This is a genomic window from Sporolactobacillus kofuensis, assembly GCF_024125425.1.
GTDB lineage: Bacteria > Bacillota > Bacilli > Bacillales > Sporolactobacillaceae > Sporolactobacillus > Sporolactobacillus kofuensis.
In genome coordinates this window covers 57672-104881 of record NZ_JAMXWN010000012.1, presented here as the reverse complement: position 1 = coordinate 104881, position 47210 = coordinate 57672, and the positions used below count along the sequence as shown (strand labels likewise).

The 47210-nt window shown below is 40.8% G+C and carries 48 protein-coding genes and 1 riboswitch (1 of these 49 only partly in view); of the genes, 9 read left to right on the top strand and 39 right to left on the bottom strand.

Going from position 1 to position 47210, the window contains the following annotated elements; translation table 11 throughout:
- Window positions 1-350: 350 nt before the first annotated feature.
- Entirely contained in the window at window positions 351-1244 is an 894-nt protein-coding gene (locus tag NIE32_RS10855; RefSeq protein ID WP_253076914.1) for a LysR family transcriptional regulator, read from the bottom strand.
- 136 nt (window positions 1245-1380) lie between these two features.
- Here NIE32_RS10855 and NIE32_RS10850 point away from each other — a divergent pair, with 136 nt between their 5' ends.
- The 3 genes from NIE32_RS10850 to yidC all read left to right on the top strand — a co-directional run bounded on the left by NIE32_RS10850 (window position 1381) and on the right by yidC (window position 3585).
- Window positions 1381-1764: a CidA/LrgA family protein gene (locus NIE32_RS10850; protein WP_290443584.1), complete on the top strand. Its 384-nt coding sequence runs from the start codon at window positions 1381-1383 to the stop codon at window positions 1762-1764.
- The gene (locus tag NIE32_RS10845; RefSeq protein ID WP_253076912.1) at window positions 1761-2441 is read left to right on the top strand and encodes an LrgB family protein; all 681 of its coding nucleotides are present in this window, start codon (window positions 1761-1763) and stop codon (window positions 2439-2441) included. Before NIE32_RS10850 ends, NIE32_RS10845 begins: the two co-directional genes overlap by 4 nt.
- Before the next feature lie 460 nt (window positions 2442-2901).
- Window positions 2902-3585: a membrane protein insertase YidC gene (gene yidC, locus NIE32_RS10840; protein WP_253076911.1), complete on the top strand. Its 684-nt coding sequence runs from the start codon at window positions 2902-2904 to the stop codon at window positions 3583-3585.
- A 76-nt stretch (window positions 3586-3661) separates the two neighbouring features.
- Here the strand turns inward: yidC and NIE32_RS10835 are convergent, their stop codons facing one another.
- The 26 genes from NIE32_RS10835 to NIE32_RS10710 all read right to left on the bottom strand — a co-directional run bounded on the left by NIE32_RS10835 (window position 3662) and on the right by NIE32_RS10710 (window position 27682).
- Entirely contained in the window at window positions 3662-3931 is a 270-nt protein-coding gene (locus NIE32_RS10835) for a phosphocarrier protein HPr (RefSeq protein ID WP_253076910.1), read from the bottom strand.
- A 697-nt stretch (window positions 3932-4628) separates the two neighbouring features.
- A complete protein-coding gene (locus tag NIE32_RS10830; RefSeq protein ID WP_253076909.1) occupies window positions 4629-5552 on the bottom strand; it encodes a Gfo/Idh/MocA family protein in 924 nt (307 codons plus the stop codon).
- Between the two features lie 215 nt (window positions 5553-5767).
- Complete coding sequence (spo0A, locus tag NIE32_RS10825) at window positions 5768-6586, bottom strand: sporulation transcription factor Spo0A (protein ID WP_253076908.1); 819 nt, start codon at window positions 6584-6586, stop codon at window positions 5768-5770.
- A gap of 214 nt (window positions 6587-6800) precedes the next feature.
- Window positions 6801-8075, bottom strand: coding sequence for a SpoIVB peptidase (gene spoIVB, locus NIE32_RS10820; protein WP_253076907.1), 1275 nt, complete (start codon window positions 8073-8075; stop codon window positions 6801-6803).
- A gap of 126 nt (window positions 8076-8201) precedes the next feature.
- Window positions 8202-9902 carry a DNA repair protein RecN gene (gene recN / locus NIE32_RS10815; RefSeq protein ID WP_253076906.1) on the bottom strand — a complete coding sequence of 567 codons (1701 nt, stop codon included), beginning with the start codon at window positions 9900-9902 and terminating at the stop codon, window positions 8202-8204.
- A gap of 260 nt (window positions 9903-10162) precedes the next feature.
- A complete protein-coding gene (locus tag NIE32_RS10810) occupies window positions 10163-10993 on the bottom strand; it encodes a TlyA family RNA methyltransferase (RefSeq protein WP_253076905.1) in 831 nt (276 codons plus the stop codon).
- Window positions 10990-12906: a 1-deoxy-D-xylulose-5-phosphate synthase gene (gene dxs, locus NIE32_RS10805; RefSeq protein WP_253076904.1), complete on the bottom strand. Its 1917-nt coding sequence runs from the start codon at window positions 12904-12906 to the stop codon at window positions 10990-10992. The genes NIE32_RS10810 and dxs overlap by 4 nt, the downstream gene beginning before the upstream one ends.
- Before the next feature lie 5 nt (window positions 12907-12911).
- Window positions 12912-13538 (bottom strand): hypothetical protein, encoded by a 627-nt coding sequence (locus NIE32_RS10800; protein ID WP_253076903.1) that lies wholly within the window; start codon window positions 13536-13538, stop codon window positions 12912-12914.
- A gap of 750 nt (window positions 13539-14288) precedes the next feature.
- Window positions 14289-15176, bottom strand: coding sequence for a polyprenyl synthetase family protein (locus NIE32_RS10795; RefSeq protein ID WP_290443583.1), 888 nt, complete (start codon window positions 15174-15176; stop codon window positions 14289-14291).
- Window positions 15173-15427: an exodeoxyribonuclease VII small subunit gene (xseB, locus tag NIE32_RS10790; RefSeq protein WP_253076902.1), complete on the bottom strand. Its 255-nt coding sequence runs from the start codon at window positions 15425-15427 to the stop codon at window positions 15173-15175. Before xseB ends, NIE32_RS10795 begins: the two co-directional genes overlap by 4 nt.
- 2 nt (window positions 15428-15429) lie before the next feature.
- The gene (gene xseA, locus NIE32_RS10785; RefSeq protein ID WP_253076901.1) at window positions 15430-16782 is read right to left on the bottom strand and encodes an exodeoxyribonuclease VII large subunit; all 1353 of its coding nucleotides are present in this window, start codon (window positions 16780-16782) and stop codon (window positions 15430-15432) included.
- 6 nt (window positions 16783-16788) lie between these two features.
- Window positions 16789-17646, bottom strand: a complete 858-nt coding sequence (gene folD / locus NIE32_RS10780) for a bifunctional methylenetetrahydrofolate dehydrogenase/methenyltetrahydrofolate cyclohydrolase FolD (protein WP_253076900.1) — start codon at window positions 17644-17646, stop codon at window positions 16789-16791.
- 23 nt (window positions 17647-17669) lie between these two features.
- A complete protein-coding gene (gene nusB, locus NIE32_RS10775) occupies window positions 17670-18080 on the bottom strand; it encodes a transcription antitermination factor NusB (protein ID WP_253076899.1) in 411 nt (136 codons plus the stop codon).
- Window positions 18081-18189: 109 nt separating this feature from the next.
- Window positions 18190-18600, bottom strand: a complete 411-nt coding sequence (locus tag NIE32_RS10770; RefSeq protein WP_253076898.1) for an Asp23/Gls24 family envelope stress response protein — start codon at window positions 18598-18600, stop codon at window positions 18190-18192.
- Window positions 18601-18619: 19 nt separating this feature from the next.
- Entirely contained in the window at window positions 18620-19972 is a 1353-nt protein-coding gene (gene accC / locus NIE32_RS10765) for an acetyl-CoA carboxylase biotin carboxylase subunit (RefSeq protein WP_253076897.1), read from the bottom strand.
- Between the two features lie 15 nt (window positions 19973-19987).
- The gene (accB, locus tag NIE32_RS10760; RefSeq protein ID WP_253076896.1) at window positions 19988-20470 is read right to left on the bottom strand and encodes an acetyl-CoA carboxylase biotin carboxyl carrier protein; all 483 of its coding nucleotides are present in this window, start codon (window positions 20468-20470) and stop codon (window positions 19988-19990) included.
- 356 nt (window positions 20471-20826) lie between these two features.
- Window positions 20827-21360 (bottom strand): SpoIIIAH-like family protein, encoded by a 534-nt coding sequence (locus NIE32_RS10755; RefSeq protein ID WP_253076895.1) that lies wholly within the window; start codon window positions 21358-21360, stop codon window positions 20827-20829.
- A gap of 12 nt (window positions 21361-21372) precedes the next feature.
- Window positions 21373-22035 carry a stage III sporulation protein AG gene (gene spoIIIAG, locus NIE32_RS10750; RefSeq protein ID WP_253076894.1) on the bottom strand — a complete coding sequence of 221 codons (663 nt, stop codon included), beginning with the start codon at window positions 22033-22035 and terminating at the stop codon, window positions 21373-21375.
- 4 nt (window positions 22036-22039) lie between these two features.
- The gene (spoIIIAF, locus tag NIE32_RS10745; RefSeq protein ID WP_253076893.1) at window positions 22040-22672 is read right to left on the bottom strand and encodes a stage III sporulation protein AF; all 633 of its coding nucleotides are present in this window, start codon (window positions 22670-22672) and stop codon (window positions 22040-22042) included.
- 11 nt (window positions 22673-22683) lie between these two features.
- On the bottom strand, window positions 22684-23883 hold the full coding sequence (gene spoIIIAE / locus NIE32_RS10740) for a stage III sporulation protein AE (RefSeq protein ID WP_253076892.1): 1200 nt from the start codon (window positions 23881-23883) through the stop codon (window positions 22684-22686).
- Window positions 23884-24291, bottom strand: coding sequence for a stage III sporulation protein AD (gene spoIIIAD, locus NIE32_RS10735; RefSeq protein WP_253076891.1), 408 nt, complete (start codon window positions 24289-24291; stop codon window positions 23884-23886).
- 5 nt (window positions 24292-24296) lie between these two features.
- Entirely contained in the window at window positions 24297-24500 is a 204-nt protein-coding gene (gene spoIIIAC, locus NIE32_RS10730) for a stage III sporulation protein AC (RefSeq protein WP_253076890.1), read from the bottom strand.
- A 43-nt stretch (window positions 24501-24543) separates the two neighbouring features.
- Window positions 24544-25056: a stage III sporulation protein SpoIIIAB gene (gene spoIIIAB / locus NIE32_RS10725; protein WP_253076889.1), complete on the bottom strand. Its 513-nt coding sequence runs from the start codon at window positions 25054-25056 to the stop codon at window positions 24544-24546.
- On the bottom strand, window positions 25056-26009 hold the full coding sequence (gene spoIIIAA, locus NIE32_RS10720; protein ID WP_253076888.1) for a stage III sporulation protein AA: 954 nt from the start codon (window positions 26007-26009) through the stop codon (window positions 25056-25058). The genes spoIIIAB and spoIIIAA overlap by 1 nt, the downstream gene beginning before the upstream one ends.
- 375 nt (window positions 26010-26384) lie before the next feature.
- Complete coding sequence (gene efp / locus NIE32_RS10715; protein ID WP_253076887.1) at window positions 26385-26942, bottom strand: elongation factor P; 558 nt, start codon at window positions 26940-26942, stop codon at window positions 26385-26387.
- 227 nt (window positions 26943-27169) lie between these two features.
- Window positions 27170-27682: a YqhR family membrane protein gene (locus tag NIE32_RS10710; protein WP_253076886.1), complete on the bottom strand. Its 513-nt coding sequence runs from the start codon at window positions 27680-27682 to the stop codon at window positions 27170-27172.
- 531 nt (window positions 27683-28213) lie between these two features.
- Between NIE32_RS10710 and NIE32_RS10705 the strand changes: the two genes are divergently transcribed.
- Window positions 28214-29164, top strand: coding sequence for a DUF1385 domain-containing protein (locus NIE32_RS10705; RefSeq protein WP_253076885.1), 951 nt, complete (start codon window positions 28214-28216; stop codon window positions 29162-29164).
- 20 nt (window positions 29165-29184) lie between these two features.
- Entirely contained in the window at window positions 29185-29592 is a 408-nt protein-coding gene (locus NIE32_RS10700; protein WP_253076884.1) for a hypothetical protein, read from the top strand.
- A gap of 86 nt (window positions 29593-29678) precedes the next feature.
- On the opposite strand, the gene NIE32_RS10695 is transcribed toward NIE32_RS10700, so the two are convergent.
- Window positions 29679-30566 (bottom strand): patatin-like phospholipase family protein, encoded by an 888-nt coding sequence (locus NIE32_RS10695; protein ID WP_253076883.1) that lies wholly within the window; start codon window positions 30564-30566, stop codon window positions 29679-29681.
- Between the two features lie 117 nt (window positions 30567-30683).
- Window positions 30684-31115, bottom strand: a complete 432-nt coding sequence (gene mntR, locus NIE32_RS10690) for a transcriptional regulator MntR (RefSeq protein WP_253076882.1) — start codon at window positions 31113-31115, stop codon at window positions 30684-30686.
- A 194-nt stretch (window positions 31116-31309) separates the two neighbouring features.
- Between mntR and NIE32_RS10685 the strand changes: the two genes are divergently transcribed.
- On the top strand, window positions 31310-31687 hold the full coding sequence (locus NIE32_RS10685; protein ID WP_253076881.1) for a rhodanese-like domain-containing protein: 378 nt from the start codon (window positions 31310-31312) through the stop codon (window positions 31685-31687).
- A gap of 112 nt (window positions 31688-31799) precedes the next feature.
- On the opposite strand, the gene gcvPB is transcribed toward NIE32_RS10685, so the two are convergent.
- From gcvPB to gcvT, 3 genes are read right to left on the bottom strand one after another with little or no spacing between them, the layout of a single operon-like run.
- A complete protein-coding gene (gene gcvPB, locus NIE32_RS10680) occupies window positions 31800-33263 on the bottom strand; it encodes an aminomethyl-transferring glycine dehydrogenase subunit GcvPB (protein ID WP_253076880.1) in 1464 nt (487 codons plus the stop codon).
- Entirely contained in the window at window positions 33256-34611 is a 1356-nt protein-coding gene (gene gcvPA, locus NIE32_RS10675) for an aminomethyl-transferring glycine dehydrogenase subunit GcvPA (protein ID WP_253076879.1), read from the bottom strand. Before gcvPA ends, gcvPB begins: the two co-directional genes overlap by 8 nt.
- Window positions 34612-34623: 12 nt before the next feature.
- Window positions 34624-35721, bottom strand: coding sequence for a glycine cleavage system aminomethyltransferase GcvT (gcvT, locus tag NIE32_RS10670; protein WP_253076878.1), 1098 nt, complete (start codon window positions 35719-35721; stop codon window positions 34624-34626).
- A gap of 189 nt (window positions 35722-35910) precedes the next feature.
- Window positions 35911-36002: riboswitch (glycine riboswitch) on the bottom strand.
- Window positions 36003-36221: 219 nt separating this feature from the next.
- Here gcvT and NIE32_RS10665 point away from each other — a divergent pair.
- Window positions 36222-37898 carry a DEAD/DEAH box helicase gene (locus NIE32_RS10665; RefSeq protein ID WP_253076877.1) on the top strand — a complete coding sequence of 559 codons (1677 nt, stop codon included), beginning with the start codon at window positions 36222-36224 and terminating at the stop codon, window positions 37896-37898.
- Entirely contained in the window at window positions 37876-38679 is an 804-nt protein-coding gene (locus tag NIE32_RS10660) for a YqhG family protein (RefSeq protein ID WP_253076876.1), read from the top strand. The genes NIE32_RS10665 and NIE32_RS10660 overlap by 23 nt, the downstream gene beginning before the upstream one ends.
- Here NIE32_RS10660 and comGB read toward each other — a convergent pair.
- From comGB to NIE32_RS10630, 6 genes are all read right to left on the bottom strand, one after another.
- The gene (gene comGB, locus NIE32_RS10655) at window positions 38666-39697 is read right to left on the bottom strand and encodes a competence type IV pilus assembly protein ComGB (protein WP_253076875.1); all 1032 of its coding nucleotides are present in this window, start codon (window positions 39695-39697) and stop codon (window positions 38666-38668) included. The two genes, NIE32_RS10660 and comGB, sit on opposite strands and share 14 nt — an antisense overlap.
- On the bottom strand, window positions 39672-40763 hold the full coding sequence (gene comGA / locus NIE32_RS10650) for a competence type IV pilus ATPase ComGA (RefSeq protein ID WP_253076874.1): 1092 nt from the start codon (window positions 40761-40763) through the stop codon (window positions 39672-39674). Before comGA ends, comGB begins: the two co-directional genes overlap by 26 nt.
- Before the next feature lie 154 nt (window positions 40764-40917).
- Entirely contained in the window at window positions 40918-41301 is a 384-nt protein-coding gene (locus NIE32_RS10645) for a Spx/MgsR family RNA polymerase-binding regulatory protein (RefSeq protein WP_253076873.1), read from the bottom strand.
- Window positions 41302-41384: 83 nt separating this feature from the next.
- Complete coding sequence (glgD, locus tag NIE32_RS10640) at window positions 41385-42551, bottom strand: glucose-1-phosphate adenylyltransferase subunit GlgD (RefSeq protein WP_253076872.1); 1167 nt, start codon at window positions 42549-42551, stop codon at window positions 41385-41387.
- Between the two features lie 302 nt (window positions 42552-42853).
- Window positions 42854-44209 carry a murein hydrolase activator EnvC family protein gene (locus tag NIE32_RS10635; RefSeq protein ID WP_253076871.1) on the bottom strand — a complete coding sequence of 452 codons (1356 nt, stop codon included), beginning with the start codon at window positions 44207-44209 and terminating at the stop codon, window positions 42854-42856.
- Between the two features lie 264 nt (window positions 44210-44473).
- A complete protein-coding gene (locus tag NIE32_RS10630) occupies window positions 44474-45433 on the bottom strand; it encodes a D-2-hydroxyacid dehydrogenase (protein WP_253076870.1) in 960 nt (319 codons plus the stop codon).
- Between the two features lie 294 nt (window positions 45434-45727).
- Between NIE32_RS10630 and NIE32_RS10625 the strand changes: the two genes are divergently transcribed.
- Window positions 45728-46837 carry an iron-containing alcohol dehydrogenase family protein gene (locus NIE32_RS10625; RefSeq protein ID WP_253076869.1) on the top strand — a complete coding sequence of 370 codons (1110 nt, stop codon included), beginning with the start codon at window positions 45728-45730 and terminating at the stop codon, window positions 46835-46837.
- A 213-nt stretch (window positions 46838-47050) separates the two neighbouring features.
- Here the strand turns inward: NIE32_RS10625 and NIE32_RS10620 are convergent, their stop codons facing one another.
- Window positions 47051-47210 carry the 3' end of an exodeoxyribonuclease III gene (locus NIE32_RS10620; protein WP_253076868.1) on the bottom strand. 608 nt of this gene lie beyond the right edge of the window, so 160 of the gene's 768 nt are visible here — the last part of the coding sequence; its start codon lies beyond the right edge, outside the window — the gene reads right to left on this strand; the stop codon is at window positions 47051-47053.

Genomic DNA, 47210 nt, shown 5'->3' with positions numbered 1-47210 from the left:
ATTCTTAAATGCCGGACTAAGTGTCCGAGCCGACTTTTTCGTTCATAAGATCCATAGCAAATTGAATTGATTAGGGGTTTATAACCCTTATATCACGCTTGGCTTTTGTTCAGTTTTCAAGGAACATTCTAAGCTATCCTCTTTCGAAGACAACTTAAACATCATAACAAACAAATCTCATATTGTCAATAATTAATTTTATTAACCAATAAGTTACGATGCGCCATCTCTAATCCTTTATCTACACTTTAGTGTATCAATGGCTGAGACAGCTTTAATAATATATCATCCTTGAAACACGATGTCAATACAAATTAATAAAATGCTAGCATTGGTTTTAATCTTTTAAATCACCCATGGATTAAAGCAGATCGGGTCTCAGAAATCCATGTTCTTGCTGCATAAGAAAGATAATGATTCTTCTTCCAGATCATTGATAGACGCCAATTCAATTCTTTATTGACCAATGGAATCGTAACTATTGAATCTGTTTCTTGAACTGTTTTCTTAATGATACTTTCTGGAAGAAAAGCGACACCAAATCCTTCAGATACCATTTTGAGCATGAATTCCCATTGAGAACTTTCAAATACGATCCGTGGTTGATAACCTGCCTCATCACAACATTTAGTTATCATACCGTGTAATGAGAACTCATCAGGAAACATAATGAATGATTCCTCACGAAGATCCTTGATACTAATTAATTCTTTTTGAGCAAGGGGACTAGAACGATGGACAACAAGACGAATGGCATCATCAAAGAAGACAAATGAATCAAAGAGTTGTTGATCAAACGCGCCCACTGTTGCTCCAACTTCCAAGAGACCTTCAGATACACTATCCGCGACCTTTTTTGCACCATACTCTGCAATATGTAAGTCAATGCCTGGAAAATTACTTCTAAATTTACTTAGTATCCCAGGAAAAAAATGAATCCCAATCATCGGAGGTAGACCGATGGTTAGTTTCCCTCTTTTTGCATGGGTGAGATCACTAAGTTCATCTGATAAATGTGCAAAGGACTGCACAATTTTTTGAGATTGTTCAAAAACAATTTTACCGGCATCCGTGAGTTCTATCTCTTTTCCTGAACGATCAAGTAGAACCATACCTAATTCATCTTCAATATCTCTAACCATCTTACTTATTGTGGGTTGTGTCACATATAAATGACGTGCTGCTTTTGTAAAACTCTTCCGCACAGCTACCTCGAGAAAATAATGAAGGTGTTTAATATCCATTTTGACGCCCCATATCTATAGTTGTTTGGAATATTAATATTCTCGAATTCTATTGTACCTGGATTTTCAACTCTTGTATAATACACTGTGACATGTATCACAGCAATCCGTTAAAAAATAAGGAAGTGTCTTCAATTTGCTAAAGTGTTTTCGTATCATCATTCAGGTGGGTTGCTTGTATCTCTTTGCACTATTAGGGAATGAACTCACCAAACTGCTTCATTTGCCTATATCCGGAAGTATTGTCGGTCTTTTCCTAGTACTTGCACTGTTGCACTTGAAAATTCTCAAACTTTCTTATGTTGAACTTGGGGCAAGTTTTCTCATGTCTGAAATGTTACTGTTTTTTATTCCATCTGCAGTGGCTATTATTCAATATAAGGATGAAATTCTACAACACGGATCACAGTTTCTGATTGTAATCCTGCTTAGCACAATCACAGTTATGATTGTTACCGGTCTTGTTGCTCAGTATTCTATTCGCAGGCTGGCAAATAAAAAAGGAGAGATTGAACGATGATCGCATTTATTTGCATCCTGCTTACTGTTCTGGTGTATTATTTATCGAAAATGCTGTATAAGAAAGTTCAACGAGCATTTCTTTCACCATTATTAGTTGCTCCTTGCATTCTTTCTTTGATGCTCGTTGGTTTTCATATTGACTATTCGGATTATGACAGCGGTGGACGCTGGCTGAGCAATTTATTGCAACCGGCTGTTGTTGGTTTTGCCATCCCACTCTATAAGTATCATCAGGTCATGAAAAAATACGCAAAGATTATCGCAATTAGTATGACTGCTGGTGTTACGATCGCCTTAATCAGTTCAGGTATCTTTAGCCACGTGGTGCACTTGGAGAACAACTATTTACTTAGTTTATTACCAAGATCAATTACAACCCCTATTGCTATGGCTGTTTCCGTGGATATTGGTGGTATGCCAACGATGACTGCTATTTTTGTTATTGTTACGGGTATTTCAGGATTGATTCTTGGACCTATGGTCATACGTTATTTGCACATTAAGGAAAAATTAGCAAGAGGACTCTTATTGGGAATGGGGGCTCATGGTGCTGGCACCTCAAAGGCACTGGAATTTGGAAGCGAGGAAGGAGCGGCAGCAAGTTTGGCTATGGTATTGGCCGCAATTTTCACTTTGATCTTCGCTCCAATTTTAACCCCTCTGATATTAATGTAAGGTAATTCTCTCCCCCCGCATATTCGTATTGCGGGGGGATTTTTTCATAATGAGATTAAACGTTAGGCTATTTGCTTTTATTATTATGATATGATGGAGAAGATCATTTATAAAGGCAGGTGAATGACACGCTCGATCTTCTTGCGTATCTACTTAATGATCCATTGTTCCTAACGCTTGTATTCACAATTGAACTTGCGCTTCACGTGATTCAAACCACATTCCGTTTGGAACGTTGGAAATTTAGTGCACATCTTTACCATGAAGAATCATGTGACTATCCGCAGCACTCTCCTCGTATCGGAGTAATGACGAGCGAACGTCCTCTCGCCTTCTGCTTGGCAAGGATGGTCCGGCGTAAGGAATCATGTACCAACGATTCAGAAGACCATTGCGTTTCTCTCAGTCTCACTTAATAATCACAAAACTTTGTTAAGTTGAATGGGAGGAACGATTTACGATGAGTCATTTTGTTGACCCTTTTACAATGATGATTAACAGCACAGCTGCTTTTTTCGGACATAACTATGGAATTGCAATTATTATTCTGACCCTTTTGATCAGGATAATCTTAGCTCCACTTATGGTGCGCCAATATATTCGCCAATTTGATATGAGAAAAAAAATGGATGAATTAAAGCCTGAGTTAACAGCTATCCAAAAAAGAATGTCTGAAACAAAAGATAGCAGTGAAAAGCAAAAAATTCAGATGGAAATGATGGGTTTATATAAAGAACATAATGTTAACCCTTTCTCATCTATTGGTTGTCTGCCCATAATTATCCAAATGCCCATCCTAATGGGGTTTTATTACGCAATCCGGAATTCACATGATATTGCAACACACAGATTTCTTTGGTTCAGCCTGGGGCATGCGGATCTTACGCTTACAATAATTGCTGGAATCGTTTATTTTCTGCAATTTAGAATCAGTCAAAAATTAATGCCTACGCTAAGCTCCGATCAACAACAAAATTCCATGCAATGGATCGGTTTGATGTCACCGATTATGATCGTCTTTGCATCTTTATCTACTTCCGCTGCACTACCTTTATATTGGGTTGTGGGAGGACTGTTTCTTATTGGACAAACTTATGTCTCACATCTTGTTCTAAAGTCTAGAGAAAGCCAAGCACAGGGTTAAAATTAAATGAAAGTAAAAAAAGCGATGGACATGAGGTTACTCCTCAAATCCATCACTTTTTATTATTCAATAAAAATTATTTTTCTTCGCCAATACCTTGTGCTGCAATGACTCCTCCGATTGCTGCAGAAGCTTCATCTGCATCAGAGCCTTCAGTAACGATTTTGAATTCAGCGCCTTTCATAATACCAAGAGCCATTACACCCATAATGCTCTTCAAGTTCGCTTTCTTACCATTGTATTCAATGTTAATGTTTGATTCGAATTTGCTTGCTTCACTTACAAGCACGGTTGCCGGGCGTGCGTGAATACCTGTTTCGTCAGTAACAACATAAGTCTTTTCCATTTCTCTACTCGCTCCATTCATCTACATAATAGTTAAATTGTACAGGATTCAGAATGAATAAACCTGCCATTTTCTTCAAAGAACCGTTTTCATCTTACAAGATGACAAGATTCTTCAAAAAGCTTATTTATATTTTATCATTCATTTCAGCTCATGTCATGACCTTTCACTAAAAAATTGAATCAGTTAGTAAATTCCAGGACTGTTATCTCTTCGTAAAGCGGAGAAGAACCCCTCCGATGACGATTAACACGCAACCAATCAACGATAGGGGCACCTGATTTTTTTGACTTTTTCACCCCGAGAATAAAAATACCCTCGAATGTAGAAAGAACGTACCAATTTGCGACATAGAGAAGATCAAAGCAACACCTTCTAATTTTGTTGCAATCCAACTATTCCCGCCTGCCCAAATACATCCCGGCACGATATCGTAGGCAGTGTATCGATGATACAATGTTTTGATCTATCGACGAGATAGAACTGCTGCACCAAGGATCATGCCTATTGATTGTGGCAATAGTACATAGACCACCCATTGGCCCCAAAGACCGGAAGATTAAGCATTATCTCTGTTCATACCATTTAATCTATGTACGGGAACGCATGAAAATGGCGAGCAAAACATAGTTAACAAAATAAACGATAAAACTGAACCAATTTGCATGGCTATTCGTAATCATAGTGCCGTTCAAGACTATTCATCGACCTCTCCCTTTTCAACAATCCACTCACATAATCTGTGGGTCTCTAATGCATCACGTTTTGCTATTGGAAGATCCTTATTTTCTTTAACAGCACTCAGAAATTTATGAACGATCCCTTCAAAACCTCTTTTATATAACGTACGATCCCAATCATTAAACTGTTGGCAACAGCTCGATGTTCCTTGTAATTTTTTGAGCTCAGATAAATTACGGACGATGCATTCTCCTTCTTCAGCCATTACTTGCGTGACTTCTTGGTTTGTTCCACTAACACGATTCATTATACCTGTTGCAAGAATAGACCCGCTACGAAATACTGTCGAAAGCGCAACAACTCGATTCATTTGATCTTTGACTACATGTACGGATTGTATGTCAAGTGGTTTGCCAACGAGAAACCGAAGCGAATCAACGACATGAATATAATCATCAAACACAATCGTTCGCAAATCACCAGGCGCATTACTCCTGTTTTTTTGGCAGATGACCATCGTTTTATTAGAAATGCTTTTTGCAGTCTGATAAAAAGGTGCAAAACGACGATTAAAACCGGTCATCAGTGGAACCTTCAGATTCTCGGCCAAATTGGTCAGTTTCTCGGCTTGATCGTAATGGTCAGCAATCGGTTTATCAACATATACGGCGATACCATTTTTTATAAGACGTTCAATAATCGGTACATGTGATGCAGTTGCTGAATGAACAAAAGCCGCTTGAAGAGTTTCATGAGTTTCATTGAGTAAATCATCAAGGGACGAGTACAAATGTGCCCATCGATATTTCGCTCGTATCCTATTAATCGTGTCCTGATTACGTGTACAAAAGTAAAAATCAACATCGTCTATTTCCGAATAAATCGGTAGATATGCTTTTAACGCTATAGAACCAATTCCGATAACACCAACTTTTAACATGATTATTCCCGCCATTCAGTTCATTATTAAATACATGCTTCAGTTGCGTTCATACAAAAATTGTCCTAAAAAAACATCTTCTTTACTGAATTTCTCAATTCAATAATCTGAAGATGTTTCAATTTATGAGCAATCATCAAGTTTACATGTGTTTTTAGAAAAATGAGCAACAAAGATAACTAATTCATCTGATCGCTTCAAAATAACCCTACAACTCAAAGAATCTTCATCGATTCTTCAGCACGATTCTCAATTCTCAGCTTATCTGCGACCATGGCGATGAATTCCGAATTGGTTGGCTTTGCTTTTGACATTGAGACCGTATAGCCAAACAAATTCGATATGGATTCCACATTTCCGCGACTCCAAGCCACTTCAATCGCATGGCGAATTGCTCGTTCAACTCTACTTGGTGTCGTCTTATATTTTTTGGCGATATCAGGGTATAAAACTTTTGTAATTGATCCGAGCAGTTCAATATCATGATAGACCATGGAGATGGCTTCACGCAGATACATATAACCCTTTATATGAGCAGGAACCCCAATTTCATGGATAATATCCGTAATACTCGCATTTAAATCATGCAGTTTATCTGCCTGTGATGGTCGTTGACTTGCGGATTGTGTACTATAGACCGGTCTGGTACCTGCATCTTTCTTTCCTGCGACTTGACGAATATGGTTTGCCAAATTTGCCATGTCAAACGGTTTCAACATGAAATACGACGCACCAAGTTCGACGGCTTTCTTCGTTACATCTTCTTGGCCAAATGCTGTCAGCATAATAATACTTGGTTTTGGAAGATCCGGATTCGAATGGATTTGTTCTAAGACACCAAGTCCATCAAGATGAGGCATAATAATATCTAGGAGCAGAACGTCAGGAGCTACTGTCTTCAACATTTCTAGACAATCTTGACCGTTGCTTGCCGACCCAATCACTTCAATATCATCTTGTGTTTTCAAATACTCTGATATCAGCAGAATCAATTCTTGGTTATCGTCTGTTAAGCAGACTTTTATTGTTTGCAACTCAAAATCCCCCTCGTCGAAAATTCTACATGTTAATCATTCGACAAGAGGGAAGAGTTTCCTTTTATTCTTTTTTTCATTAATTTATATTTTTCTTACATTTTTTATCAAAAAACAAGTCATATTGTGTTTTTTTATGTTTATTCGACTTTTTTTGCAGAGAATGTCGGATAATTTTTGTACTTAGTACATGATGATTCGTTTAAATATCATGTCAACCTGCAAGTTCATTTCTGGGTATTTGATGATTAGTAATACCTGCTTCTTCAATCATCCATTCAATATGAACACCATAACCGCTTGTTGGATCATTAACAAAGACATGAGTCACAGCACCCACAAGTTTTCCGTTTTGAATAATCGGACTGCCACTCATCCCCTGAATGATCCCTCCGGTTGCTCGCAATAATCTAGGATCAGTAATCTTTATCACTAATCCTTTTGTAGCCGGGTGGTTCTGAGGAATCGAATTGAGTATGCGAATATCAAATGCCTCGACTTTATCTCCATTAAGGACCGTTAATATTTTTGCTGGCCCCTCTTTTACTTGCTCGGCTGTTGCGATGGGAAGTGCTTGACCATTCTGCTCAAAAAGCTTCACGTTGTTCTGTTCCATTTTCCCATATATTCCAAATGGTGTATTTTTTGATACATTACCGATGCTCATCGCATTTTCGGGAAAGAAGGCTATTTTCTCGCCTGGTCTACCTTCTCTACCCCGATCGATTGCTTGTACCGTTGATCGGACAATACGTCCATTCTTAACAAGTATTGGCTGTCCGGTATCACGATCTGAGATGACGTGACCGAGAGCTCCATAAGCGCCTGATTTGGGATCATAAAAAGTCATGGTTCCAATACCCGATGCCGAATCACGAATGAACAATCCGAGCTGATAATGCTGATGATCTCTGTCCAACAATGGTGTTAGATTCTTCTTTACCAATGCCCGTTGGCGAATTAACGTTAATTGAAGCGGCTTGTCTGTCCTCGACTTACGAACAATATGACGCACATCTGTTATCGAACCTGTTGGTATTCCATTTATTTTTGTAATCACATCCCCAACACGAATGCCTGCTGATTCCCCTGGCGAGGATTCGCCATTCTTGGTACTAATTAAGTGATAGCCAACAACAAGAACACCTTTTGTACTCAATTGGATACCTATCGACTGACCTCCAGGTACGAGTCTAATTTCTTTGGTGTTGTGCCAATCGGCAAACTTAACATGATCCTGTGATACCGCTCTAACTCGTTGGTTTCGCTGTTGATACGTCAACACGTCCACCTTGTGCTTTTTCATGATCATCGAAACTGGTGATCCACTTGTCAACTCAGCATGCAAATGAAGGATATTGGACTGCATTCCACCGTCTTTCAGCAGTGTATTTGCGATGAACTGTTCAGTTCGAATACTTGAATTGATGACCATGAAGCTGAGAAGAACAAGTATAACCGTGATTCCTAACGTCTTTCTTTTCTTCATAACTCACTCTCCTCGCTCAACCCGCACCTTATCTTGTAGTGCATTTATTAAAATGACCTGAGAAGAGCAGAATTATGAGTTCACAGCTTAATGGATTAATTCCAGTATAGGATGAGTGTACCAGTGTTATTTTTTTACTTTTTCAGCCAAATTGATTAATTCCTTTGCATGCTCACGTGCAAGATCAGTCATTTGAGGTCCGGAAATCATTCTGCCGATTTCCGTAATTTTATCACTTTCACTTAATTTCTTGATTGATGTTCTTGTTCGATGATCTTTCGTCATGTATTTCTCAATAAATACATGGTGATCGGCCATTGCGGCAACTTGCGGAAGGTGCGTAATACAGAAGACTTGTGCGTCTTGAGATAAGCTGCAAATTTTCTCCGCCATCGCTTGTGCAGCACGACCGCTGACCCCTGTATCAACCTCATCAAAAATAATTGTCGCTGGCCCCATGACCTTCTTGAATACTGTTTTAATGGCCAGCATAATCCTTGAGAGTTCTCCTCCTGAAGCTGTCTTAGCTAGAGGTTTAAAAGGTTCTCCGGGATTAGTCGTTATGTAAAATGAGACCTGATCTATTCCATCTGATTCGAATCCTGAAAAGGACTCCAGGTTATTGTTCATTTTAAGATGAATGTCAATTAAAGCATGTTCCATACAGAGATCTTTAAACTGACTATTGATTGCACGCGCGAGCTTTACACTAACTTTTTTTCTTGCGGTCGACAAGTTCATTGCATGCGTTCTTAACCGTTCGAGTCCTTCTTGCAGTGCGTCATTTAATGCATCAAAATTCCGATCCCGATCATTCAACTCCTGATATTCTTTCTTGATTTGTTCATAATAAGTGATCATCTCTTCCACAGAGTTTCCATACTTTCTTTTAAGCATATGAATTTCATTCAGACGCATTTCAATATCATCGAGTCGCTCAGGATTATATTCCATTTGTTCAAGATAATTGCGTATCGCCGAGGCTTGTTCTTCCAAAAGGAAATAACCATTTGAAACCGAATCTGAGAAGTGCTCTAATTTAGGATCGAGATCACGAATGGCATCAAGATTTCCTGATGCCTGTCTTAGGAGATCTAGTCCAGCGTTTTCGCCATCTAAAGCCTCATAGCTTGCTTTGAGGGCTTGAAATACTTTTTCAAAATTGACGAGCTTTCGTTTTTCTTCAAGCAAGTGCTCTTCCTCACCGGCTTTCAGATGTGCTGCTTCAATTTCACCAATTTGATATTGAAGCAAGTCAATTCTCTGAGCAATTTGTTTCTCATCATGGTTAAATTTATTACACTGGGCTGCCAGTTTTGCAACTTCTTTATATTCTGCGCGGTAGGTACTGCTGAATTTCTCCAGTGATAGACCACCGAATTGATCAACAAAACTTAAATGATTCGTGGGATCCAATAATCGTTGGTGCTCATGCTGCCCATGAATATCAACTAATAAACGACCAAATTGTTGCAGTACTGATAGCGTAACCAACTTCCCATTGATTCTGCAGACGCTCTTTCCAGAGCTCGAGATCTCTCTCTTTAGCACAAGCTGGCCTTCTGATTGTTCAATCCCTTGATCTTGGAGCAATTCTCTGATCCCTTGTTGATCTTCACTGTCAAACAATGCCTCAATTTCTGCTTTTTGAGTACCATGTCTCACAAATTCAGAAGAACCACGTGCACCAGCAAGCAATGCAATAGCATCAATAATTATGGACTTACCTGCACCTGTTTCACCTGTGAAAACGGTTAGTCCTTTCTCAAAGGATATAGTTAGTTTATCGATAATCGCAAAATTGATAATTTGCAATTCAGATATCATGATACGCACCTCTTTGTTTCGAACGTTTGTTCCTATTCTCCATTTTCCCTTATTCACGCGATTACGTCAATCATTTTCTTTTCTTTTTCGCCTTTTTCTGTACTTGCATGAATTTACGGATGTCTTTATTAGCACTTCGATTGTTCGCTTGCTTGCGGGCGCCCTTTCGTGTTTGAACCTAAATTTAGTGACGGATTGCCGTTTGTCCGAGTGAATTTTTATACTTTCTCTTTGCACAAAAAAAAGAGCCTTTTTTCGGCTCAATCGTTTGTTTGTTTCTTTTTAAAATTATTATGGGCAGTGCGAACAACTTCTTCAGGTGTGGTCTCCAATAAATTTTCAGCATGGTCACCATCTAAGCGAAGGTGCGTAAGAAATTCAATATTTCCGTCTCCGCCGGTAATTGGAGAATAGTCTAAATGTAATATAGAAAAACCGCAGCTTAACGCAAATTGCAATAGATCCTGAATCACCGATAAATGTACTTTCGGGTCATGGACGATGCCCTTCTTACCGACCTCTTCGCGTCCCGCCTCAAATTGTGGTTTAATAAGCGCCACAACTTCCCCATTCTCTTGTAAAATAGTTGCAAGCGCCGGAAGTATTTTTTTCAACGAAATAAACGAGACATCGATGGATGAAAATTCCGGACGGCCTTCCTTAAAATCACTTAACGTACAGTATCGAAAATTCGTTTTCTCCATAACAACAACTCGGGGGTCGCTACGCAGTTTCCATGCCAATTGATTGTACCCAACATCTAACGCATAGACTTTTCTCGCGCCATTTTGCAATGCACAATCCGTGAATCCACCGGTCGATGCACCAATATCAAGCATGAGTACTTCTGTTAGATCCAGTTGAAACACTTTAAGTGCTTTTTCGAGTTTCAAACCGCCGCGCCCGACATACGGTAAAAGATTACCTTTGATGTTAAATTCTAGAGTACTCTCCACTTTGCTTCCTGGCTTATCAACACGCTGATCGCCATGATAGACCATACCAGCCATGACTGCTCTCTGTGCCTTTTCACGGGAGTCAAATAATCCCTTCTTAACCAGGAGTACATCTACTCTTTCTCTATCTTTCATGAAGTAAAAACCTTCCTAATTCCATTCTTTGGGTTCTGTTCTTTGAGCATCTTTCTAATGCGCACACAAATTTGCTCACTTGTTAAGCCGAGTTCTTCCAGTAGTTCACCGACGCTACCATGCTCTACATAGCAATCATCAATACCCATTCGTTCAATGATGTGTTCATGATCCCCGTAATCGTGGAAAAATTCCATAATACTTGAGCCAAACCCACCATCAAGAAGGCCTTCTTCAACAGTCAATAGTGGCATGCCGCTCTGTGACAACTCCGAGAGCATTTCATGATCAAGTGGTTTAATGAAGCGTGCGTTCACAACCTTAATTTTGATCTTTTCACTTTCCAAGTGTTTGGCAGCGTCTAAGACAACTTGCAACATTGGTCCAAAAGCCAGTACCGCTGCATCGTGACCCTCACGAAGTACTTCCCATTTGCCAATTGGAATCAATTCAGGCGCCTCATTCATAGCTACGCCTAAACCATTGCCACGGGGATAGCGTACGGCAATCGGTCCACGATCATAGTGAAGAGCAGTAAAAATCATATTTCTTAATTCCTTTTCATCTTTTCCCATCATAATCGTTAAGTTCGGCAGTTCGCGTAAGAAACCGACATCAAAGATACCTTGATGGGTTTCACCATCTGCACCGACGAGCCCTGCCCGGTCAACAGCAATGACCACGTTTAGGTTCTGTCGACAAATATCATGTACTAATTGATCATACGCACGTTGCATGAATGTCGAGTAGATGGAGAGCACTGGTTTCATATTTTGTGTCGCTAATCCTGCTGCAAATGTGGCTGCATGCTGTTCTGCTATGCCAACATCAAATAAGCGATCTGGAAATTCACGTCCGAATCCTTCAAGCTTTGAACCAACAACCATTGCAGGGGAAATAACAACCACTCGGTCATCTTTTCGAGCAATCTCCTGCAAAGTATCATTGACTACCTTACTGTACGCAGGTGCTACGGCAACAGGCTTAATAAAAGCACCTGATTCAATTTTGTAAGGACCCGTACCATGCCATGTGCCAACTTCATCTAATTCTGCCGGTTTATATCCTTTCCCTTTCTGAGTCAATATATGGATTAATACCGGACCTTTTCGCTTCTTGGCATAGTTTAAGTTATCAATCAAAGCTTCAAAATTATGTCCGTCTACAGGCCCAAGATAGGTAATCCCGAGTTCTTCAAAGAACACTCCTGATACGAGCATATATTTAAGTCGGTCTTTTAGCCGTTCAGCCACAGAAGCTAATTTGCCTCCGAATGCAGGAATTCTTTTCATCAAGTACTCAATATCTTCTTTAGCTCGATTATATTTGTTTGCTGAACGAATACGATTAAGCATATTGTGCATGGCACCAACATTAGGAGCGATCGACATTTCATTATCGTTAAGCACAATGATCATGTTTCGCTTCTGATGTCCGATATCATTTAGAGCCTCAAGAGCCATTCCACCTGTTAATGCTCCGTCTCCAATGATGGCAACCACGTCGAAGTTTTCGTGTTTCAGATCTCGGGCAACAGCCATCCCAAGTGCAGCTGAAAGTGAAGTTGAACTGTGCCCTGTTTCCCAAACATCATGTTCACTTTCACTTCGTTTGGGAAATCCACATAAGCCCTTATATTGGCGGAGCGTATCGAATTGATCTCCTCTTCCAGTGAGAATCTTGTGGACATAGGACTGATGTCCGACATCCCAGATCAGCTTATCCTCCGGACTGTTGAACACCTTATGAAGCGCCAATGTCAGTTCAACAACGCCCAAATTTGGTGCCAAGTGGCCTCCGGTCTTAGATAATTTATGAATAAGAAAAGATCGGATGTCCTTTGCAAGATCAATCATCTGATCAACAGGCATTTTCTTTAGAAACTTAGGATTTTTAATTGTTGAAACATCCATGGTGATCACTCATCCTTCTTTGCCTTTTTTCTCTTTTTACCCTTATTTTTCTTTTTATCAAGGATTTTTAGGATAGGGATATGAAGGCGATCCTCTATAAAATAAAGGACAAATCCGACCTTATAGATAATATTTGTAGCATTTTTAATAGCAAACCCTTTACCAAGTGCTTTCACAAAAACAGTGAAAGCTGCAACCAAACTAGTGACAATTACGGATACAACATAGTCAACGAAACCGCTCTTATCTTTACTTAGAAGCTCCATCATTTCGACCACGACAACGGATGCTGCCGTCCCGCTAATTATGGCACTGGCATCACCAATCACATCCGTACAGAACGTGTTCACTCGGTCTGCATTCTTTGTTAACCACACTGAATATTTTGCGCCTTTCATTCCTTTTGAAGCAATGGCATGAAACGGTGCCTCATTCGATGCAGTAGATGCAACGCCAATGATATCGAAAAATAAGGCGATGAGAATAATGACAATCACAACAAAAGTACCACTAACGACATTCGCATCGCTGAGTACGGCAGTGGACACAATTGAAAAAATAGCCGCTAGCACAAGCGTGATAACAGCTAAGGGAAGCGCCCATTTCAGAGCTTTTTTAAGTTCATTTTTCATGTGTGTTCCGACTTGTTTTTATCTAAATGTCGGACAATTCACATCCTTAAATATAATATATCTTATTTAATACATTAATAAATTATGTAGCGAGGTCATTTGAAAAGTAAACATTGCGGCTTAGGTCCAGTAGGTTTTCCCGCTAAATTACCTGTTGTTGCCAAGCAGGCAGTTTCCTTTTAAAACTTAGCCGATGCTGTCGCCAGACACCGAACTAGAACGCCACTTAGACCGCACTATAATCCTTTTCAAATGCTGCATATATACAGACAGTCTAGGAGATTTCCTCAAACACTCTTGAAACTTTGCTCTAGCCTCTTTTGCAGAATTGATTTCAGGAAAGCGCCCCTTATCATACCGGCCAAGTATTTCAAAGTTTTGCGCTAACCATCCCCTCTTTCCCACTCAAGGCAGGCTACGCTGTTCGCTTTTCCTTAATAATTAAGTACTTACGAAACAGGTTTTCCACATAGTTCTTGCATAAAAGCAAACAACGTACGTGTCTCCACGGACGCAGGGTCTTCGCCCACATGCCGTTGCGGATCGCCCTACGTCCTTTACTCCCAGCACAAGCCCAAAGCTGGGCGCTCTAAGCCTGCACCAGGAACTTCATCGATGTGCCCTTTGACGGATTTTTAGCCCCGTCTTCAAGTAAAGTAGAGTGACTAGAATACTGCACCATCAATTTAATGCAATTCATTTTATCACAAATTTGACAAACCCTCAAATAAAGATCATATAATTTTACATTTAATGCGTCCGATGCAAGAGATAGGTCGCAAATTCGGCAAGCAGACTGTCTTCCAGGCCAATTTCGCGGAGACTAGCGATTGCAGCACTCACTTGCTGTTCCAGCTTCTCTTTAGCGCCATCCATCCCCAACAGGCTGACGTACGTGCTCTTATTATTCGTGAGATCACTACCGACCGGTTTTCCTATTTTTTCCTCATCGCCAATGATATCCAGGATATCATCACCAATTTGGAAAGCTAAACCAATATGCTCAGAGTAACGGATCAGGGATTCTGTTTGCAATTCCGTAGCATTTGCTAATACCGCGCCAACTTCTACCGAGAAACGAATTAATTTGCCGGTTTTCCTGCGGTGGATGGAAATTAAGTCGTCTAATTGAAGTGTGTGCCCTTCTGCTTCAAGATCATCTTCTTGCCCGCCAACCATTCCTTCCGGCCCTGCAGCTTCCGCCAACATTCCTAATACTTTGCTTTTGGTTTGCGTGTCCAAATGGGGATCCTTCGCGATCACTTCAAAAGCTGCAGTCAATAGAGCATCGCCAGCTAATACGGCTGTTCCCTCACCAAAAATGACATGATTGGTCGGTTTCCCTCTTCTCAAATCATCATCGTCCATTGCCGGTAAATCGTCATGGATAAGCGAATACGTATGGATCATTTCTAGACCAAGAGCAGTCGACAAGCCAATCATTTTATCTTTGTTCAATAGGTGAAGTGTCGCAAAAAGTAAAATTGGACGAATCCTTTTTCCTCCTGCCTGGAGCGAATAGAGCATCGCCTGTTTCAGTTTCGGAGTAATTTCGGCACTTTGGAAAATTGAAGGAATACATGCTTCAAACCAGGTTCGTGTTTCAGTTAAATAGATGCTGAGTCGATCAGTAGTCATTCACGTTCATCTCCCTGAACGGAAAACGGCTTTGTTTCACCACTCGGATCCATGAGTTGGTCCATTTGCTTCTCAACATTTTCAAGCTTATCATGGCACAGCTTGGACAAAGCCACACCTTCTTGAAAGAGCGCTATCGCTTTTTCCAATGGCACTTCATTCTCTTCCAGTTGCTTGACTATCTGTTCAAGTTTACCCATAGCTTCTTCAAATGCTGGTGTATGATCTTTCTCTTCATCTGCTTCAAACATGTTCATTCGCCTCCTCTATACCCCATACCCCATACTTGACAGTCTAACTTCCCATCATGCATTCGCACCGTTACAGAGTCCCCTGGGGACACGCTTTGAACGGTTTTAATTAATTGATTGTTTGCGTCAAAGGCTAAACCGTACCCACGACTCATGATCTTCAAAGGACTAAGACTATTCAATTGTGTAAGTAGCTTATCAAATTGACTCTCTTTTGAATGACGATACGTGGCGAACGCACGTAGGAAATGTTGCATACGTTCGTTCAACTGTTTTTCGGCTCGGTTTAGGAGTTCATTCGGCTTGCTCTGTGCTAATAATCTGTCAGCCATCACCAATTGATTCTGCTTGTGCTGTAATTGATGCTTCGCAGATTGTCCTAAGCGTTCCAATAGCCGATCACATTCCTGCTCCTTTTGAAGCACTAATTGCCCTGGAAATTTAAATGCATAGGAACCGCGAAGTCGATGCAATCTTGTTTTTTCCTCACGTAGGCGACCATTCATAGCCTGGGATAGCCGAGTAGTTAATTGATCGATATGCCGACTCAATTCGACGACATCAGGCACTGCAAATTCACCGGCCGCAGTAGGTGTCGGTGCACGTTTATCCGCAACAAAATCAGCAATGGTAAAGTCCGTCTCATGACCCACAGCCGAAATAATAGGTATTTTTGAACGATAAATAGCATTGGCGACGATTTCCTCATTAAAAGCCCATAAATCTTCAATCGAGCCGCCACCTCTACCAACAATCAATACATCGAGCGAATCAAGTCGATTTGCTTGATCAATCGCAGCAGCAATCGACGGGGCAGCTTCTGCTCCTTGTACAAGTACAGGAAAAACAGTCAATCGAGCTGCGGGAAATCTCCGCTTAATGGTTGTAAAAAGATCTCGGATTGCCGCACCTGTCGTTGAGGTAATAATACCAATTTGATAAGGAACTTCTGGTATTGCTTTTTTAATCGCGGGATCAAACATACCTAATTCTTGAAGTTTCTTTTTCAATGCTTCATAGGCGAGATATAAACGACCTAGACCATCTTGTTCCATATCACGAATATAGATCTGATACTCACCATAGGGCTCATACAAAGCCACGGCACCCTGTACCAGAACTTTCATACCATCCTCAGGTACAAATGTCAGCTGTCTTGCGTTACCGGCAAACATCACTGCGCGAATCCTTGAATTCTTGTCTTTAATGGTGAGATAGAGATGTCCCCGTGAGTGTTTCTTATAATTTGAGATCTCACCCCGAAGCCAAACATTTTGCAGATTGCCATCGGTCTCCATTAATTGTTTGATATAGCGCGTCAGTTTGGTCACACTAATGTAACGATCTTGATCCATTAACGGTTACCCTTTCTTATTCTGCCGATCTGCGGCAAGAAGCGTATTTTCAAGCAGCATAACGCGTGTCATTGGACCAACACCGCCTGGAACTGGTGTAATGAACCCTGCTTTCTCTTTTACTTCTTCAAAGGCAACATCACCAACAAGTTTTCCGGCAGCATTTCGGTTCATCCCTACATCAATGACAATTGCACCTGGCTTGATATCTTCCGCGTGTATAAGTGCTTCTCGCCCTACTGCAGCTACCAGGATATCGGCTTGTTGAGTATATTTTGATAGCGGCTTGGTCTTAGAGTGACAAATAGTCACAGTTGCATCCAAGTTTAAGAATAATAGCGAAGCCGGTTTGCCGACTATGTTGCTTCGTCCGACAACGACGACATGCTTTCCGGCAACAGGCACATCAATTGCTTTAAGCATCTCAATGATTCCGGCTGGTGTACAGGACACGAATCCTTCTTGTTTTGTAACTAGACGACCCACATTAATCGGATGAAAACCATCGACATCCTTTTCAGGACGAATGGCTTGGATTACTTTTTGTTCTGATATCTGACTCGGTAGAGGCAATTGAACCAGAATGCCATGAATGGTCTTATCTTCATTGAGTTTATCAATCTCAGCGAGTAAGCGCTCTTCTGTTACTGTCTCAGGAAATCGAATAAGTTCAGAATAAATGCCTACTTCTTTGCAATCACGGATCTTACCCTTGACATAGGACATCGAAGCTGGATTTTCTCCAACAAGAATTACGGCAAGTCCAGGTACAAAACCTTGTGCTTTCATTGATTCAATACGCGTTTTCATCGCTTGCCGTTTTGCTGCTGCAATTGCTTTTCCGTCAATTAATTGTGCGCCCATCAGTCATCCATCCTTTTTAATCTTTATTTGTCTGTTTTTTCGGGTCCAATTTCCTTAGAGATACCTGCTAAAACACCATTTACAAATTTTCTTGTTTGTTCATCACTGTAAATTTTGCAGAGCTCAACTGCTTCATTTACAGTAACTGTCGTTGGAATATCATGGAAGTAAAGAATCTCACACACGGCTAACCGCAAAATTGTTTTATCAATGTTGCCCACGCGCTCGAGCGACCAGTTTTTCAAATGTTTGCTGATCAGACGGTCAATTTCTGCTTCGTTCTCGATTGTATAGTCAAGGAGTTGGCTAACGAACGGATCGATTGGTCGACCGCTTTCATTCACAGCTGCCAAAGCTGTTTCTTTTTCAGTAGCGCTGAGCGTCATTTGGAACAACGCTTGCAGTGCCATTTTTCGTGCTTCTCTTCGATTCATCACTGACTTCCTTTCATTACTTGCTTGTCAATATTCTTTAATTGGTGCTTTTATTATGCGCGGAAAATACACGGAAAGAAGCAAAGGGGTTAAGATACCCCTTTGCTTCTCAATCAATCTCTGCAATCGTCTTTTCCTTATTATTCTCAAACCGAACACCAACAACATGGATATTAATCTCATGAACGTCCAATGCTGTCATTCTTTTTAATGCTTGAGCAATATTATCTTGAACTTTTTCAGCTACTTCTGGAATCGAGACCCCATAATTCATCGTTAGTTGAACGTCTATATTGATACCTTCATCGGTTAAGTCGACTTTAACGCCCTTACGATAGTTTCGACCGCCAAGTTTTTCAACCATTCCCGAGGCAAAGTTGCCGTGTAAGTCGCCCACGCCGACAACTTCGACAGCTGCAAGACTCGAAATCACTTCGATAACCTCCGGAGAAATTTCAATCTTCCCCAAATCTTCTTGCTGCTCTTCAACCTCAATCGTTCGATTTTCGTTTTCCGGCATGAATGTCACACCTCCATGATTAACTTTGCTCGTTTAGTGGATACTTCTTTAAAAATTTTGTATTAAACTTGCCGCTTTCAAAAACCGGATGTTGCAGAAGGCGCTGATGGAAAGGAATCGTTGTTTTTATCCCTTCAATAACATATTCGCCAAGTGCCCGTTTCATTGTCTCAATCGCGTCTTCTCTTGTCTTCCCATAGGTAATGACTTTAGCAACCATGGAATCGTAGTATGGAGGAATAAAATATCCTTGATAGACAGCTGAATCAATACGAACGCCGGGACCTCCTGGAGCAAGATACGTTTCTACCCGTCCGCAAGAAGGCATAAAATTCTTTTCAGGATCTTCAGCATTAATTCTGCATTCAATGGCATGTCCTTGCAAGTGTACATCTTCTTGTTTCACAGATAATGGCACTCCGGAAGCAACTCGTAATTGTTCCTTTACAAGATCCAGACCGGTAACATATTCCGTAACACCATGCTCAACCTGGATTCTCGTATTCATTTCCATAAAGTAGAACGAGCCATTGGGTTCATAGATGAACTCGATTGTTCCGGCGCCACGATAATTTACAGCGCGAGCCGCACGAACGGCTGCTCTACCCATTTCTTGTCGCTTTGCTTCATCAAGTGCGGGCGACGGTGACTCTTCTAGCAATTTCTGTAGACGTCGTTGAATGGTACAGTCCCGTTCTCCCAGATGGATGACATGTCCTTGTGTATCCGCGAGTACTTGAATTTCCACATGACGGAAATCCTCGATGTACTTTTCAATATACACTCCGGAATTACCAAAAGATGTATCTGCTTCTTGTTGCGTAATTTGAATACCATGGCGAAGTTCCTTCTCGTCTCTTGCAACACGAATACCCTTACCGCCACCACCGGCTGTTGCCTTTATCAATACAGGATAACCGATATCATTGGCAATTTTCACTCCATCTTCCGCACTCTCAATGATACCGTTTGATCCAGGTACCACAGGAACGCCGGCATTTTTCATCGTTTGCTTTGCAATATCCTTGATCCCCATCTTACTAATCGCATCTGAGCTTGGTCCGATGAAAATTAAATTACATTCCTCACACATCTCAGCAAAATCAGCATTCTCAGACAAGAATCCATATCCTGGATGAACAGCATCGCAACCCGTAAGTGTCGCTACACTGATCATATTGGTGTAACTTAAGTAACTGTCCTTCGGTGAATTAGGTCCGATGCAATACGCTTCATCGGCCAATTGCACATGTAAGGCATCTTTATCGGCTTGAGAATAAACGGCTACCGATTCTATGTTCAATTCTTTACAAGCACGGATAATTCTAACCGCAATTTCTCCTCTATTCGCTACAAGCACTTTTTTTATCATTGATAATTAAACCCCTTAATCTTCCTTAACTAAAAACAACGGCTGACCGTATTCAACAAGCTGTCCGTCTTCTGCAAGAATATCAACAATTGTTCCTTTGCATTCTGCTTCTATTTCATTGAAAAGCTTCATTGCTTCAACGATGCAAACAACTGTTTTGCTATCGACTTTAGAGCCCTTTGATACAAAGGCACCTGATTCCGGTGATGAAGATGAATAGAAGGTACCAACCATCGGGGCAGTTATCTTGTGCAGAGATGAGTCTTCAATCTTTTCAACAGACTTTGCTTCTGCTACCTGCGCAGTTTGAGGAGCAGGTTGTGCCACTGGTGCCTGTACTTCTGCCGGCTGTGGCACCGCTTGAAGAACCGTTTTATTTGCCACAGCGGCTGCTTTTCTCAGCGTGATTTTTGCATCTTCTGATTCAAATTTCAGTTCGCTGATTGAAGATGTGTCCATCTCCTTTATCAATGCTTTAATGTCTTCAATACTTAACAAATCCAGCACTCCCTTGTCCCATCCGCTTTAATCTCAATTATAGCATATCAATATAATAATGCCTGATTCTGATGATGAACTCAAGTCCGTTAAGCGGTCAACGTATTTAATCACGAATTTTCTTTCGAAAAATAGAAACATTAAGTCATACGAACCCCATGACTATAAAGTTCCGAATCTCACAAAAAAAATTAACTTCGGCAAGCTGTCCTTAATCGGGAAATCTTTGTTATACGCGTTCTACTCTTATAATAAGTTCCCGATTAAAGCACAAAAAAACTGTCACGGACAATCGCAACAGTCTCTATTCTACCTAAATTAAATCAAAAAATCTTCAAAAATCGTGGATTTCTTCTTCAGTCTTGATTTAATGCGTATGTGACGCTCACAATTCTTCCTGTACCGAGATATTCATTTGTAAGCTGTATCAATTGATTGGCTTGTTTATCCGTTAATTTTTTCGAATCCACATAAATTTGAACCTGAGTTCCACTTGTCTTTACAACACTATTCTTATAACCTTTAGATTGAATTACATCTTCAAGCATTGTCTCATTATCAGCAAGTGTCTTCAAAGATGCCATTTTATCATAAGCAGCACTAACCTCTTTTGCGGAGCTCTTACCGGAAGCGATGACACTTTCGTACTTTTTCTCAAGACTTGCTCGTTCATCATCTTTGCTAAGTTCAATATCCGCCAATTTTGTTTCGACAGCACTTGCTTTTACAGATTTATTGTTTTTCACATCCGTAGCAACTGATTTTGATTTTCCAGCTGTGGATGATGAAGCCTGATCAGAAGAATTTCCAGGCGTTGATAAGGCGTATACGGATAACACAACAATCAAACTTAGCATTGTTAATAGCCAAACGGTTTGTTTCTTTATCATGGTAATACCTCCTCATTCATTCTTCTCGAGAACTTTAACTTTATAAGTTGGAATATCTAAAACGGTCGAGACAGCTTCCATAATTTGAACTTTCGTCGTTGACTGCTCGGCACCTCGTGCAACAACGATGACCCCTCGCACAGTTGGCTGTTCTTTCCCGATAACTACCGGAACCTTGTTCCCATCTTTATCAATCAAGACAACTTCAGAATCTTCATTTCGCTCAACGACTTCTCGCTTTCCGCCTTTTTGATCGGTTTCACTCGTTTGATTATCCTGTGTTTTTACGTTGTTTTGATAAATATTTTTTTCTGTCGATGCAAAAGTTACCATGACTGAAACATCAGAGACGCCTCGGATTTGCTCAAGTATATTTTTTAAATTCTGATTGACATAGGATTCATTCTTTTCAATTGATGTCATGGATTGCTTTCCTATATCAGACTTTATCTCTGAAAGATCTTTTGAATCATGGTTACTGAACGCTTGTTGATCTGCCGGTTTCTGAGTTTGTGCACTGCTCGCAAAAAATCGGTTGCCTGCAAGGAGCACTACACCGATAAGTACAAGTGCAACAAGTTTAAATAATGTTCCTTTTTTATTTTTCACCGGCTGCCCGTCCTTATCGCGTTCGCCAAATACCATACGTCTAAAGCGTTCAATCCATCGTCTCACGAGTTCAATCCCCTCCTTCCATGTGTACTGTGATGAGTCTCTTATTGAGTGCCCATCGTTTTGCTAGGAAGGAGCGGACCTTATTCATCTCATTGTGTTCATGCACCGTTTGTTTTGAGTTATCTGGATCGTCTAGGTTGATCGATACATTCTTAACGGGTTGAATGGTCCGAATTCCGGATTCCTGATCGCGATGGTTGCGCGTTGTCTTTTCAAGAATGACAGTGACGTTGTCGACAGACATCTCCTGCCGATTTTTTTGCTTTGCAGAAACGTCCATATGTGTGATTTGTAATCCGTATTTCTCATTCAACTCCTCCTTCACCTGATCATTCATTTGGACAGCCACTTGTTCTTGAATATATGCGGCTTGTGCGTTTTCTATTTCTTTTTTTTGACGAGCTGTCTCTTTTTTAATTGAATCATCCTTCTGCTCAATGGCGAGACCGTTAAGCAATTGATCTGGATGAATTTGAAAGATTTTGAGAACGGGATCCAGGAGAGCTACAACAAGAATAAGACCGATAACAAACTTGATGTATTTCTGAAAAGTACCGGTTGGGATTAACAACTCGAGGATGACTGCAAAAAGTACAATAAGAATAATCTGCGAAATCCAGTTCACAAGATAGCTCATATACGCCCTCCTTATCGCACCATTAGCGTTAAATTACCGGAAGCGATAATAATCGTCATGGCTAAGAAAAACATCAGTGTAACGACAGCGAGCGATGCAAAAAGGTAGAAAATACTTTTCGCCATAATGACCAAGCAATCGATCACCGGACCGCTTCCAAGTGGTTGAAGGACTGCTGCTGCTAAATTGTAAATGAAGGCTAAAGAGAGAATTTTCAAAAGTGGAAAAAGAGTAATGCAAAGAAGAATTAATAACCCTGCAATACCGATCGTATTTTTGAGCAGAACCGAAGCTCCCATGACCGTATCTGCCGCCTCTGTGAACATTCGGCCTACTACCGGTATAAAATTACCGGTAAAAAATTTTGCCGATTTTACCACCAACCCATCTGAGATTGATGTTGCCGCACCCTGAACGGAAATTACACCGAGAAAAATTGAAAAAAAACCGGCAAGTGTAAACAGTGCAACATTTTTCATGAGCTCACTAAGCTTGGTCAATTTGTAATGATCTGAGAACGTGCTGACAATCGCTAATAATGCAGACATAAGAAGTAGTGGAATAACGACTGTAGAAATAAGCCATCCGGCTGTATTGACAAGAAAAATAACCAAAGGATGAAAAAAAGCGACAGAAGCAATCCCACCTGTTGCAGCAGTCAATGCTAGGATAAGAGGAATGAGTGCGACGAGAAATTGACTCATTGCACCAACTGTGTCATTGGTATAGTTAATGGCAAGACGGAAACTGTTCATGAGCAAGATCACCAACACAAGCGTCACGACAAAATAGGCAACTTTTGAGACCGCTTTATGTTCAAATGCGGATTGAATCGTCTGAAGGAGTGTGGCAAAAACAGTAAGTAAAATTAGGGTGCCAAGTAATTTGCTACTCACGACCAGCTCATTCAGAAAATAGCGAACTAGGCCCTGCATCAGTTCTTTGAAAAAACCTTGTTTATCCGATTGAACAAAGCTCTTAAAGTTTTGTTGTGTTTCCGGTAGAAAACCATGGTAGTCGGTGATCACTTTATTCCAATAGTTCTCAATTTGTTCGGTATCTATTTTATCCAGTTGCTGAGACGACCATTTATTCAAATCACTTTCTGGTTGAGCTGCTGAGGCGGGCTTGTCTAGACATAGAATACATAGAGCAACAGCGAGAGCAATTATGAATCTGTGAATGTATCGTTTTTTTATCTTGCAGAACATTCAACCCCCTCCCATTTGTGGCATCAAATTCATGATCGTCTCAACAATTGCTGTTAGAATTGGAATCGCCAAGACAAGAATAATTAATTTGCCCGCTAGTTCAATCTTTCCTGCCATAGAAGCTTGTCCTGCATCACGAGCGATTTGCGCACCAAATTCAGAGATATAAGCAATACCGATAATCTTAAGGATTGTTGCCACATAGACATTATTCAAATGTGCACTCTGTGCCATGCCGGTCAACATATTCATGACCCGTTGAATCTGATCGATCATCATGAGTAAAATGACAATTCCTGCGACTAAGGTAACAAGCAAGGCAAATACTTGATTTTTTTCTTTTAAGAGCAGCACGATAAAGGTGACAGCGAGCCCCAAGCCGACGATTTGAAGAATTTCCATCAGCAAGTCACCTACATATAAAGAAATACTTGCCGTATTTTTTCAAACAAATCGTCAATTAATGTTGCTACCATATACAAGATCACAACAAATCCGATAAGGGTCACCCATTGTGCCCAATCATCTTTGCCCATTTGCTTCAACACGGTTTGAATCATAGCAACAATAATGCCGATACCCGCGATTTGGAATATTGTATTCACATCAAGTGACATTGGAACTTCCCCCTCTCTTGCATCACTAGGATCGGAATGTGATTTAGATGAACAGTAAAATAAAAAGAATACCCGTCAAGAAACCAATACTTCTGAATAATTTCTCATTTGCTTTTTGAGACTGCCGAGCATCCGTTTCTTCACGTTCCAAATGGGATAATGCCAGTTGGATATGCTTTTTTTGATTTTCTGCATCCTCTGTACCAAGTGTTGAACCAAATTGAAGCACTATTTCCTTTTCAGGTCGTTTCATTGAAGTCATCGGCCAAAACCGTTCAATAGAATCGGACCAAGCCGATTGCAAGGTTTGCTTGTCTCGCTTCAGATGCTGAGTGAGCAATTGAAAGAAAGTCTTAATTGGTGCGGGCAATTGCTTGGACAGATCAACTGCCATTTGATCGACTGGAACTCTTCCGTATACAATTTCTGCCTCGATAGACTGAAGGGCAGAACGCCACTGACGTATTTCCCTTGGACGGTCTCTGTACTGCCTGGCGAGCAGAATGCCTATTGCAGTTGACGCAAATAAAATGATGAGTGAACCAATGAGTTTCATTACTGCCAAATCCCTTCTGTCGCAGTCATTTTTCGTCCTAATTGATCCAGGATAATGATTCGGCAACCCGTTTTATTTGAATAATGCCGACGTGACAAAATGACATAACGGTCAAATAACTGCGCATCAATTAAGGGCTTAATTGAAGGACGGTGAGATAATTGTTCAAAGGTAAAGCCATGCGCGGTTGCCATCACTGTGACACCGGCATTTAACGCTTCAAAAAGTGCCGCTGTATCGTCTTTACCACCAATTTCATCCACAACCATAACTTCAGGACTCATCGAACGAATCATCATCATCATTCCTTCTGCTTTTGGACAGGCATCCATGACATCCGTTCTCATCCCAAGTCTATTCTGCGGCACACCCTCTACACATCCAGCAATCTCTGAACGCTCATCGACGATCGCTGTCTTTCTTGATGAGATGTAACGCTCAGGGATACCTTCACTGATCAGACGGGCAATGTCCCGCAACATCGTCGTCTTTCCTGTTTGCGGTGCACCGATGAGCAACGTGTTTAACCATCGCTGCCGATTATACAAATAAGGAACAAGAGGTAGAGCTGCACCAATCTTCTGTTTCGCCAATCGTATATTAAAAAAAGTAACATCACGAAGTCTGAGCACGCGTCCTTGCTCGGTAAGCACGCGTCCGGAAAGTCCGATCCGATGTCCGCCGGGAATCGTCACATAGCCACGCTTTAGCTCTTCTTCAAGCGTATAGATTGAATAGTTACCAATTTTTTGAAGTAACTGTTTTGCCTGTTCTTTTTGGAACACAGGCATTGTTGTATGATCTGTAGGGACCCATTTTTGTCCAGCTACAATCAATTCAAGAGGTCGCTCTGTTCGGCAACGAATTTCTTCAAGCATCTGTTGATCCTTCTCAGGCAGATGAAGGAGTATTTGCTGAACTGATTCTGGTAAATACGGCAAAATTTGATCCATTATTATCACCTAGACATCTTGAGTATTGAACACGTTCTTCTCAAACTATATGCGGGCTTGTACGCAATATGCTTAGCGACCACAAACATTATCGTACTTACCAGGACGCATTCGTTGATCTCAGAACTTGAAAGAAAGGGAAAGTGAATAGGACTCACAGATGTGAGTCCTATTCCTTGAAATTCTCTCAAATTCTTTCCATGAGAAAAAGGGTGCAAAAAGCACCCCGTCCTTATTTTGCATTGATTATGCTTTGATTGTTCGCTCGGCGCAGGCGTCTCAGATCTTCGCTGCATCTTAAGCAGAACATTTTGTACTTTATTTTCTCATAAAAAAACAGCCTCCGAAGAAGCTGTCGTAGAAATTTAGATTATCTCATGCTCGAGATACATATAATCCAGAACGTGTATCAATGACGAGTTTGTCACCGGCATTGACGAAGAATGGTACACTGACGACATAACCAGTTTCAAGCGTTGCTGGTTTCGAACCACCGGATGCCGTATCCCCTTTGATCCCGGGTTCTGTTTCTGTTACTTCAAGAACAACCGTATTCGGAAGTGCTACTCCAAGCGTTTCACCTTGATAGGATTGAATGTTCACTTCCATATTTTCTTTCAAGAAGTTCAACTGTTCCGTAATTTGACTTGCATCGAGTTCAATTTGTTCATAAGATTCCATATCCATGAATGTATAAGCCGATCCGCTTGCATAGAGATATTGCATTTTGCGGTTTTCAATACGGGCTGGATTAACTTTTTCACCACCACGGAACGTCTTTTCTTGGATAGCACCAGTTCTGAGGTTTCTTAATTTCGAGCGTACAAAAGCCGCACCTTTGCCTGGTTTCACGTGCTGGAATTCAATGACAGAGAGAATATCTCCATCAACTTCAATAGTCAAACCTGTCTTAAAATCATTTACCGAAATCATAAGCTTCCTCCTTTAAATGCGCTGCAAGTTGCCAATGAGGACTATCCTCGCTTGTCTCTATAAAGAAGATAAAACGATGGCTAAAAGCGACAATTCTTGTGCCCATGAAAAAAGCATTATTTCCAAACTCAGGAAATTAATGCATTGAAGACCGTACCATAGGCGATTTCGCTTGCATCGTCGATCCTGTGCGCAGACAAATTCACTCTTGCAATTTTACCACAGCATTACTGATTTGAATAGGCATTCTTCCCTGAATTTTCCTCAAAGTCAAATGAAATCGAGTACCCTATAAATAATCCGTATAAGGCGTACAAACACAGTGTCGTTGTGGCCGTATTCCAACCAAGTTCAGTGAATTTAGGGAGTCCGGCAAGTAAGGGCTGTAAAAGGATGAATACAATCGCCCAGAGCATCAATCCGAAACCTATAGCGATCCAAATGGATCTCAACCGTGCAAGTGCCACTCGATAAAGCCAAGCAATAGGTATTGATAGAATACTTATCGTGACGATCGCAAGTAATTGGCCGTAAATGGTATTTCTCCAAGTCCAAAAGGAAAACGGGGCAAACACTAAATGAGGACCAACCTTAGAAAAATTAAGAAGATGGCAAATCAGCCCGGCAATTGACCAAATCAATCCACCAAAAAATCCTATAATAGACACTCTGCCCAATGATTTGACGATGGGATGCTTTTCTTTTTGTTTCGGATGAGCATTCTTTTTTCTTCTAGCCATGACTCTTCACCTTTCTTGAAATTTTCATAGCTTTCAGTATGCCCATTCATGGAAAAAGCATGTACCAAAAGAAAAAAACAAGAGATAAGGTTCAGATTCCAATTGAAAAAGAAAACATTGATCTGTCAATTTAAAGAATTTAGTCTTACGACCTAAATTATCGGGAGAATATACCAAGGTGTCCAAAAATCAGCATCAATAAAGGATTTTTATCCTAATGCCGATTTCTTGTTGGCATAATTATACAGCCACCATTAATCGAAAATCCTTTAACATCAAGGATTTTCATGACCTTGGTGAAAACACGGGAATGCAGGTTACGATTTAGTATAATTGCCGTCTACAGTCATGATACTTTGTTAGTGCAAATTTATCTTTCATATATGTGCAATTTAATAGTGAAATTGACAACATTGATCAGTTTCTGTTGCATTAATCTAGAGGTTTTAAGTAAATTCGGTTAGAATAAATATAGGTATAAGAAAAAATAGGTACTTTAAATTTTCCACAAGAAATCGGGCTGATAAAGTTATGGCAAAAATTCTTCCTATATATGGCGGTCAAGCAGTGATCGAAGGCGTCATGATGGGTGGCAAATACACAACGGTCACTGCAGTACGTAGAAACGATCAATCAATCACTTACTTTGAGGCACCAAAAAAAGAATTCCAGTCATTGACTCTCTTAAAGAAAATACCGGTTATCCGGGGCATTGTTGCCATCATTGAAGCAAGTGCGATTGGTACCAAACATTTAAACTATGCTTCCGAGGTGTATGACGAAGAACCGGGAAAAGAAAAGGTCGTGGAAGAGCGTGCTCACAAAGGGTTCCATTTGGAAACTATGATTGGATTAACCGCACTTGGCATTCTTTCATTCTTGTTCGCAAAATTCATTTTCACGCTTGTTCCGGCGTTAATTGCTCACTTATTTGAACCAATCATCTCCGGCTCTGTTGCACAAGTTTTATTGGAAGGATTCTTTAAAATTCTCCTCCTCTTTAGTTATGTTTATTTTGTATCATTAACACCAATAATGAAAAGATTGTTCCAGTATCACGGTGCCGAGCATAAAGTAATAAATACTTATGAAAGTGGAGACGCACTTACAGTTGCAAATGTGAAAAAGCATTCAAGACTCCATTATCGTTGCGGATCAAGCTTTATTATGTTTACAGCGATCATAAGCATCTTTCTTTATTTCTTTGTACCAACGGATCCTTTGTTCTTGAGAATTGTTTCTCGAATCGCACTTATTCCTCTTGATTTAGGTCTAGCCTATGAGATTCTCAAATTAACGAATAAAGTTCGTCATATTCCTATTCTTAGATGGCTTGGCTATCCCGGTCTCTGGGTGCAACTTCTAACCACAAAAGAACCTGACGAAAAACAAATTGAGGTAAGTATTTGTGCCTTTGAAGAGATGCGGCGTAGAGATTCGGTCATTGAAAAAAATCAAGCACTTGTACGCCAGGTGCTTTAACTAACCGGAGGTGAATGTCCGTGAGAACATTTTTATACTCCTTTGGCTTCATGGTGATCGGTGGGCTTGGATTATTCGGTTTGCTCTCCTTATTTTTGCCCAGTCAGAAGACCGTCATCATCACCCAATTAATTATTGTTACGCTCATTATCGTTATTGGTTTGTTTTTCTTTCGACGCCTTACCGAGTGGACTGGAAGTGGAGAACAAGCAAGATATCGAAAGGCTGCACGACAATCGCGCAAAAGAAAAAACTTATCAACTTTTAACCGCAAAACACGCATCCTTCATCAATCTCAGAAGTTAAAAGTCATTAAGAATGGGCCGTATGGATTGAAAGATTTAACGCATCAAGCCGCAAAAAATCATGGACATTTAACTGTGATTGAAGGAAGAAAAAACAAGAAAAAGAAACGACTATTATTTTGATCGTCATGTTACAGGTTCTTTGAAAAAAGGATTGGCTTTTCGCCAATCCTTTTTTCATGCAAGAATAATCATCAGGAAGAATCCTGTTAATAAGACCACTTCTTCAGAAATGTTCGAGCGCCATCTTCACCAATTTGAAATAATCGCTCCCTTTCTTCCAATGAGATCTGGAAGTCTTTTGTCTTTACTTTATCTACAGGTAAGAAGACAATATTTGTCCCCTTAAATTTTTCTATGGTACGATCATCATGTGCATTCCTCATTGCTTTAAATAACCCGCGAAACAATTCGGGAGCGTTCTTTATTTTTACATATTCCTTAAACTCTGCTTCCTTCTCAATGATTTGTAAACCAAGAAACGGACGCGCTGGAAGCTCATCCTCTTTATTATAGAGCCAGAGTGGAAAGTTACTGAGCACACCTCCATCAACGATTAATGACTTCTGTCCGTTAACATCATACAGCGGGACCGGTTCAAAAAAGAATGGTAAGCAACAACTCATACGCACTGCCTTGGCTACGGAGAAATTGTCCGGATCAAGACCATAGTCCGGTAAATCATCAGGAAGAACAACCAGTTTTGCTTTACTAACATCTGAGACAATAATTTTGAGACAATCTTTTGGCAGATCTGAAAAGGATTCTATACCTTTTACTTTTAATAAGTCTGCAATCCATTGTTCAAGATAATCGCCACTAAATAACCCCATTTTAAAATAGAAACGAAACCATTTTAAGAATGGAAATCGTACCTTTCTCGAAGGTTCAAGCAACTTATCTGTATCCATCGCGCTCATTACCCTCTTCAAATCAGTGGAAGTATATCCTGCAGCAACCAATGCAGCAACAATTGACCCTGCACTTGTTCCTGCTGTGCGTTTAAACTCATATCCTGCTTGCTCAAGTACTTGAAGCGCTCCTGCAAAAGCAAAACCTTTGACCCCTCCACCTGAAAATACAGCATCAATCCACAAAGGCGCTCCCTCCTTACTAACATTAAATGAATCGTAAAGAAAAAAGAGACCGAAAGATTTTCATCTTCCGGTCTCTCTATATCAAATGAACAAAGAAAGTAGTGAAGAAGAAATCAATTACTCTTCCTCTTCTTCACTTCTCTCCTTTATTTCAAATAGTTGACTCACACGGTTTGGATCCTCTTCGAAATATTGAACGACATCACCAATTCGGTCGATTGAGTCCCAACTGAGATGGTGTTCGATCCCTTCCACATCTTTATAAACATTCTCCTCATGGACACCAACCAGCTTCAAAAAGTCCTCGAGTAATTCATGTCTATATACGAGTCTTTTTCCCATTTTCTTGCCCTTAGGTGTTAAAATAAATCCACGATATTTTTCATAAATCAGATATTGATCCTTATCTAATTTTTGGACCATTTTGGTTACTGAGGATGAATGAACGTCCAACGCTTCAGCAATATCAGAAACTCTTGCATAGCCTTTATCTTGTATTAACCAATAAATACGCTCAATGTAGTCTTCCATACTCGGAGTAGGCGACATCGTGTCTCCCCCTAACGACAACCCTTTTTTACTCTCCTCATCGTACTATAACAGTACCTAAAAAACAAGGAAATACCAATGGCTATAAGGATAATTACTTGATTGATCCGCCAATCAAAGCGTTTCCACATCTTTCAATCGAGCCTCTAAATCGTTATAATGGAACTTGAAATGAATTAGGGGGACGAATAGTCATGGGCTGGATTTTCTTACTTGCAATGATCATCGCATATTTCGGCTATTTTTTCATCGCCAGATATGTACAACGCCGCTATCTGACCACATTATCAGAAGTGGACTTTCGCGCTGGATACAGAAAGGCACAATTAATTGATGTCCGTGAACCTGATGAGTTTAAAAACGGTCACATTCTTGGTGCGCGGAATATCCCACTGACGCAATTGAAAATGCGCCAGACAGAAGTGCGCCACGATATGCCAATTTATCTCTATGATTCGAATGGTACTCGGAGTGCGCGTGCGGCTGCAGTTCTAAGAAAATTGAAATACAAAAATTTATATCACCTAGAAGGCGGATTTAAGAAGTGGAACGGAAGAATTAAAAAAGGATAATCGTTCTCACATTTTAGCTCATCTTCTTCAATTGCACAAAAAGAAACGCGTTTCGTATTGAAACGCGTTTCTTTTTGTATTTTACTCAATCGTCCATTCTACTTTATTTGCCTCATTGTTTGAGGTAACGAAGAACAGGATGACGTGCCGCTTGCGTCTCATCGAGTCGCCCGATTACGGTTTTATGTGGTGCTTCCTGAACAGTCTCAGGATGCTCTTCCGCCTCTTTTGTAATCGCAATTAAGTGATCGGCAAATTCATCAAGGGTTTCCTTAGATTCGGTTTCCGTTGGCTCAATCATTAATGCTTCATCAACAAGCAGTGGGAAGTAAATCGTTGGCGGATAATATCCGAAATCCAGCAACCGTTTGGCCATGTCCAGCGTACGCACACCCAATTTTTTCTGTCTACTACCAGAGAGAACAAATTCATGCTTACAGAGCTGTTTGAATGGTGTGTCAAAGTGATCTGTGAGCCGCTTCAGTAGATAGTTGGCATTAAGCACAGCGTCTTTTGAGACTTGGAATAGCCCTTTTCCACCCATGGTTCGAATATAGGCATATGCACGAACATTAATACCAAAATTCCCATAAAACGCTTTTACTCGACCAATAGATTGTGGACGATCTTCGTCAAATCCATAGCTGCCGTCTTCCTTCTTCACGATTAATGGTTTTGGTAGAAATGGTTCGAGTTCCGCTTTAACGCCGACAGGTCCTGAACCAGGACCTCCACCACCGTGTGGTCCCGTAAATGTTTTATGCAAATTCAGGTGAACTACATCATAGCCCATATCCCCAGGCCGTGTAACACCCATGATTGCGTTCATGTTTGCCCCGTCATAGTACACTTTTCCTCCGGCTGCATGAACAATTTCCGCAATCTCTTGAATATGTGTTTCAAATAAACCTAAAGTATTTGGGTTCGTCAACATGAGCGCGGCTGTTGTCTCATCTGCTACACGTTTGAGATCTTCCAAATCGACAAGGCCGTTTTCATCGGATTTAACCGTAACTGCTTCAAACCCTGCAACGGCTGCCGATGCCGGGTTCGTCCCATGAGCAGTATCCGGAACAATGACTTTCGTTCTCTTTACATCACCATTAGCTTCATGAAATGCGCGAATAATCATCAGCCCGGTCCACTCACCATGGGCGCCAGCTGCAGGTTGCAAAGTAACTGCATCCATACCTGTAATCTCTTGCAAATTTTCTTGAAGACGATAAAGCAACTCGAGGGCACCCTGCACGGTTTGTTCATCTTGATAAGGATGGATATGAGCCAAACCACTTAGGCGAGCCACTACTTCGTTAACCTTTGGATTGTACTTCATTGTACACGAACCAAGCGGATAAAATCCGTTATCGACACCAAAATTTCTTTTTGATAGTGCCATATAATGCCTTACGAGTTCCAATTCTGAAACTTCCGGCCAATTCGGTTCTTCCTTACGCAGATAATCGTCACCGACCATTTCATTGATCGGCAGTTCAGGTATATCTAAAGCTGGCAAGCTATAAGCAGTTCTTCCTTTTTTGCTCCGTTCAAAAATAAGCGGCTGATTCTGATTATCCACGAATAATCCCTCCAAGTGCTTCAGCGAATTGATCAATCTCTGCTTTTGACCGCATTTCGGTAACAGCGACAAGCATTTTATTTTCACAGTGACTGAAGGATTTAGCTAAGTCATAACCACCAATCATCCCCTGATCGAGGAGGGCACGATTAACTTCAGATACTGGTCGCTTGCAATCCACAACAAATTCATTGAAGAACGTATGGTTATCACAAACCGTTACGCCTTCTTCGGAGAGTTTCTTCGCAGCATAATGTGCTTTTTGGATATTCTGCTCCGCAAGCTCACGAATGCCTTTCTTACCAAAAGCATTCATCGCAACTGATGAAGCAAGTGCATTCAAGGCTTGGTTTGAACAAATATTTGAAGTCGCCTTTTCGCGGCGAATATGCTGCTCGCGTGCCTGTAATGTTAGAACATATCCACGTTGTCCCTTGTCATCAACGGTTTCTCCAACAAGACGCCCGGGAACCTTACGAATCAATTTTTTCGAAACCGCAAAATAACCACAGTGTGGACCGCCAAAGGATTCGGAAATTCCGAGTGGCTGGCAGTCGCCAACAACGATATCCGCATTAAAGTCACCAGGCGGTGTCAGGATGCCCAACGCGAGCGGGTTGCTTGCCACAATTAATTGTGCACGTTTTGCATTGTGCGTCATTTCTTCAATGTCTTTTAGAGGTTCAACGTGACCGAAGAAATTTGGATATTGTACAATGACACAGGCTGTCTCATCATTAATTGCCGCTTGAAGCGCTTGTACGTCCGTTTCACCATCTTTTGAAGGAATGGTAACCACGTCAAGCCTTCTCCCATGTGCGTATGTCGCGAGTACTTGCCGATATTCGGGATGAACGGTCTCTGAAACAACAATTTTCTTATTACGTGTTACCCCACTGGATAATAGAGCTGCTTCCGCAAGCGAAGTTGAACCATCATACATTGATGAGTTTGCAGCTTCCATACCCGTGAGTTCGCAAATCAGTGATTGAAATTCAAAGATAGCTTGTAGTTCGCCTTGTGAAACCTCAGCTTGATATGGGGTATAGGCTGTGTAGAATTCTCCTCTTGAAATGACACTATCTACAACCGAAGGAATGTAATGATCATAAATCCCCGCGCCTAAAAATGAAGGGTAGTCGCTGGTACTAACATTTTTTTTCGCAAGCCTGGACAGAAAACGAATCAATTCAGGTTCTGAAAGTTGTGGTTCTAGATTTAATTCACCTTTAAAACGAATTTTTTCCGGTACATCGGAGAAAAGCTCCTCGTCTGATTGAACACCGATGACATCAAGCATTTCCCGACGATCTTCATCCGTTACCGGCAAATAACGGTATTGTGACATCTCATAGCCTCCTCAAGCTCTTTTATAGAAAGGGGTTTTGATAACTGTAGCTTTTTTGCGTTTCCCGCGAATATCCACTTCAACTTGTGTGCCAATCTTGGAGTATTCGATATCGATAAGCACTAATCCTAAATTTTTTCCAAGTGTTGGTGATTGCGTCCCAGTTGTTACTTCGCCAACTTTTTTATCATTTACATAGACCCCATAATGGGTACGAGGAATTGCACGATCAATCATTTCGATGCCCACAATTTTCCTTTTCAGACCATCCTGTTTCTGATTTATCAGGACAGTCTTACCAATAAAGTCCGCAGCTTTGTTAAGTTTAACCGCGAACCCAACGCCTGCTTCAAGCGGTGTTATGGTTGAGCTTAATTCTTGACCATATAATGGCAATCGCGCTTCGAATCTCAATGTGTCACGTGCGCCTAGCCCGCAAGGAATCAATCCATCCATTTCGCCTGCATCAAGTAATGCGTTCCACAATACTGGCGCTTGCGCCCATGGGCAGTATATCTCAAAGCCGTCTTCACCAGTATAACCGGTGCGTGAGACAAGGCTTGGTACACCTTGTAGGCGCACCTGATCTGCAAATTTAAAGTGCTCAATACTTTGCAGAGGATAATCGGTGATTTTTTGAACAATAGATAAAGCCTTTGGTCCTTGAACAGCGAGCAATCCAATGCTTTCTGATCGATCTGTTAATTCAATCTCCGCCGGCTTATGTTCGTTAAGCCATTTAAAATCTTTTTCAATATTTGCAGCATTGACAACGAGCTGATAGACATCTTTTTCAAGACAGTAAATCAATAAGTCATCAACAGTCCCACCTGTTTCATAGCACATTGCTGTATAAATAGCATCTCCAGGTTGTGCTTTTGAAACATCATTTGTAACCATTTGTTGCAGAAACTGCTCGGTACCCTTTCCTTTAACTAGGAATTCTCCCATATGCGAGACATCGAAAATGCCTGCAGCGGTTCGAACGGCTTGGTGCTCCGCTTTAATTCCTGAAATTTGCACTGGTAACAAGTATCCGCCAAAGTCAATCAGCTTTGCATCATGGCTTTTGTAAAACTCATACAGCGGCGTTGTTTTCAAATCCGGCATCCCATTCATTCCTCCCGCTAATGCAAATTTAGTTAATTACTCGGTTTATTAATTGAGATGGCATCAAAAAAGGACAGAGGAAGACAACCTAATGTCTTCCTCTGTCCTTATACCTGAAAGTTTATCGCTAAGCGTCCGAGCCCGTTAGCGGTATCCCCTTTGGTAGCCCCGTGGCACTCTCCAGAGGTGCGTCCGTTATGAGTCCCATTTGCCTGAGAGATTCACTGTTCGTTTGCTCCTTCGGCGCCCGCACTTTCCGCGGTCTCTCCCCATAACGTCATTCGCAATCCATTCAATTAATAGCGTTTAACTCCAGACAATCTCGTACATAATAACAGTATATGTTCAGAAAGTAGAACACTTGAAATCCAAAGAAGTCAAATAAATATTCCGAATATTTTTTGACAATTATGGACACCTTCTGACATTGATATCCTACCATTTTCTCAATGATCTTAGCAATACTTTGTTCAGAAATTTAATACGATAAGGTGCACAATATGAAGCCGATAATTCAATTTGACAGAACTTGGTATGATTCATTTTTAAAACATATTGAAGATAATGGACCTTGGGCAAAGTCAGAACTTTTCTCTCTTGCTTATCTTGCAGAAAAAGAACGAATCATTCCCTCTTTTCATGGACTGATTGCGCCTGGACGTCTTCCACAATTAAAACTGCATCCGCATCAGATTGAAACAGCAAGAACGGTCATTGAAGAGATGCATGGAAAAGCGATTTTGGCCGATGAAGTCGGGCTTGGCAAAACGATTGAAGCAGGATTAATTATTAAAGAATACATGATCCGAGGTCTTGTCAAAAAAGTACTAATTCTCGTTCCCGCTTCACTCGTTCTCCAATGGGTGTCTGAATTGAATGCAAAATTCTATATCCCGGCAGTTGCACAACGAAAAGCTTATGTGTGGGAGCACTATGATGTTGTTGTTTCATCAATGGATACGGCAAAACGTGAGCCTCATCGAAGTATCGTCTTGGCACAAGATTACGATTTAATCATAATTGATGAGGCGCATAAACTTAAAAATCACAAAACGAAAAATTACCAGTTTGTTCAAAGCCTCAAAAAAAAATTCTGCCTCTTATTGACTGCGACGCCGATTCAGAATCAGATAAACGAAATCTTTTACCTTGTTTCCTTGTTGAAACCCGGCTACCTCGGGAGTGCCGAGCAATTTGCAAAAAATTATAAATCCGGATTACGCTCAGTCAAAAATGAGCAAAAATTAAAAGCACTCGTCAACCAAGTGATGGTGCGAAATCGTCGTGAGGACACCGGGTTACATTGGCCAAAGCGCATCATTAAATCTTTTGAGATTCCTTTTTCCAAAGCAGAGCAAGACTTTTATTCATCGTTAGACGTACTCAAGCAACACGGTATTGTTCAATCCTTTTCACTTTTGACCCTTCAAAGGGAGGCGTGTAGCTCTAGAGAAGCCGCTTTTGTCACACTGAACAAGATCTATAGAACTACTACTACACCTGTAACAGAGCGACTCTGGCATGATATTTTTGATAAATTAAATGCGATTCAACAGAATGCTAAAGCCGAAAAAGCGGTTGAATTGATAAAACAGATAAACGATAAGGTTATCATTTTTACTGAATATCGTGCCACTCAACTTTATTTACAATGGTATTTAAAAAAGAACGGAATTAGCTCTGTTCCATTCAGCGGCGGCTTTCGGCGCAACAAAAAGGATTGGATGCGCATGCTGTTTCAAAATAACGTACAAGTACTTGTCGCAACAGAAGCTGGCGGCGAAGGGATCAATCTACAGTTTGCATGCCACCTGATCAACTATGACCTTCCCTGGAATCCAATGCGCATCGAACAAAGAATTGGGCGAATTCATCGTCTCGGTCAGGAAAAAGATGTGCATATTTATAATTTTGCGACGCGAGGAACCGTCGAAAGCCACATTCTGAACTTACTTTACAATAAAATTCATTTATTTGAACAAGTGATTGGTGAGTTAGATAAAATATTAACCCATATCGATTTAAATGATGTGGAAAAGCAGGTGTTAACTATTTTCGAGGAATCAGACACCGATGGTGAAATAAAAATTAAGCTTGATAATTTAAGTAGCGTCATCAACTTTGAACAACTCCAATTAAAAGGAGATGAAGATCATGCAGCAGGCGGAAATTCATGACTTTCTTGTACGGTTTTTTTCGAGTTCAGGTTGCAGTATACTTCCTGTTTCGAGTGCGGACCAACTAAAAGTTCAATTAACGAAAGAGATGGACAAAAGATTAATGAACCGTCCCTTTTACTGGCATTATATTGAACAGATCGGAGCTGAACCAGAATTAGCGACGCTCACTTTCAGACTAAACGATAACGATAATGATGGTGAATTTATTCATTTTGGATCGCCGCGTCTCCACCAAATTATGAATACCGTAGAGGAATTGGGTAGATTTATTCGCATGTATCAGATTCTTCCGTCACAATCAGCCCCTGCTCTTGAACCATGGCTAGGACTAAACCTAAAGATCAGTTACCAATGTGACTTGAAAAAAGATTTCATTCGCTCTGTCGGTCTTCAATTGATTAATGGCACACTAATTGAAGGTTTTCAATCAATGCTCAAGAGACTTCAGCTTAATCAGAAAATGCCAGACTACTGTTATACACTTAGCCCACTCATTACGATCAATAGCGGAATTCGCCGTATTGAACGATTCATCGAAGCGGAGTTAAATACTGAACCAACAGATTGGGCGGATCAAGCAAATGAGCGGTGGGAAAAAGATCAACAGTTATTGGACTCTTTTTATGACTATCAGGAACTGAAACCTGAACGCTACACACAAGAAAAAAAAGCGCTTGAAGAACAGTACAAACCGGTCATAAAAGTAAAGTTAATTAACGCAGGTTTATTTTATCTTCAATCCTCAACTTTTCTACCTGATTTAATTAAAGACCGTTAATCATCTGAAAGACAGGTACTAGAACGGAGAGAAACATGATGAGTACAAACCCTCCAACAAGTATGAGCAGTACGGGCTGAAATAGGGAGAGCATTTGTTTTGACTGTTGTTCCATTTTTCGGATCAATCGCGTACTATATTGGCTCAGCGATCGATCAAGGGCACCGTGACGTTCCCCTTGTTTAATCGTTTCCACAAGTTCAGGAAGATAATAGATCGAACGCTTCACGCAGGATACTAATGAGTACCCGCTTCGCAATTGCTTCTCTATTCGTTCTGCTTCACTTCTCAGAAAAGGTGAGGTCCCTTCCTGTGTCAAAATATGCAACGATTGTTTGATGGTCATTCCAGAGCCCAAAAAGCTTCCTAAGTGAAATGAGAATTGGTGGGTATGGTAGAGGCGGATGGCATTTCCAATTATCGGTAGTCGTGAAATCATTTTAACTCGAATCATAAGCGGTTGTTTCTGAAAAAGGAAGAGAATGAAACCAAAGAGTGATCCACTAATTAAGAGTATGAGCAACACGCTTTCTGGGTGATCAGCGATATAGAGGAACATCCTTGTGATGAGTGGAAGATCCAGGGATAATGATCGATAGAGTTGGGTAAAACTCGGTAAAAGAAATCGACCAATGACAAACATGATGGAGAACAGAACCCAAAGGAGAAATAACGGATATCGAGTAAAGCGCCGCATGCGTTCCTTAAAATATTCTCTTCGTTGCAGCATCGTACCTGTTTCCATGAGCGCCGTAGGTAATGTACCACCGGCTTCCGCAAAATATATGGCGTGTACCACTTCTTCTGGAAATCTAAGTGCTCGCAATCCTTCATGAAAGGCTAATCCTGCTCGCATCGCTTGATACATGTACTTCATATCTTCTGCCAACTTCGGTCGTCTATTATAATCTTGAAGTTCAATTGCGGTGCTAAGCGGATAACCATCATGCAAGCAGCGGCCAAGCTCAATTAATAATTGTGCTTGATCTTTCTTAGTCCAGTTTCTTCGAAAAATCATTATGCGCCCTCCTCAAAGTGTCTGCGGCAATCCAACCGCTTTCTACCCCTTCCTCCAAATAATCCTCAATCGTTTTGTAGCTTGTTGAGCGGCGATGCCCAGAATACGTTGCCGAAAGAAGATCATGGAGTGCCATTCCGGCGAGTATTTCGAAAACGCCGGTACGATCAGGATGATGGCGATGTGTACAATGCTGTACACAGACTTGCCCACATTCAGGACATTGAATTGTTACTAAGCGTTCTGCAATTACCGCAACTAACGTTTCCTTCAAATCAAATCGCGGAATGCCAAGTTCAAACATTCTCTGTAACGTAGAAGATGCATTCGATGCGTGAACAGTAGAGAGCACTAAATGTCCACTTAGCGCAGCTCGTACAGCTATTTTTGCCGTTTCCTCATCACGAATTTCGCCGATCATCACAATATCCGGATCATGGCGTAAGATCGCGCGAAACCCTTTTGCATACGTGAAATTTGCTTTCTCATTTACTTCCATCTGAATAAAAGCATCATTTTTCTTTTCAATTGGATCTTCAATTGTGATGACTCGGGCATGATAGCGTCTCTGAAGGGTAGAAAGCAAACTATAGAGCGTGGTTGTTTTACCGGAACCTGTTGGCCCAGAAATGAGGATCAAACCGTTTTCGTACGACATGAGTGCATTCAAACTTCTTTTGGCTTCATCAAATACTGTTAGATCATCGATGGGTACTTCATTCTGTTGGGGTAATAATCGAATCACAAGACTTTCTTTATTTGGGGTTGGAAGTACAGACATCCGTAAGGAGACAGGAAGATGATTAATCAGGGAGACCATGGCACCACTCTGAGGAAGACGATGTTCACCAATATCCATTCCGGACATGAACTTAAAATGATTAATCATTCGTTCGGCCACGGTTGGATTTAAAACTGTACATTCGTAAAGGTAACCGTTAATTCTTAATTCAACTAAAGTGTCGAGGCTTCGAGGGGTAAAATGAATGTCTGATGCACCTGACGTATACGCTTGCTGCAATAATTCGAGGCTTCTGTTCACAACATCATGATCGAATTGATCCACGAAATCACCTGCTTTCATTAGTCCATGAAAACTGGTTATTTCGGAAAAAAGGGCTATTGACTATATTCTACATCGGTCTCTTATTTCCTTCTTTTATTACAATTTTTGTTGCAACACTAGAAAACAGGCATCCGGATCGGATACCTGTTGTCGGTTAACTGATTGATTGTTGTTCTCTTCTTTTCGTATTCATCAGTCTCTGTAAGTCTTCCTGATGAAAACCGACAATAAGTTGTTGTCCATCTGTGATAATTGGTCTCTTCAACAATTTAGGCTCATCGGAAAGAAGCTGAAGAGCTTTGCTCAATGGTAATTCATTGAGGTTCACATCTAACTGTTTATATGTTGCACTTCGTGTTGCAAGTAAATCCTCGATGCCTGATTTCGATAACTTAATCATTTCAAGTAATTCCTTAGCATCCGGCCGATTACGGAATAAATGTCTCTCCTCATAGGTTACATCATGATCTTTCAGCCAGCCCTTTGTTTTCCGGCATGATGTACAACTCGGGTACGTGTAAAAAATTAACTTTCTCATCAGCTTCCCTCCTCAATTTTTTAGCTTTTCAATTGGTTAATTCCCTTGAATCTGTATTTTAAAACTTTTTTTGTTGAAAAAAGTTAAGATCTTGTCGAAAACTCGTCCTTAAAATGTCCATACCCCGCGTTAACTTTTTTATCAAGGACAATGGGATGCTTTTCAGAACCAATCAATTGAGTATGTGGCGCAATATAAGTACCATTATCCAGAATGACGTGCTTGAGATATGCGCCTGAACCAATGATACACCCATCCATTAGGATACTTGATTCAATTTCTGCATCGCGCATCACCTTACTCTTTCGACCAAAAATTGATTCCCTGATCACTCCGTCAATGATGCAGCCATTTGCGACAAGCGATTGCGCCTGTGTAGCATAGTTTCCATAATAGGTAGGGGCTTCATTTTTGATTCTTGTCTCAATTGGGTGATTTCCACATATCAGAGCATTCCGATTCGATTCACTGAGCATATCCATATTCGCTTCATAGTAATCCTGAACAGAATGTATCGTTCGCATGTAACCTGTATATTCAAATCCATTTGTTTCGACATCGGAAACAAACTGATGTAAAGCATCTCTCAAATTGTAAAGTTCATTGCTTGCCATGAAATGGCGCACTAATTTTGTAAAAAGGGAACAACGCATAAAATATATTTCCATATTTGCTAAGATCGGCTGATCATTCTGAGAAGAACATGGTGAGAGAGCATATATTTCGCCGTAACGATTAACCCGAAAACATGTTTTTGACAAAGAATGAATCCTGCTACTCTTTACCGTTTTATAAACGACAGTCAATTCAGCATTCTGTTCCTCATGATGACGGAGAATGGCATGTACATCGAGATTGCATAACGTTCGAGAACCCATTACAATCACGTACTCAGCGCCTGACTTTTCAATAAACTCGAGATTATTATAGTAGATTGGGAGATCTCCTACTGTCATTTCGGACATACTCGGATACGTATCCGGTCCAAAGAAGAACAGCCCACCACTGGTCCCCTCGATATCCCAGTCACTGCCGCTACGTACATGATTATAGAGCGAACGATAGTGTTTATTCGTAAAAACACCGATGGATGCGATACCTGCATGCGTAAGATTTGATAATGGAAAGTCAATCAGTCGATATCTGCCACAAAAGGGCAAACTTGCAATAGGTCGATGTGCAGTAATGGGGGAAATGTGGTGCATTGATTCATTCAAGTTAATGATGCCACAAATTTGCTGATGTTTCATGATAAGTTGCCCCTTTCTGTCCGAATCCAAAAAATCCCATATTTTTGCATTCATTCTATCTGTATGCCTGAGGCAATGAAACAGAACAGTCAGGAGCTCTTTAAAAAGGTTGGTTTTTTCGCTTAAATTCATTTCTCTATTCCAAATCAATTTACATTTATAACAAGAAAAATTGGGCAAAAACCGTCCATTCTTTGATTTTGCATCACTTGCGCTGCGATTGCTCGCTTTATTACTAAGCGAATAGTTTAATACTAAAAAAAGAGCCAGTGTCTCTGGCTCTTCATCTCACCGCTCTTAGATTAGTGAATATAGTTTAATGGATTCACAGCGCCATTATGCGGTGGCGGCGTCCATGGACCAACATAGAGTTCAAAGTGCAAATGTGAGCCCGTAGATTCACCAGTGCTTCCCATTGAGCCAATAACCTGACCCTGAGAGACACTCTGACCGGAAGATACAGAATACGAGCTCATGTGCGCATAAACCGTCGTATAGATCTTCCCACCAATCGAATGTGAGATCATCACAACATTTCCATAACTCGAAGACTGGTAGGCACGGAATACAACACCGTCCGCAGCGGCATGTATTGGTGTTCCTGTACTATTTGCAATATCAATTCCCGGGTGAAATCCATTGTCGAATGATCGATAACCAAATCCTGATGATATATATCCTGCAGCCGGCATGATGAAACTTGCATTGGAATGCTCTGTTGATGTGTCGTTGTTTGATGAAACCGTTTCAGCTGAGGTCTGCTGTTCATTTTGAACGGAGACACTTTTTTGAGTAGATTCACTGTTCGATTTCACTGTTGCGGAAACTTGTTCAATATCAGCCTTTGCCTGTGACCGTGCCTCTGCTTTCTTTTTCGCTTCTCTATCTGCAAGGTCAGCCAATTGTTGCTTGATTATTGATGCTTGAGCACTTAAGATATCGGATTGTTCTCCAGAAGACATGACCGTCTTTTCAATATCAGACGCTTGATCCTTAAGTTGTGCGAGTAAATCTTTTTTATGTGCATGTTCCTGAGCAAGTCCAGTCTTCATCGTTTGAAGATTATGTAACGCATCCGTTGTTTGGACCAAAACTGTCTGAAGCTTCTTCTGCTTTGTCAATTGAGTATGTCGATCATTTTTCTGATCGTTTATGATCTTATTGTCTTGGTCGGTAATCATTTTAAGCGCAAGTAACCGGTCAAGAAAATTTCCGAAACTTTTTGAACCCATGAGCACATCCAAATAACTGACTGCTCCGCCACTGATATATATAGAACGAATCCTACCTCTTAAAAGCGCTCCTCTTACTTTAATACGTCCATCGATCTTCTTAATCTCTTTCTTCAGTGTAGCCATGTCTTGTTGATTTTGATCAACTCTTTGTTTTGTCTGATTAATGCTTTGATTCATCGTTGCGATTTTTTTCTCTGATTCTTTAAGATTACTAATTACTACATCTTGTTTATCTTTATTCTTCGACAGCTTTTTTTTCGAGGAGGCCAAATCATTCTTATTCTCTTGTTGCTTCTTCTGAATCGTATTTAATTTTTCTTTGAGTTGAGACTGGGATTGCGCCAGCACTGTCCCACCATCTATTCCTAAAATCAAGGAGCATGAGAGGCATGTTGCGACCATCACTTTCATTTTTCTTATCAATTCTACCAGACTCCTTATCGTTATCAATCAATCTCTTTCTTCTCCATGCTTTGGGGGTTCCATTTTCAATGAAACTTAATGTAACTATTATACCAACATTTTCTGCGTTCTTTTGACAAATTTAGATTACAAGTTTGTTGCGGATGAAATGAAATGAAATGAATGAAATTTCGCATGGATGATATAAAAAAATGCCTCCGAACGAACGGAGACATGATTTATCCCTTTATGAAAAGCTTTAACTATGAAAATCAAAGATTACGATTAATAGCCAAGTTTTCGGTCTACACTATTTTCAAGTTTTCGATTTAAATAAAAGTTTTCCAGATTTCTCTTAATCAGCGCAGTTCTTTTCTTCGACTTTCCCGGACCAACACCTAATGAGTGAGACGTAATCAAGACATTGGGAAGATCCCAAAGTCTACTCGAGTGAGGCAATGGTTCTTCTGCCGTAACATCGAGGCCAGCACCATCGAGCTTTCCTGACTCAAGTGCATGAATCAGGGCATTTTCATCGACCGTTCCTCCTCGGCCAACATTGATGAACAAAGCCTCTTGTTTCATCGCATGAAATCTGTCGCTATCGAACAAATTTTGGGTTTCTTCAGTTAAAGGAAGCACATTAATCACAAAATCAGATTTACTGAGCACTTCATCCAGATCATTCAGATCAAAGACTGCATCGGCATCTTCTGGTACTTGACGAACCGTTCGTTTCACTGCTAAAACTCGTGTCCCAAAAGCTTTTAAGCGATGTGCGATTTCAGATCCAATATCTCCATAACCAATAATGGCGGCTGTCGCCTCATCAAGTTGGCGGCAATGGCTACTTTCTTTCCATAAATGCTGGTCAGTTTGGCGCACGTGTAAAGGAATCTCTCGGGTAAGTGCAAGAAGAAGTGCCAATGTGTGCTCAGCACCTAAAGTTCCGAAAACGCCGCTTGAATTTGTCAAGACAACATTTTGAGAAAGGTCGGGATGTTTTACGAAATGATTCGCCCCGGCACTTGGCAGTTGCAACCAACGCAAATGAGGCATTGCTCTTAGTAACACATCAGACGGCTCTCCTATATATGCTACGGCATCTTCTAAAGACTCTTCACTAGGCAAATCGTTGTTATTCACGAAGACAAAAGTAAAGATGTCTTTATATTTTTCAACAAGCTGCTCAATTTCTGTCTTCGAAAAAAATTCATCTTCAAATCCAAATACGATTTTCTCCATTGATTTCACCAACCCTTTAAAATGAATAATTGTTTGAATGCCGATCCGTCCATCCCAAAACTGTTGCATATATTCAGTATAGTGAAAATGAATAATTGTATCTAATAAAAGGCATTTACGAAAAATAAGTGCATAATGGATACTTGTTCATGAATCAATGCGCAAATTTTTGCTTGATTGCAAGTTTTTTTTATTGACAGGTTATGGATAAAACGACTACTATATAGTCCACAACTGGTGATTTTGAGCAATCTAAATCATGAGAACCGGTACGTTATGAAGGAGAGAATGTAAATGACCCTGCAACTCGTTTCACGAATCGCCCCACAGGAATATGTCTCAGAGGTGAAGGCATACGACCGCCTAGCCGATGCGCTTAAAGCACGTTTCATCAAGCGCGTACTTTTTCTACATGGTACGAAATCAATGATGAAGGCTGCTCCTTTTCTCCCTGATTTGAAAGAACAGGGCATTGATGTCGTTGATGTCCTCTTCAATGGTGAATGTTCGACTAAAGAAATTCAGCGCATGATCGATTTATTGAAAAGTGAAAAGCTGGACGCAATTATTGGACTCGGTGGCGGCAAAGTCTTAGACACCGCCAAAGCTGCAGGATATAAGGCAGGCACCGTTCCAGTTATTCTTCTTCCGACTATGGCAAGCAACTGTGCTGCCTGGTCCAACCTTTCTGTACTTTATAAGGATAATGGCGAGTGTATTGGGCATCAAATCTACCCACAACAAACCAGTCTTGTCTTGATTGATCCGCGTGTCATTCTCGATTCTCCAATTAATTATTTCATTGCTGGTGTCGCTGATACCATTGCCAAGTGGTATGAATCCGATCTGCTTTTGCAGCAAGCGAATCGAAAAAGCTTAGCGCTTTACTTTGCACGGGAAGCTGCACGACAATGTCTTGAAATACCCCTTCATTCTGCCGAAAAAGCCATTCAGGATATGCGTAATGGTCAGCTTACCGATGACTGGACTCAAGTTATGGAGACAAACGTAATGGCGAGTGGTCTTGTCGCAGGTTTTGGTGACGAATATGGACGTGCCACTGCTGCACATGCCATTCATGACGCGTTGACGATTAGGCCGGAAACGCATCATTTATTGCATGGGATTAAAGTATCCTATGGGATCATGGTTGAACTCATTATTGAGGGAAAAGAAGACGAAATGAAACGATTGTTACCCTTTTATCGAGCACTCCATCTTCCACTATGCCTTGCAGACCTCTCATTGTCAGGAATTTCAGACGGCGAAATTAGAGAAATCGCCGAAGTAGCAACACGACCAAATTCACTTATTCAAATGCATCCAATGAACTGTACGGTTGATACGGTCTATGATGCGATCATCGGGCTGGAAGAATGGGCGAAACAAAATACAGTCAGGTAACGGTAAGAGAAAAAGCGCTGAAGCAAATGCTTCAGCGCTTTTTTTTCAGATAAGAAAGAGTCGTAATCATTTAGTGCGAGTCTGTGAGCCCACGTGGATCACACGCACGGTGTGCGGATGCGAGATGCCCGCGGCGAACGAAGCGCAAGGAATGCAAAATAAGGACTGGACTCCTTTTTCCGGTTTATCTAAAAATCACATCTATTTTGACTCTCATGCATTTTGTAAAGAAAGATCAAGTTCAACCGGACAATGATCGGATCCCACGACTTCCTTAAGAATTTTAACATCGCTGATGCACTTTTCTAATCGCTTGGAGAGCACAAAGTAATCAATGCGCCAGCCAATATTCCGCTGCCTTGCGTTAAATTGA

Coding starts and splice junctions, on each gene's coding strand:
- spoIVB (WP_253076907.1), bottom strand. CDS start 8,075: ATGAAGAAAAGAAAGACGTTAGGAATCACGGTTATACTTGTTCTTCTC.
- NIE32_RS10705 (WP_253076885.1), top strand. CDS start 28,214: ATGGCAAAAATTCTTCCTATATATGGCGGTCAAGCAGTGATCGAAGGC.
- NIE32_RS10810 (WP_253076905.1), bottom strand. CDS start 10,993: ATGAAAGATAGAGAAAGAGTAGATGTACTCCTGGTTAAGAAGGGATTA.
- NIE32_RS10665 (WP_253076877.1), top strand. CDS start 36,222: ATGAAGCCGATAATTCAATTTGACAGAACTTGGTATGATTCATTTTTA.
- spoIIIAB (WP_253076889.1), bottom strand. CDS start 25,056: ATGAAACTCATTGGTTCACTCATCATTTTATTTGCGTCAACTGCAATA.
- efp (WP_253076887.1), bottom strand. CDS start 26,942: ATGATTTCGGTAAATGATTTTAAGACAGGTTTGACTATTGAAGTTGAT.
- NIE32_RS10770 (WP_253076898.1), bottom strand. CDS start 18,600: ATGCCGGAAAACGAAAATCGAACGATTGAGGTTGAAGAGCAGCAAGAA.
- nusB (WP_253076899.1), bottom strand. CDS start 18,080: ATGAATCGAAGAGAAGCACGAAAAATGGCACTGCAAGCGTTGTTCCAA.
- spoIIIAF (WP_253076893.1), bottom strand. CDS start 22,672: ATGAGCTATCTTGTGAACTGGATTTCGCAGATTATTCTTATTGTACTT.
- NIE32_RS10830 (WP_253076909.1), bottom strand. CDS start 5,552: ATGTTAAAAGTTGGTGTTATCGGAATTGGTTCTATAGCGTTAAAAGCA.
- NIE32_RS10685 (WP_253076881.1), top strand. CDS start 31,310: ATGGGCTGGATTTTCTTACTTGCAATGATCATCGCATATTTCGGCTAT.
- NIE32_RS10845 (WP_253076912.1), top strand. CDS start 1,761: ATGATCGCATTTATTTGCATCCTGCTTACTGTTCTGGTGTATTATTTA.
- spoIIIAA (WP_253076888.1), bottom strand. CDS start 26,009: ATGGATCAAATTTTGCCGTATTTACCAGAATCAGTTCAGCAAATACTC.
- mntR (WP_253076882.1), bottom strand. CDS start 31,115: ATGTCGCCTACTCCGAGTATGGAAGACTACATTGAGCGTATTTATTGG.
- accC (WP_253076897.1), bottom strand. CDS start 19,972: ATGATAAAAAAAGTGCTTGTAGCGAATAGAGGAGAAATTGCGGTTAGA.
- glgD (WP_253076872.1), bottom strand. CDS start 42,551: ATGAAACATCAGCAAATTTGTGGCATCATTAACTTGAATGAATCAATG.
- NIE32_RS10755 (WP_253076895.1), bottom strand. CDS start 21,360: ATGATAAAGAAACAAACCGTTTGGCTATTAACAATGCTAAGTTTGATT.
- NIE32_RS10855 (WP_253076914.1), bottom strand. CDS start 1,244: ATGGATATTAAACACCTTCATTATTTTCTCGAGGTAGCTGTGCGGAAG.
- recN (WP_253076906.1), bottom strand. CDS start 9,902: ATGATATCTGAATTGCAAATTATCAATTTTGCGATTATCGATAAACTA.
- NIE32_RS10660 (WP_253076876.1), top strand. CDS start 37,876: ATGCAGCAGGCGGAAATTCATGACTTTCTTGTACGGTTTTTTTCGAGT.
- gcvT (WP_253076878.1), bottom strand. CDS start 35,721: ATGCCGGATTTGAAAACAACGCCGCTGTATGAGTTTTACAAAAGCCAT.
- gcvPA (WP_253076879.1), bottom strand. CDS start 34,611: ATGTCACAATACCGTTATTTGCCGGTAACGGATGAAGATCGTCGGGAA.
- xseB (WP_253076902.1), bottom strand. CDS start 15,427: ATGTTTGAAGCAGATGAAGAGAAAGATCATACACCAGCATTTGAAGAA.
- yidC (WP_253076911.1), top strand. CDS start 2,902: ATGAGTCATTTTGTTGACCCTTTTACAATGATGATTAACAGCACAGCT.
- NIE32_RS10645 (WP_253076873.1), bottom strand. CDS start 41,301: ATGAGAAAGTTAATTTTTTACACGTACCCGAGTTGTACATCATGCCGG.
- NIE32_RS10710 (WP_253076886.1), bottom strand. CDS start 27,682: ATGGCTAGAAGAAAAAAGAATGCTCATCCGAAACAAAAAGAAAAGCAT.
- NIE32_RS10625 (WP_253076869.1), top strand. CDS start 45,728: ATGACCCTGCAACTCGTTTCACGAATCGCCCCACAGGAATATGTCTCA.
- NIE32_RS10795 (WP_290443583.1), bottom strand. CDS start 15,176: ATGACTACTGATCGACTCAGCATCTATTTAACTGAAACACGAACCTGG.
- folD (WP_253076900.1), bottom strand. CDS start 17,646: ATGGGCGCACAATTAATTGACGGAAAAGCAATTGCAGCAGCAAAACGG.
- spoIIIAE (WP_253076892.1), bottom strand. CDS start 23,883: ATGTTCTGCAAGATAAAAAAACGATACATTCACAGATTCATAATTGCT.
- xseA (WP_253076901.1), bottom strand. CDS start 16,782: ATGGATCAAGATCGTTACATTAGTGTGACCAAACTGACGCGCTATATC.
- spoIIIAC (WP_253076890.1), bottom strand. CDS start 24,500: ATGTCACTTGATGTGAATACAATATTCCAAATCGCGGGTATCGGCATT.
- NIE32_RS10835 (WP_253076910.1), bottom strand. CDS start 3,931: ATGGAAAAGACTTATGTTGTTACTGACGAAACAGGTATTCACGCACGC.
- comGB (WP_253076875.1), bottom strand. CDS start 39,697: ATGATTTTTCGAAGAAACTGGACTAAGAAAGATCAAGCACAATTATTA.
- NIE32_RS10630 (WP_253076870.1), bottom strand. CDS start 45,433: ATGGAGAAAATCGTATTTGGATTTGAAGATGAATTTTTTTCGAAGACA.
- NIE32_RS10800 (WP_253076903.1), bottom strand. CDS start 13,538: ATGAAAAATGAACTTAAAAAAGCTCTGAAATGGGCGCTTCCCTTAGCT.
- dxs (WP_253076904.1), bottom strand. CDS start 12,906: ATGGATGTTTCAACAATTAAAAATCCTAAGTTTCTAAAGAAAATGCCT.